Genomic DNA, 44,351 nt, shown 5'->3' on the forward strand with positions numbered 1-44,351 from the left:
CAATTTTTCAATTTTTCAATTGATTATCGCACCGCCCAACACCATGTCAAGCCCTTATCACATCAGATGATAAAACAGCACAAAAACAAGACAAAAGGCAAGGCGATGACGATAATGGCACAGATTTTTGCAACAATTTGCGGTATAATAAAGGGTTAGCATAAAAACAATTGATAAGGTGAGCGATGGACATTGTACAGTATTTGCATGGGTTGGTATCAAGCTCCATGGGCATCTCAAACGAAGATACGAGTGCGGATTTGTTAAAGCAGTATTATGCCCTAAGCACGGCACGCTTGATTGAACTTAATGATGGCTTTGACAGCACCAATGCCAAAAATCACAGCCTGACCGCCTTGTGGGGCATGCAGGCAGAGCCTTTGGCAAGGCGTTTGGCACGCAGTTTTCACATGGATGAGCAGTCCACAATGACACTCCTAAAAGCCATTACTCCGCCGATGATGGTGGAAGTGGCGAATTTGGCAGGGGGTCAGGCGCTGATTGCTTTTTTGGCACAGAATTTTGAATCAAGTCGCACGCATTTGCCTGCGTGGTCGCCCCAGTTTATCCAAAGCTCGCTGGCTCAAAAGATTGAACAATTAAATGGACAAACGCCAACTGCTGATTCGGCATTTATCAATTCTGATAATCAGCCCAATCAGGCAGATGATGATATTAATAATACTCCTATCGCCACAGATGACTCACCAATTATTAGCGTCACCAAAACTGCCAATATTAATGATAATACCAACACACCCTTTGACAATGAAAAACAAGGGGAAAATATTAATACCAATGGCATTTATCAAGATGGCATAAATGACGGTATTAATGACAGTATTGATAATAATATAAATGATGATATCAATACCGACACAACCGTCCAAGATGACATCAATGACGATAATCATCTCGGTGGTCATCAACCCATTAAACCGTCCATAAAACCTAAGGTAGCACGCCCCAACCCTTTATTAATGGGACTTGGGGCAGGGCTTATCGCCTTGGCTGTCGGGGGCGGAGCATGGTATTTACTAAAAGACAAATCGGACTCATCAGAGACCGCCCCCGTCCACGACCCCAATGTCGCCACACCGACTGTCATATCGCTAAATCCACCCCGTCTGTCCCTAACATCAGGAGAGAACGGCACGCTATACGCCTGTCAAGCCGAAGTGGGCAACAGCCAACTCCAAGAACAACTGCTCGGGGTGCTACAAAAGAACTTCGGGCAAATCGGCTGTATCATGGACATCGACGATAATTTTGGCACATCGCTGACAGGACTAGAACGCTTGGAGAGCATCATGGCGATGGTCAAGTCTGAGCCGTTTACCAGCATTGAGATTATCGGCGACCACATCTATGTCAATACGCCAAAGACGGACATCCTACCCAGAATCGTCAATGACATCGCCCTACTCGCCCCACAGTTTACCGTCTCGCCCGCCCCTGCATTGGATAAAGCCAATGTCATCAATCAGAGCCTTGAACGTGCCACGACCGCCCTAAATGCTCTGGATAATCCGCCCAACAGCTATGACTTGTCACGTTCGGCAAGCCTTGCGGTGATTGACTTTAATGGCACAAGCGAGTTGCCTGCCAACACCCATGGCGTGCTGTCGCTACTGGCAGAGAAAATCAAAGCCAATCCGAGCATCAAGCTCATCATCGCAACCCACACCAGTGGCGGAGATAGCACTGACCGCATGGCAAATCTTAGCCTATCGCAAAGCCAAGCCGAAGCGGTCAAAGCCTTTTTGGTAGAGCAGGGCGTGAGTGACATCCAGCTGACCCCCAAAGGCGTGGGCGACAGCTTTCCAATATCGGACAACGTGACCGAACTGGGTCGCTTTAAAAATCGACGAACAGAGTTTTTGGTGTTTGATGAAGCGACCATGACCGCACTCAACGTGGACATGACCCAGCTTGTGCCAGCACCAAACACCGCCATGTCCGCCCAAAGCATGCCCATGCCTGCCCCCGTACAACAAATGCCCATGCCTGTGCAAAATGTACCCATGCAAAACATGCCCGTACAAGGCATGCCTGATGGCAACTACCTACCCCAACCTGTACAAAATGTACAACCCCTGCCCGAAGTGTATCCTGCCCCTGCCCCATCAGGTTATATTGGCACCACCCCGCCCCCCGCCCCGTCAGCAAGTACACCTGCCTTACCTGATGATTTTATTGAGCTTAGTAATGCCACGATTAGCTCTGAGCAAGGGCGAGGTGTAGAAAGAGAAATACGTTAAGCCAAACGTGATTTTAATCCATTTTTAAAACAGCAAACCCGTGAGTGAATCACGGGTTTTTTACAGGTATCTGCATGGTTAGGGCAGGTCTGCCCTTTTTGGTGCAATCTGCATTTTAAAATTTATGAATCCAAATGGTTATTTATACAAAAAAATACATAAAGAAGGCATGCCCTGATGCTTGATATAAATTCATTGAAGGTAACATGGTTTTTTATTTATCAAATTTCATAAAAATTAAGATTAATAGTTTTTTTAAAAAATGTAAAAAAAATAATTATTTCAGATACTTATAAATAAAATCCCTAATATTATTAATGAATTTTTCCAATATTAACCATTGCAAAAATCAATGTTGTTTTATACAATATTATCAATATTGAGTATGATTATTATTAATAAATCTACCCAATATTATTAAGAAATTTTAAATAAACATAAAAAGCGTTAGGAGCGGTTATGAGATACACTTCATTTTTAGGTCAGGGCGTCATGATTGGTGCAATTTGCATGACTGGACTTTTATCGGCTTGTGGCGACAAAGAGCCTGCCACACAAAATATTGTCAATACCGACAACACCAACACCAAAACCATCAAGGTGGCAGTCAATAGTGGCATGTCGCCTTTTGCTTATATTGATGAAAAGGGCAATCCCATCGGTTTTGATGTAGAACTTATTACTCATATCGCCCAAAAAAATGGTTATGCTGTCAAGTTTAATGTTCTGCCTTGGCAAGAGATGTTTAAATCCGTCGAGCAAGGGACGAGTGACCTTGCCATTTCATCCATTTCTTACTCTACCGAACGTGAAGGTAAATATCTGCTTAGCAATCCTTATGTATACATGCCTGCAGGGATTTTATCTTTGGATGGCACCACCATCAACTCAATATCAGACCTAAAACCCATGCGTTTGGGCATGCAAGATGGGGCGATTTTTATGGACATCGCCAAGGAAAACGGGATTGAACAAGTGATGACCAAAGAAAAGATTTTTTTGAGCTTTCAGGACCTGATTAATGGCAAAGTGGATGCCATCATTAGTGACAAACAAATCATTCAACATCTTGCCAAAAGCTATCCTGAATATAAAACCAATATCTTAGAATATGGTGATGCTAGCAACAAAGGGTCGTACGCTGTAGCAATAGCACCTAAAGGCAAAACTCAAGTCATCGAAATGTTCAACCAAGGTGTCGCAGAGATGAAAACATCAGGCGAGCTGGCACAACTTGAAACAAAATGGTTTGAAAACAATGGCAATAAGCCAAATTAATCAAGATGTGTTCAGGTGCTTGATGTATTGGTTGATTCTTGTTATAATGTTCAAATTAAAATATTGGGGATGTTCTGGCTTCGACGCTGGTAACGAAACCTAATGATGCACGTCAAGAGCGTATGCCTCTTGTAAATCAACATACATTTAAAATAGTCGCAAACGACGAAACTTACGCACTAGCAGCCTAAGGGCTACTTGGGTCGGCACAGATTGCCTTTGGTCTGGTTGCTCACCCCGATGCGAACGTACAAAGGATGGTCTAGTACAGCGTTGCGATGTGCTGGGCGAAATTTTAGCAAATCGTCCAATCCACCCTGACTGTCGGGTCGGTGCGGATTAAAGCCAAAGACAGACTCTAAGCGTGTAGAGTCATGGGCGTAGTGCTGGCGGACGCGGGTTCAACTCCCGCCATCTCCACCACCTATCAAAATCACTAAAAATCACCAAGTATTTTTAAGTGTCATAAACCATCAAAAAAGCCTTGTAAATCAAGGCTTTTTTATTGTCTTGTTGTATCTCATAAAGTCATCGTGTATCATAGTAAATCAACGAACATCAAACGATTTTACACACACGGCGACACACAGCCACACACGAGATACACACACCAATGCTCACCGACAACAAAATCAAAGGGCTAAAACCCACCGAAAAACGCTACTCGCTATCAGCAGGCGAAGGCTTATCCATTGATGTCATGCCGACGGGTCGTAAGTCTTGGGTGCTAGAATATACCGCCCTTGGCAAACGAAAACGCAAAAAACTTGGCGAATACCCAGCCGTCAGCCTAAAACAAGCCCGAGAGCTTGCCAATAAAATCAAAGACAATGCAGGACTAACGCCCATCACGGTCAGCGAACTCATTCATGAATGGGTGGAGCTGTACAGTAAACAATGGACAAGTGAGAAGTACAAATACACCGTCATCTATCGTCTGACCTACATCACCAACGATTTTAAAGACATGGCAGTGGCAGATGTCAGCCGTGCAATGGTGTCAAAAGCGGTCAGTAACATGGTCGCACAAGGCACTTACGAGACCGCCAAACGCTCATTACGCCTACTGTCTCAAGTATTTAACTACGCCATCGTCCACGAATACGCCCAAAATAACCCCTGCACGCTGGTTGATAACATCATACCCAACCACACCGTGCAAAATATGGCAACATTATCCGCCGATGAGATGGCGGACTTTTGGCAAACCATCAGAAAAACGCCCACCATCGGACTTGCTCCTGTTGCTTTGTCGCTGGCAAATTATCTGGCGGTGCGACCCAGCGAGCTGTGCAAGGCGACATGGGAAGAATTTGATTTGGATAAGGGTGTGTGGATTATCCCAGCTTACCGTATGAAAACACGGCTTGAACACGCTGTCCCGCTTGCCAGTCAGCCCTTGCAAATATTAAAGGAGTTACACAGCTCACGCCTTGATGATGGCTTTGTGTTTAAACATCACAGCAACCCCGCCAAGCCCATGCCGATTGAGAGCGTTTTGGCGGTTATCAAGCGTGCTGGCTTTGGCGGTCGCATGACTACGCACGGCTTTCGTTCGCTGTTTTCTACGGTGGCGAATGACAGTGGGCTTTGGCGTGCTGATGTGATTGAGCGTCAGCTTGCCCACACCAAAAAAGATGTCCGCCATGTCTATAACCGTGCCGAATACTGGGACGAGCGTGTGGCACTTATGAACTGGTGGGCGGATATTGTAGCGGATTGGCAGGCATAAAAATAGGGGCGTTTTGCCCCTTGGATTAGATGGTTATGATACAGTCGTACCGTTAATTTCTTGCTCGATACGCTGGGCGTTTTCCAGTGTCCAATATACCTTATTGCCACGCTGGGCGTTGGGTGGGTATTTGGGGCGGTAGTAGGTCTTAAAAGTATTGACGCACACGCCCAGTCGTTTCGCCATGTCTTTTTGTGTGAGCCATGTGATTGAGTTCATCATTTTCTATCTCCAATGTAGTAAATCGCCATAATTAAATGTGTTGCAAAAAGAGCCAAGGCATTACCCACCAATAAACAACCAGCCCAATCATTGCCATCTTGCCAGCCGTATACACCACAACTAAAGCAAACAACAAAACCGACATGCAAAGTCAAAAAATTTGGAACTTTCATTTGTCATTCTCCTCATTGGGTGGGATAATTTCCTGCCAATGCGTAACCTCACAAATACAGCTTGGAAATCTATTCGCATCCGCTACAAACCATCTTTGCAGGACAGAACTATAATACCCCGTGCAGTAACGCCTTGGTCTGTCTTTGTTATTTGGGTGTGATTTTTGGATTGGTTTATAACTTACCCAAACATCATGATTATCATCGGGCGGTGTATCAGCACCAATCCAACCGCCGTCAAGTTGTTTATTTGCCTTCTCTTCAATTTCTCGGCGAGCAGCTCTCATAATGTGTGCGTTGTAGTTCATAATATCTCCAAGCGTTCAACAATCAGTCTTTTAAATGCCTATCAACTAAACGAATACATTGTTTATATGTATCAACAATAGCGTGAGCAACCCGCCTTACTGTTTCTCTCTCGTCATTTTTTACAAGCTCTTGAAATAAATCTTCCGCTTCTTTATGTTCTTTTTTAAGCTCATCAAGCAAAGCCTTCTTGCTCATCGTTAGTCTCCATAAATACAGCCACGAGGTTTGTGGCTGTATGTTTTTCAGAATTAACCTTGAAATTTACCAAAGAACAAGCAAAATTCAGAATCCAGCTTATCTTTGACCGCTTGCAAAAAGTCATTGGCAAGTTCATCTGTAAGTAGCTCATAACCGACAATAGACAGCGTAAATTCAGGCTTGCCATTGGCGGTGTTGATCGACAGGCGAAGTCTGACGGTTTTTGGCTCGCTTAGGGTCTCATACAGCGTGTTTTTGATTTCAAAATACGCTGGCAACAGCCCTGCTTGTGATTTGACCGCCACCGTTTCTAGGCGTGAGCGAGACTCTCTAAAATTACCCACTTGGCTTGTGCTTTCGGCAAGCTCGTCAATCTTCATGTCTCGGATAACAGCGATGGCTTTTTTCATCGGGATCTCTTCGCCATTTTCGTCCAAAGCGACAAATTGACCACTCCAGTCTTCCAAGAACACCGCAAAGTCTTTTTGACCGACACGCCCATGATGGTGCAAGTCTGTGATTTTGTCGTACACTTTGGTCGGTTTGGCGGTCAGTGCCGCACAAAAATCACAATGCCCCATCGGATAATTATCATCGCCAAAGTTTAGCACCGCCATCGCTTTCATTGCGATTTTGTCAATGAAAATCTCAGTATTTGCCGCCGTGCCATGCACTTCAACAAATTCACCGAATGAATCCAAGTCGTCGGTGCTAAATGTGCCACGCTTACGAGTGCGAGCGTCAAGAAATCTGTCAATATTGCCAAGCTCAATGTTGCCGTTATAAGCAATGCCATTGTCGCCAAATTTTAGAATGTCTGGGCGAGCTAGGTCAGCAACGACCGCAAGGTCAGACTCATGGTTTGCAAAAATGTTTGTCATGGAAAAACTCCTTACATTTCAGTTTTAAAAAGCTGAACTTCGTCAGCAGGGAATAGACTCACCGTGCCATTTCGACCGCAGTACATCGGCGTTTCACGCACATAGTCTTCTTTTCGTGTGCCAAAGGTCTCAGGTGCGGTGTAGTCGAGCTTGTGCTTGACCGAAACCTGACCCATGCCTTTTTCGCCCAATTGCGTAATATCAAAGGTCAGTTTGACCTGTCCTTTTTTGCCCGTGGCAATCACTTGGCTGCACACATCGCTGATTGCCATACCGATTTGCTCAGCAAATGCTCCGCCCGTCAAATCCAGTAGAAATTCACAGGCATCGGTTGATTTAAATTCACTCATGATTTTCCTCCGAGTGGTTGTCGTGGATAAAATTTACCGTCTTTTTCCACCGCCACCAGTGCCAGTACTCGCATGGCGGTCTTATAAGACATACCAATTTGTCTTTGTACATTTGCCACAGTCAGCCCTGTCGGGTTATGCCTTAGTAGCTGTTGCACTTTCAAACAAAATTCATTAAAAACAAGCTCTTGTCGCTCTTGGCAAAAAAGCTGAGCGTCCATCACCATTGATGGTCTGCTCATCACACCCCCTTTTGCATTTCATAAGTTTCAAAAACAAACACCACCGCATCCGCCAAAAATAGCCTTTGGCTGGGTAGCACCTGCTTATCGTCAATCTCATGCACATGATCGCATAGCCACACCAGATAGTTATACACCGCAAAAAGAGCGGACAAATCCATCTCACCACCGCTTGCCACACTGCGTTCATAAGTCAAAAGATGAGCGATGGCATTGGCTTTATAAATCTTAGCATGGGCGGTGCTAAAGCTGATTTTCGCCAATTCACGGCGGATTTTTGCAGGGGTCAAAACCATTTTTTATCTCCAAAGTACTTGACGAGATACGCTCTTGCCTTCGCCCCTTCGGTCTCGTAAATGGTTCGCACCGCCTCGTTCTTACTGCCATGCACCAACATAAGCACGCCACCTGCAAAATCGACGCTCCAACGCTTGTTGCCATTGTCATCATAGCCATATTCCGTTGCTTCGATGACAAAACCAAATTCGCCTTCATCATTAACCACGACATCCATCGGCAATAATGCTCGCTCTGTAATAACACGCTCATCATCACTATATCGATCCAGCTCGCTCATACGCATCAAAAGTGCGTCAATGATGAGATTTGCTCCGTTGTCTGATTGTTGGTTGCTCATCTGTATTTCTCCACATCACATTCGACGGGATAACCGTCTGCTTGCCATGATAGGCACTCTTGATAATCCAATTCTGCCTGCTTTTTCAAGGCAATGTCGCACCCACGCAATGACAGTAAGGCAAAAAGACCAATCATTGCTGTTTTTAGGATAAATTCGCCGACCTGCTGGGGCTTGATGGCAATATTTAGCATAAACGACTCCATTTCTTAAATACAGATATATTAAAACATTTGTATTTAAGAAATGCAAGATATTTTGTAGTTATTTGTGAAAAAATTTTCTAAGGTGTTGTTATTTTTGGATAAAAGGCATGAAAAACCGCATGAACGGATTACCATTCATGCGGTCTTGATGGGGGATGATGAGTTGTGGATTTTACCAGCTCTGAGTGCTTGACCACCAAAAGACATGACCAAGAATTTTGTAGGTGGCAAAAAACTGCTCGCTGCTCATCGTCTCATCAGGGTACAAACCTGCGTTGGCGTAAAATAGTCGCACCTGCTCGCCTTGTGGGGTTGGCTTGCTTTGTAAGTATGCACAATACAGCACATCATTCGCCAACAAAGCGTATATCTTGCCGTTTTTAATCTGTGTCTTGCTAACATCAAAGGCAATCTCACTGTTGTCATTGATGATGGGCGACATACTATCCCCCACAATGACACCAAGCCTTGCGTCCTGCGGATTGACCCCCAAGACCTCCAGTGTTGTTTTTTCTAGCATGAGTTTATTCCTATGTTGGGGGTTGTAGTGGCGGATTGGCACAACTTCCTTTTGCGAATACGCATCAAAATCCGCAACCTTTGTGATTGTACCTTGCTCGCCCACTTCCATCGCCCCATTGCCATTCAAAAGCCAGTCAAGATTTACATTCAGAGCCAATGCAATATCACGGGCATACTTGCTTTGTATGCTTTTGCGACTTTCTATGGCGTTAATCTGCCCCTGTCCACACCCTGCCAAATCAGCAAGTTGTTGCTGTGTCATACCTCTAAGCTCACGGACATATCTGACACGCTCTCCGAATGTTTGTCTTGACATATTGCTAAGTCCTTATGTTTACGGTTAATACCGTCATTGGGTTAATGGGTAAAGTCTGTAACAACAAAACGACTATAAATCGCCTATCCTTGCTTATAGTATAAAATACATTTGTATTATTATCTAACTAAAAAATATCTTGAATTATGAATACAAAAGTTTTAAAATGGGGAAAATTTAAATACAAAGGTACTTATTTATGACAACACCTCTTGAAGCACTCCAAAAGGCGGTAAAGATTGCAGGCGGTCGTAAGCAACTTGCCGAGTTAATAGGGTGCAAACATTATACACACATCGGCATCATGCTTACTCGTGACAAACGAGCCAGTGCCAGCTATGTCTTAAAAATCAGTAAAGCGACAGGCGTGCCACCCAACGAGCTTAGACCAGACCTTTACGAACTCTAAAAAAGCAAAAGCCCATTGGGGGCAACCAATGGGCTTAAAAGTGCTTAACTAGCAAGCGAGATTATTATATGACAAGCAAAGACAAAAAACAAGGGCAAAACACACGCCCGCCACTCAACTTCGAGCTTATCCAATCCCAAGCGAACGGCTATTATGTCAGCCGTATCTTTCCTGCCGTGGGTATTAAATTACAAGGCAACGGCAAAAAGCACCAGCCATGCCCAATGTGCGGTGGCTCTGACCGCTTTCGCTGCGATGATAAGAACGGCACAGGTTCGTGGATTTGCAACCAATGCGGAGCTGGTACAGGCTACACGCTCGTGCGAGACTACACAGGGCATGATGCCTACGAGACGCACGCACTCATTGCTGATATTCTTGGCATTGACGGTGGCAAGCCCATCTCGGAAGCTGACCGTAAGGCATGGGCAAAGGCACAAGCTGAACGAGAATCGGCAGAAAAAGCCGCCAAAAAACAAGCACGGCAAACCGCCGCCAAAACCGCCCAAGACCGCTGGCATACCGCCAAGCCCTGCGATAAGCACGCCTATCTTGCCAAAAAAGGTGTACGGTCGCACGGCTTGCGAGCAGACACGCACGGTAATCTTTTAATCCCTTTGTATTTTCATAATACAAATACAGGTAACATCACGCTGTGCAATGTCCAGTCCATCGGTGCAGATGGCGGTAAATTATTCGTCAAAGACGGACTGGTCGGCGGTGCGTTCTACACACTGGGCGATGTACTGGCAAGCGATACAATCCTAATTTGTGAAGGCTATGCGACTGGGGCAAGCATTTTTGAAGTCTTGGCAGGTAGCTATCCTGTCATCATCACATTTAACGCCCCAAATATGGTTAAATGTTCGTCTATTATACGCACTTTGTATCCACAAAATCGGCTGATTTTTTGTGCTGATGACGACAAAGCGACCGAGATTAAGACGGGCAAAAACACAGGACTGCTGGATGCAGCAGAAGCCGCCAAGATTGCTGCAGGTGAAGTCATAAGCCCCGACTTTGGCGGTGATGAACGCACGACCACAGGCGAGCTGACCGATTATAACGACCTGCACGCTCATTTTGGCATTGAAGTGGTCAAAGCTCAGCTTGTCCATGCCCTAAATCGCCCACGCCCCAAAATCATCATGGATACGCATGGTGGTTACACCCTAGATTACCTCAATGAAAACTTTGCCCAAATCAAAGATATCGGCAAAATTACCAACAAAATCTACGATTTGGCAAATCGCACCGAGATGACCAAAACGCATTTTATGGGATTGGTCGGCAAAGAACTGGCGAATGCGTGGCTGTTCGGTGGCAAACAAAAGACCATTGACCGCCGTGAAGTTCAAGACAACACCGCTGAACAATTTGCCCAAGCCTACGGCAGTATTTTTGAGCAGTATTGGTATATCCAAGGCACAAAAGAAGTGTTCAACTTCAAGACAGGCAAACGCCAACCGATTGAGACGCTCCGCCTAGAATTTCCCAACGAATTTGATGCATGGAATAAATCCAAAAACCGCCAAAAAGTTGAAGTGGACAACATTTGGTTTGACCCAACTCGCACCAAAACTGCTCCACATGGCGAAAATTACATCAACACCTTTAAAGATTTTGCCATACAACCCTACACGGCGACCGAACTTGGCATTGATACCGATGTGTTCAATGAATATTTTATGATGGGTATATGTTCGCCTATCATTGAGCTGGTTCGTCATTTGTGTGGCGATGACACGCACGCCTTGGATTGGGTGCTAAATTGGTTGGCTATCCCCCTGCAAAATCTTGGTACAAAAATGGACACCGCCCTTATTGTGCATGGACATATCCAAGGAGCAGGTAAATCGCTGTTTTTTGACCGCATCATGCGTCAGATTTATGGCTCATATCTCTTGACACTCGGTCAAGGGCAGTTAGAAAGCCAGTACAACGACTGGGTGGAAGGTAAATTATTTACGGTATTTGAAGAGATTTTCCAAGGCAAAGACCGCTACAGTCACATGGGTATGATTAAGCAGCTCATCACAGGCGACACCGTATATATCAACAAAAAATTCATGAGTGGCTGGACACAGGACAACTTCGTTAATACCGTGTTTTTGTCAAACGATATGCAGCCGTTATCGCTTGATGAGACCGACCGTCGTCATGTGGTACTGTATCCGACCGCCACTATTCCAGAACACATTCGCACCGCCATCAGTGATGCTATCATAGACCCCGAACAAAAAACGATACGGGCATTTTACACTTACCTGCTTTTGAAAAATATCGGCACACAAAACGCTCACAGCACCGCCATTGCCACAAACGCCAAAGCACGCCTAACCAAAATCAGCATGGCAAGTTGGGAGCGGTTTTATACATTTTGGAAAAATGGCGAGCTGGATATTCCTTACGCCACTTGCCTGACCACCGATTTGTATGATTATTATGTGTTTTGGTGCAAGATGAACGGCGAGAGAGCCACGACCAGCACCAAACTCTTGACCTACATCGGCGTGCGTGAACATAAAGAACGCATTCGCTATCAGTACGACCTGCAATTTGGCGGCAGCTTTCACACCAAATCTGGACAGTCGATGGCGTTTATTATCGGTCTTGACACCGACAAACCAACCCAGCACACATTTGGGCTTTGCATTATGAAGTTTAAAGGTGCTATAATCAATGCCCAAAAAGACCGTCTACCCCAAAAAGCGGACATGAGCCGCTCATCTCACGAAAATTCCAATCCATTCATTTAAATCTGTGCATAGTGTGCAGGGTTTGTGCAGGGTTCGCACAAACCCTGCACAGTCTTGTAAGCCTTGCCATGTCTAGCATTTAGCCTGCATTGTTCATAGTGCAGGCTAATTTTTTTCTACCCCTTATAAGATTTTTTTATTTTAAAAAAAGTTTCTCAAAAACTAAAACAAACCCTGCACACCCTGCACACCCTGCACACTTTTTAAAATCTTTATTAAAACCAATAGGTTATAAATGTAAAATCTGTGCAGGGGTTTGTGCATAGTTTAAAAATTTGACAAGACCCTGCACACCTTTTCATAATATCCAAAAATTTTAAGGACAAATCATGAAGCACAAAATCCCCAAAGCCCAGCTCATCGCCGTCGCTGAATCCTTTGCAGGGGTCAGCCCCTTTGCTGATGCGTGTTATCGCTATTATTTTTATCAGGATAAGACCGCTCGTGCCTACCTGACCGCCACGCTTGCCACTGAGTTCGCCGAATATTTCGCAGGTATTGATGCCAAGTATCACGCCAATATCATCGCCACCGCCCTGACTGAAATCAGCTACCCCACGCCCATCGGCAAACGCTTTGCTTTTTCTGAAAGAGAGCGGGCAATCACCGCAAGGATTAGCCGTCAGACTTGGCGAACGCACGGCATGAACACCGCCGTTGATAACATTATCAGTCACATCACAGGCATTGCCAAAGTCGTCGCTGTCAAAGTTAAAGAACAGCTCGGCAAAAATTTTAACATGGGCTATTGACAAATTAGACCAGTTTAAGCTATCATTTTGCTATGATAGCCGTTTGGTATAGATAACAGGCATCATAATAAAACAACCCAAAAGCTCTTGCAGGTTTAGGCTTGCAAGAGCTTTTATTTATCCAGTTACCTCGCCTTATGCCAGTTTGCTTGTGGCATAAGGTTTTTTTATTCGCACTCATCATGAAGTTATCAACCTTACAACCCCGACTAAAACCCACCACCGCCCAAACGCCAAAGAAGAACTGGGGTCAAGGTCGTGGCGGTCGTGCGTGGCGAAAACTTCGTGATGAGATTTTGGCTCGTGATAACTACACCTGCCAATGTTGCGGTCGGGTTGGCGGTCGCCTTGAATTAGACCACATCGTCAATGTTGCCCAAGGCGGCACCGATGATAAATCCAACCTGCAAATCCTTTGCCACGACTGCCACAAACAAAAAACCCAAACCGAAAGTCAGGCGGGGGGTGCAACAATTTTTAAGCTGATTTCACGGACACCACGCCCCCACTCGTGTATAAAAAAAATTTGATTTGGGGGAAAATCTCCGTTTCTCCGCCGATGAACACAGTAACAAAAGTTACATAAAATTACATTATAAAGAATATAGAAAGGTTAAAAAATGGCTATCACCGCAAAGCAGGAACGATACGCTCGTCTTGTGGCGAGTGGTATGGACTTACACACAGCCGCCCTTGAAGCTGGCTGTAAGAATCATGAAGCAGCTCGTAAGTTTGTTGCAGATATGGCAAAGCGTGAGAATGTGCAAGCATTCATCAATCAGGTGCGGACGGTCAATACCGAACTGACCACGCAGATTGACAACGCCACGACCGACATTACTTCTCCGAATGTACCAGCTGCAGCAAATGAAACAGATCGGGTGCGACAAGCACCGACCACGCCCCAGTCGCCTTTGGAGTTTTTGACTTCGGTGTTTAATAATGTTGATGGCTTGTACACACCAAAAGAACGCATTAACGCTGCCATCGCTCTTTTGCCATACACCGAACAGAAACTGGCTCAAACAGGCAAAAAAGAAGATGCCATTGATGTCGCACGACAAAAGAGCGAGAACAGCCCCTATGCCACCTTGTCTCGGCAGATGGAAATGCAATACAGTGGGTTGAAAAATTAAGCAAATCATCATTTATAGACCGCCAAATAAGGCGGTTTTTTATGGGAGCAAGAAAAATGACGGACAAAACCAAAACCGACAGCGTGGATATGATTAACCACCCACCGCATTACACCAGTTGCCCGAGCGGGATTGAGTGTATTGAAATTGCCGAGCTGTTGCCGTTTTGCTTGGGAAATTGCTACAAATACCTGCACCGAGCTGGCTTAAAGGGCGATGCCTTGCCCGACCTGCAAAAAGCGGTGTTTTATGCTCGCCGTGCGTATCTAAATGATGAAAAATTGACCGAAAAAGCCCGAGTGCGAATTCTTGAAGTCGCCCAGCACCAAGCAGGCAAGAAACAAGAAATTTTAACCCATTTTGTCCAAAAGACGGCTGGGGCTTTTTATTTATATTTATCAAGTTATGTTAGCCAGTACCAATACCAGCCCCACTTGGACGACCGCTCTACCTGACTGGGAAGAGCGAATTGTTAAGGGCGAAAGCCTTATCCCTTGCCCACCACTCTTTAAAGCACCAAGCGACATTGCTTTGCGGGTATTTAAAGAGCTGGCACTGGTTGATGTGCTTGGCTGCCCCAAGATTGGCGAGATTACACGGGATTGGGTGTTTGAGTTCGTCTCCGTCATTTTTGGGGCGTATGACCCTGCTGCCAAAAAACGACTGATTAAGGAGTTTTTCTTACTTATCTCAAAGAAAAACACTAAATCCACGCTGGCGGCGGGCATTATGCTGACCGCCCTTATTCTCAATGAACGCCAATCGTGCGAGCTTGTGATTGTCGCACCAACCAAAGAAGTTGCCAACAACTCCTTTGATCCAATGCGAGATATGATAAGGGTGGACAAAGAACTGTCCGCCATTTTTAATGTCTCGCCCCACACCAAAACCATCACGCACCGCTCCACGCAGGCGACATTGAAGGTCATCGCCGCCGAGTCTGACAGTATGGCAGGGGTCAAGGGGGCGTATGTACTGATTGATGAGCTTTGGGTATTTGGTAAGCGAGCGGGTGCGTCATCTATGCTACAAGAAGCCACAGGCGGACTTTTAAGCCGACCAGAAGGCTTTGTGATTTGGCTAACCACCATGTCAGATGAGCCGCCAGCAGGCGTTTTCAAAGAAAAATTAGACTACGCAAGGGGCGTACGAGACGGCAAGATTGACGACCCAAGATTTTTGCCTGTGTTGTACGAGTTTCCCCAAAGCTATATTGAGTCTGGTGAGTATATCCAGCCCGAAAATTGGTACATTACCAATCCTAATTTGGGGGCAAGTGTGGGCGTTGATGAACTTAGCGACATTCTAAGAAAAGCTAAAGAATCCCACGATAAAAACACCCTACAAACCGCCCTTGCCAAACACCTAAATATCCCCATCGGCATTTCGCTCCGTGCGAATCGCTGGGCAGGAGCAGCATTTTGGGAAAAGGCAGGACGGACATTTACGCTTGATGAACTCATTGAAAAATCGGAAGTGATTACAATGGGCGGCGATGGCGGTGGTCTTGATGACTTGCTTGGCTGTGCAGTGGTGGGGCGATTGCCTACGCCAAAGTACATTTACACAGATGACAACAATATCCGCCACGAAGTCAAACAATGGTGGGTGTGGGTCAAGGCATGGTGTCATCCGATTGCGTTGGAGCGTAGAAAACAAGACGAACCCCGCTACCGAGACTTTGAAGCCGATGGCGATCTGGTCATTGTGCAAAATGTCGGCGATGATGTGGCAGAATTTGCCGACATTGCCAAAAAGATTTTTGATAGTGGTAAACTTGACAAGATTGGTCTTGACCCAGCAGGAGCGGACGACATTGTGATTGCCCTAGAATCCATCGGTATTCCCAAAGACACGCACATCACAGGTGTGTCGCAAGGTTGGCGATTGGGTGGTTATCAAAAAGTATGCGAACGCAAAATCGCAAGTGGCGACCTAACGCACGCAAATCAGCCGATCATGGCGTGGTGCGTGGGCAATGCCCAAGTCAGAACGAGTAATTCGGGCGTGATGATGAGTAAATCAGAAAGTGGCAATGGCAAGATTGACCCAGTAATAGCCATGCTAAACGCCGTGGCACTGATGAGCCAAAATCCTGCACCGCCCAAAAGCGATGATGATGTTGGGGTTTATTTTTAGCAAAAAAAAACAAACCCACTCATAGAGTGGGCAGATGAAAAACAGGGCGATGACGGACTGCTGGAACAGTCCGCCACCCCTACGACAAACCGAGCTTGTCGCAAGCGAAACCCTGCTACTATGTACATAGCGTGGCAAGGGTATCACATTTTTAACAAAATTGCGATAGGTTGAGCCATGAAACAAGTAAATTGTCGCTCCTGTGGGCGATTATTAGCCAAAATTGGAAACTTTAATGATTTAGAAATCAAATGTCCACGCTGTAAAGCGTTTAATGTTTTGAGCGTCGAGAACGCCTTATCAGAAGTCCAAAGAGACTCCAATACAGGTAATCTTGATGACAAAGGCATATCAAAAAGCACCCCTGCCATTCGTGGGTCAAAAACGAATGTTTTTAAAGGAATTTCGCAAGATTTTGGACAAAATCCCAAATGACGGCGAAAACTGGACAATCATTGATGTGTTTGGTGGTAGCGGGCTACTTGCCAATAATGCCAAAGCCTACAAGCCAAAAGCCACCGTCATTTATAACGACTTTGATGGCTACACCGAACGGCTGACCCACATTGATGACATTAACCGTTTGCGTGGCATTTTATTTGAGATGACAAAAGATGTGCCACGCCAAAAACGCATATCAGACGAATTAAAGGGGCGAATTTTACAGGTAATTGGCGACTTTGATGGTTATGTGGATGCTAGAAGTGTCAGCACTTGGTTGTTATTTAGCGGTAAGCAAATCAATCACATCAGCGAGCTTGCCAGCCACCAAATGTACAACACCGTCCGCACCAGCGATTATGACCGTGCAGACGGCTACTTGGATGGGCTGATTGTTACGCACGAAAGTTTTGAGACTTTGATACCAAAATATGCCAACACACCAAACACTTTGCTATTACTTGACCCACCTTACATTTGCACCGAGCAAAAGGCGTATGCGATGACGGGGTATTTTGGCATGACAAAGTTTTTGCGATTAATGAAACTGGTGCGTCCACCGTATCTGTTTTTTAGCAGTACAAGAAGTGAGCTTTTGGACTATATGGATTATCTCAAAGACTGTGAACCTGTGATGTGGCAACGCATTGGCGACTTTGAGAAAGTGAGCTTAAATAGCTATGTCAATTATAATGCAGAGTATGAAGATAACATGATTTTTAAATTTTAAAAAACTAAAAATCTTGGCAATTAAGACTTGCTATTGTTGGTATAACGAGCGATACTGTGGTCGTCAAGACAATAAACCCTTTTAAATCATGGAGTTACAAGATGACCGCAACCATCAACCAAGAGCTAAACGAAAAGGCATTTGGCGACAAAACCAACATTGAATTATATTGCAACCTTATCAAAGATAAGTTTGTCGAAAAAATCAATATGCAAGAGCCGAGTATTGCAGACAAGATTGTCATCGCCCATGTCGAAAACGAGCTGGCAAATTTAATTAAATTTTTAAATCAAGGCTTGTATTAAGCCATAAGTACAAAAAAAGACCCTGCCAATCGGTGGGGTTTTGCTTATCAATCATTGGAAAAATTATGACAAAAGCCTACTCAACCCTACAAATCAAATCCGTCACCGACACGGACGATGAACGCATCATCACAGGCATTGCCACGACCCCAAGCACTGACCGAGATGACGATATTTTAGAGCCAACAGGGGCAAAATTTACTTTACCAATCCCCCTATTATCACACCACAATCACAGTCAGCCCATTGGCGAAGTTATCCAAGCGGAAGTTACCGCAGGTGGCATTTTAATTACTGCCAAAATCGCCAAAATTGATGAAGAAGGCAAGCTAAAAGAACGCATTGACGAAGCGTGGCAATCCATTAAATCTGGACTAATCAAGGGCTTGTCTGTTGGTTTTAAAATCAAAGAATACAGCTATATTGAAAATTCTTGGGGCTTGCACATTAAAGAATGGGAGTGGTGGGAGCTGTCAATCGTTACCATTCCTGCCAATGCCGATAGTGTCATAACGAGCGTTAAGCAAATCAAATCCGCCTTTGATCGGCAAAATCTGCCACCGCTTGACGCACCTGAGCCAATCATCAACCCCATCAGCCCAAATCTACAACCCAAACCAACCCAAAAAAGCAACTCGTCAAATGGCGGTGTTGCTTTAATTTTACCCACAAACGGAGTGAAACTTGTATGAATTACAAAGCACAACTGGCTCAAATCCTAGCCACAATCGCCGCCAAACAAAAACAAATTGGCGATATTATGACAAAATCAGTCGCTAGCGGTCATACCCCAAGCGATGATGATGAAGCTACTATCACGGCATTAGAAAGCGAAATCGCCCGCCTAGAAAAGAATGCTGAACGCTTGCAAAAACTGATTAAATCGGTAGAAACCGCCCCAAATCCTACCGAAATCGGTGGCGAAAACCCAGAGCAAGCCAAAGCAAGTGCCGAAGGCGAACCAATCCCCCAAACCCCAGAGCAGACCAAAAGCGTGAAAGTAGAATCCAATTTACCGCAGGGCATTGGCTTTGCACAAATGGCTCGTGCCAAAGCCCTATCTAGCAAACTTGCCAGCAAAGGTGACTTTGTGAGTGCTGTGGAAATCGCCAAATCCGCAGGAATGCACCCCCTTGTCATTGCCGAGCTTGAAAAATCGGCTGTGGTAATGGACACCACCAACTCGGGCGTGCTTGTGCCTGTCAGTCCCCTTGTCAATGAATTTATTGAGCTGCTTAGAGCCCAAACCATCATTGATAAGCTCGCCAAATATATGCGAGCGGGCGACTTTAACTCCACCATCGCAGGTATGGCAACAGGGGCGACATCGGCTTGGGTGGGCGAAGGCGACCCAAAACCTGTTACCAATGCCACTTTTAACAGCGTGGAATTAAAACGCCACAAAGTTGCTGGCATTGCCGTTTTGACGGACGAACTTAGCCGTTTTAATAAATTTAATGGCGACCGCCGTATCTTGGACGATTTGATTGAGTCCAATCGCTTGCTACTTGACTTGACCTTTATTGACGACCAAGCCCAAAGTGCTACCCGTCCTGCTGGCTCATTGCACGGAGCAACCATCATCGCCGCCACAGGGAGCGAAGAAGCCCAAATCAAAGCCGACCTTGCCAAACTCCGCCAAGCCTTTATCAAGGCAAATTTATCCTTGACAGGAGCTCACTACATTATGAGTGAAACCCGAGCGTCAGAGTGGGCAGAGCTAACAAATCCGCTTGGTGCTCCTGTCTTTACAGGGCTACAAGCACCGACAGGCGAAAAAACGCTAAACGGCTTGCCCGTCATCGAGTCCGAAAGTGCTGGTAACATCGTGGAGCTGATTAAGCCGTCCGAATTTTATTTGGCAGATGAAGGACAGGTTGAAGTGTCGTACAGTACAGAAGCCACCATCACAATGCCAAATAAAACGCTTGTACACTTGTTCCAAGAAAACAAAGAAGCCATTCGTGCCGAACGCTTTATTACTTGGGCAAAACGCCGTCCAATGGCAGCAGCAGCCATCAAGTACGAAGATTAAGTGGTCATTTAACAAGGCAAAAAACAGTCCTATCGCAGGGCTGTTTTTGTGTGGGTATTGGTAGTATCTACACAAAAACAGCTTAGGAGTAACCTATGAAAATTCAATACCTAAAACCCGCTCCCAACGCCACCACAGGCGACATTAAAGAAATTAACACCGCACAGGCTAAAATCCTTATTCAGCTTGGCTTTGCCAAAGAATATGACGAAACCGACAGCGATGATGGCGACACGGGCGACTTATTTGGGCGGTTAGATGACAACCAAAGCACCGACCAAGAACCGTCCGAAACCGAAACCACCGAACCTATGGCAGACGACCAAAAACCGTCCAAAGCTGACGAAGTGAGCGAACAGGCACAAGACCCCGCAGAAAATACCCCTACTGAGCCTGCCACACCCACCGAAACCCCCAAACCCAAAAAGACCAAGACCAAAACGGAAAACAACTAATGGGCTTTTTTGACTTATTCCGCAAAAAATCGCTTACCCCTGTCGGTACTGGCGGCAACGGCTGGCTACCCATCGTGAGCGAACCCTACACAGGGGCGTGGCAAAAAAATGACGAGTTAAAACGCACGGATTTAACCCATTTTCATGCGGTGTTTGCCTGCGTAAGTCTCATTGCAACCGACATCGGCAAGCTCCGCATTCGCACAAAGTCGGTACAAGATGGCGTGCTTTTGCCTGCCAAGTCTCGTAGCCAAGTAATCCTGCACCGTCCGAACAAGCACCAAACTTGGCAGCAGTTCATTGAAAATTGGGTCAGCTCCAAGTTACTGCGTGGCAATGCGTATATTTTGAAACAGCGAGACATTTTCGGCGAAGTGTGGCAGCTATATATCCTAAATCCCGACCGTGTCAAGGTGCTGGTGTCTGACACTGGCGAAGTGTTTTATCAGATTAGCACCGATAAACTGTATGGCTTGACGGAGACCACCGTGCCAGCGTCTGAGATTATTCATGACCGTTACAACTGCTTTTACCACCCACTTGTGGGTCTTTCGCCATTGACGGCGTGTGCGATGAGCGTGGGGCTTGGGCTGTCAATCCAGAACCAATCTCGCACGCTGTTTGGCAATAATTCTCGTCCAAGTGGGATTTTATCCGTCCCCACCGACATCAGCCAAAGCAAAGCTGATGAAGTCAAGGCAAATTGGCAAGCCAATTATAGCGGGGTCAATCGTGGCGGTATTGCAGTACTTGGTAGCGGGGCAAAATATGAGCCGATTGCCATGAGTGCGTCAGACAGCCAAGCTATCGAACAGCTAAAAATGAGCGGCGAAACGGTCTGCTCGGTGTTCCATGTACCAGCCTTTAAGGTCGGTATGGGCGAGGCAAAGGCAGGTCAAAAAGTCTCGGATTTGAACGAGATTTATTATTCGGACTGCTTACAGCATTACATCGAGGCGATTGAAAACTTGCTTGATGAACATCTTGACCTTGAAAAAGGCGTGGAATGTGAGGCGGATTTGTCCCCACTTATCCGCATGGATAGCACCAGCCAAATCATGTACTTAAAAGAAGGTACGATGAGCGGTATTTTTAGCCCGAATGAAGCCCGTGCGGTGCTGGGTCTGCCGCCTGTGGTCGGTGGAGAAAGTCCGCTGATGCAACAACAAAATTATAGCTTGTCAGCACTCGCCAAACGAGACAACAGCGACAATCCTTTTGGCAATACACCAAAAACCGAGCCTACCGAACCACAAAAGACGGTCAAGCCACGCCTACGCATTCGGGGCGTGCTGGATACAGGAGATAAACGATGAGTGAATTTGCCACGCTTGATGAAGTCAAATACCACCTGCGTTATGACGATGATGCCAATGATGAGATTTTGACCATTTATCTGCAAAGTGCCGAAGATGCGGTCAAAAACTACATCACAGATGACATCACAGATGAAATGCTACCCAGTCTTAAAGTCGCCACGCTATTGATGGTCGGTTATCTTGATGACAATCGCAACAGTGAAAATGGTGCAAATCATGGCAACTATCTACCGCCAGCAGTGCGTCAGATGTTAGCTCCGTATCGTATGCCGAGCTTTTAGGACAAAATAATGAAAGCCACACCACTTCGCCACCGCCTAAAAATCCACCGCCCTACCGCCACACGCTCCGCTACTGGTGCGGTCAAAGTAGGTCAATGGGAACACGCCTTGACCCTTTGGGGGCAATTTACCCCCTTATCGGTCAAAGACATTATTGCAGGACAGGCACAGGACACCCAAATCACGGCACGGGCAAAAATCCGTTATCGTGATGACATTGACGGTACAATGCGAGTGCAACACGCTGGCAAGATGTATGAAATCGTGGGCGAGCCTTTGGCGGATAATGGGAGTGGTAAGGAATATTTGACTTTGGCGTTAAAGGCGGTCAGCAATGATAGGCAAAATTGAAGTTCAGGGCTTGGATAGGCTGGACGAAGTCATAGCCACACTTGATGACAAAATGAAAGACAAAGCCCTATCCAAAGCCCTAAATCAAGCCCTAAACCCCATACGAAAAGACGCTAAATTTTATGCGTCTGTCGCTCCAGAACCGCACATGATGACCGTTAAAGGTGGTCGTAAAGTACTGGTTCAGCGTGGACTTTTGCGTTCGGCTATCCGAAAACGCAAAGTCCCCAAACGTGAAATGGGCGAGCTTGGTGGTCATGGCGTGGCAATGGGTATTTATGTGGGCAAAGGCACAAAACAAAAGGAATATCCGAACTACTGGCATTTTGTGGAATATGGCACAAGTCAAATGCCTGCCGTGCCTTTTTTACGCCCTGCCTTTGATAAAAATGTGCAAAAAGCCGTTGATATTTTTGCCAAAACTTTAAAAGATGAATTGGATAAAATTTAATGAATGCCAGTCAAATTATTTATACGCATTTAGCCCATTTGGTTGATGATAAATGTTATCCGTTATTTATCCCAGAAAAAAGCCCCAATAATCCGCCTTATATCGTTTATCAAATCATCAGCACCGAACCCGATAATGATTTGGACGGTATTACAGGACACGAATGGGCAAATGTGCAAATAGATGTTTATCATAAATATTATGATGATTGTTTAAAGCTATCTCATGAAGTCATCAATGAATTAAATAAAATCAAACCGTCTATTTATCATGGCGTGCAATACGTCCATGACAAAGAAAGCGGATTATTTAGAGCCATTATTGAATATGGTTTTTGGCAAACCCTAGAATTTTAATTTAACCGCCAAATAGGAGAAATCTCATGGCAAAAGTAGTAGAAAATCTCGTGGACAGCTTTTTTACGCTCCACGTCTCAGCAGACGGCAACGAATATCAAAAGGTAGAGCATTTGTCCAAGTGCGACCACCCGTCCGAAGAAAAGGTGTTGGACGAAGTTACCGCAACAGATGACCGCCGTACAGTCAAAGCCCCTGTTGATTTTAAGGAAGAGAGTGAAATTGAATTTGAATACGCCCTTGACCCCAAAGACACCACACATCAGCTACTGCAAACATCGTTTGAAAGCGGTAAAGAGTTGCACTGGCAATTAAAGTATGTGGTAGCCACGGGCGAATCTCGCCAATTTAAAGGCATTATCTCAAAGCTAACCACCGACAACAGCGACCAAAAAAAGAAAATCCGCAAAACAGGTACAATTACCATTACAGGCGATGTAACCAAAGTTGCAGGTTAATTAAATAACCCAAACCCACAAAATAAAGCCATTTAATGATAAATGGCTTTATTTATTGTAACTAAATTAAAAAGGTATATATTATGAGTAAAGTAGCAACATTAGCAACCGCACTATTGGCAGGTTTATCAGCAATCAATGAGCCAAAGAAAATCAATATTGATGAATTTGACGGCGATATTTATATCCGTCAAATCAGCGTGGGCGAACAAGAACAAATCGCCAAACACCTAGAAAAAGAAAAAGGCAATAATATGGCATTGTCTTTTATCTTTGGCGTGTGTGATGAAAAAGGCAATCGTTTATTTACCATTGATGACCTAGATAGCATTAACCAAATCAATTTTAAAGCGATGTTGTCAGTCATCAAAGAGATTAACAAGCTAAACGGCTTGGATATTGACACAGGCGAACACGAAAAAAACTCATAGCCGACAAAAGTCGGCTTTTTTTGTTTAAATTGGCGGGGCATTTGGGAAAGACGGTGGGCGAGCTAGAACGCACGCTCACCGCCCATGAGTTTGCCGAGTGGCAAGCCTATGACCGCCTAGACCCGATAGGCGGTTATCGTGGCGACATACAGTCGGCGGTGGTTGCTTGTGCGATGGCAGGGGGTAAGCCGTCTGATTATATCCTCATTGACCCTAATCCGATGACGGACGATGAGCGAGAAGCCTATGAGTTAGAGCAGAGAAAGGCGGAGCTACAAGCCCAAATGGAGCGAACGATAGCGATGTTTTCTACCATAGGTTGAAAAAAGATAGGTTTTTGGGTATGATACAGTTGTATTATATCCAAAGGCTTGTTTATGAAAAAATTATTAACGATTAGCTTGACTTGTTTTGTACTGGTTGCGTGCGGTTCAGAGAGTGAGCAAGTTGCCAATAACAATCAGAATGCACAAATGCAAAGTGGCGATGTGTCAAACATTCAAGACAAGGGCAAGCAACCAGATACACCAATAGCAAAAAGCAAACCCATATCTCAATACGCTTTTACCAAGTACGATAAACAGAATTACCCGAGAATTTATCAGCAATGGGGAAATGATTGGATTTCTAAGTTAGAGGCTCACGAACGAGCCTCCGCAGAAAAAATAGCCAACTCCGATAATGCGTGTGATAGCGTTGATTATGTGGGCTTATCCGAAGAAAAAAGCACACCTAAAAAGGAAATCGTTGTATTTGTAGATTGTGCAAATGGCGAACGCTTTTTTGTTTCTGATAAGGACATAAAAAATGACAAGCCTTTGAAAGCTCAATCCGAAAAGGCTATGTCTGAACAGCAGGCTCTGCAACAATGCCGAGAGCTTGTAAGAAATGGGGCAAAATACCCTAACAGTGTTGATTTTAAGGTTTTGGATACATCGCTACGAACCTCCAAAACTCACGGTAATGTTATCGTTACTGTGGGGTTTACTGCAAAAAATTCTTTGGGGGTAGAGTTGCCAGTTAAAGCAAAATGTTTGTTTACCCCAGAGGGTCAAGCAGAAGTAACTTATTTTGAATAATACCAAAAAACATCAAGCCCTCAAATCAACAGACTTGGGGGCTTTGGCGTTCTGGACGCTCTGTGTGGTATTGTAACATAAATTCTGGTAAAAACAAAGAAATTTGAGAATATCAAATTAAATTGTACTGCACCCCTTATGTATCAATGCTTGTGCGAATTTCTCATCAATTGTACAGCGTAAGGCGTGGTAACTTAACACCCAAGTATCATTAAAAGGGTTTTTTTGCACAATAATATCCTTATACTGAGACTGCATAAGACCAATGACAATATTATGCAGATGAACTGTCATGGCTGGCTCTGTCATGTCATTATAACCATATATCTCATTTTCGACAATGGTATTAAATGTTGTTTCAAGCCGTGCCACAATGTCAGCCGTCATGGTGCGATTATGTTTTTCTGCTGATTGATTAAGTTTGTCTTTAAGTTCGTGCGGTAGGCGAATTTTGAAATCCACGTTTAAATGCTGACCCATATCAATAACCTTGCTTATGTTAAGGTGTGGTCATATGTCCACACCTTAAAATTTTTTAAAAAAATACTTGACTTAACCCTAGTGGGGTTGTATCATATATCCCCAGTAGGGTTATTATAATATAGCCTGAACTTTAAAGCAATAAAAATCCCTTGCCAGACTACCAATCAACGCAAGGGATTTAGAACACCAACCGTAACAAAGGAAGCATTCCTATGTTTAATGTATCACAAAAGGTCGCTACTGTCAATTTTAATGGCGACACCCTAATCACCCTAGAAAAAGATGGCGAGCATTATGTCGCTGTCCGTCCCATTGTGGAAAATATGGGGTTGGATTGGAAACGCCAATCCGAAAAGCTCAACCGCACCCCAAAATTTGGGTGTGTTCATATGAACACTCCTACGAATGGTGGCACTCAAAAAATGCTTTGTATTCCTGTCCGTAAACTCAACGGCTGGCTGTTTAGCATTAACCCCGAAAAAGTGCGTAGCGACATTCGCCATATCGTCGAGCAGTATCAAGAAGAGTGCTTTACCGTGCTACACGACTACTGGCACAAAGGTGTGGCGGTGAATGAGCGAGCGATGACCGCTCCTGTTTGTATCACCCCACAGACCCTAACCGAACTTGCTCCCATTACGCCCTTTAAGTCGCATATGTCAGCCGCCGACAGCCAAGAAGTTATCAAAGAAATGCGACAAGTATACGATGCCCTAGTTCCCCTGATTCGTCAAGTGGCGGATTGTTATTATGACAAACAAATGGCGTTTAGTCAGATTGAGGCGACCATTGAGCATTATTGCGGGGTCAAAAATAGCCATTGGATTACCCTAGAACGCTTGCCCACCGCCTTGACTGTACTGTCCATTATGAAAAATGAAGCAACCGCACACAAAAAGATGATGCACCGCCTAGATGACAATGCACGGCTTGCCCTGTCTTATAAGACGGTCAATGCCATTGGCTATACAGGCGAAACTTTTGATGGCGTGGAGGTGTAAGATGAAACAAGAACTGTATGAACTTGATGAATTGGTATGTCTTGTTAATAACCGCATTAAAAAGCTGGATTGGCTTATTTTTCAGCTCATAGAAAATGTCTCTGGCGATGAAGCGATTGTTGCAGGGTTGGCACTAGACACAATAATGCTAACCAGTCAAAAAATGCACAAAATACAAGCACTTATTACCGAACTGCGTGAACAAGACACGCCACAAGTCAAAGGATTGGAGCGTTTGGAAAAAGTTGCTTAATCCATTTGGCAAAATCCTCTTGAAATTTAGACCATTTTAGGGTATGATTTAATCAAAATCAATAACTGTATTTACGCACCGTCAATCCTTTGGCGGTGTTTTTTATTGGAAATTTCACAAGAAATCACTATGGCAAAAGTTTTATCACGCTTAGACATCTTGCTACACGCCAACACCGCCAATTATGTGCGTGAGATGAAAAAGGCAACGGACAAGACCAAAAAAGAGTTAAAGAGCGTGGCGGACTACGGCAAGCTCGTGGGCAGTCATCTTGGTATGGCTTTTGCTGGCTTGGGAAGTGCGGTGAGCATTTCGCATATCATGCAGACGGCTGACCGTATGCAGGATTTGGCAAGCAAGGTACGAATTAACACCCAAACCACAGAAGAATATAATGCCGTTTTGCAGGATTTACGCAAAATTAGTACGGATTATTGGACAACGATTGACGGCGTTACTGACCTGTATGCGTCCAGTAAGCGAGCGTTGGACAGTCTAGGGGCAAGCCAACGGCAAGTCCTAGATTTTACACGCAACATCACCATGGCAATGAGTGTGGGCGGTGGATCGGCACAGGCACAGGAGGCGGCACTGGTTCAGCTTGGTCAGGCGATGAGTATGGGGGCGTTGCGTGGGCAAGAGTTCAACTCAGTATCCGCCCAAGCCCCTGTCATCATTGACCTTTTGACCGACAGCTTAAAGGTGTCTCGTGGCGAACTGCGAGAAATGGCAAAAGACGGTAAAATTACCAGTCAAGTGATGATGGACGCGGTGCTTGGTGGTTATGATAAACTGCAAGAAACCATCAACAAAATGCCGACCACCTTTGCACAAGGCATTCAAAATATCAAAAGCCAATATGATTTTTTGGTGGACGATATTATGAACCAGAACAGTCTTTTATCGCAAAATTTGGCGAGTGTGGCGTTGTGGGTTGCCGAAAACTTTCGCACGTTGGTTGGTGTGGGTACGGCAATGGGGGCGGTGTGGCTTGCTAACATCGCCAAAAACTCCGCCCTTGTTACATCATTTGTCGGACTGACGGGGGCGACTTTGGCAAACACCAAAGCCAGTATTGCCAATGCATTTAGCGTGCAGGGACAAATCAACGCTTACAATGTGCTATCCACTCGCATGATGTTATTGCGTTTGACCAAAGCCCATTATATTGACTTAACCAAGACCGCCATGGCAACCACGACCGCTTATGCTCGCTCATTAGTGGGTTTGGCAGGTAGTTTTAACACTGCCACAGCGTCCGCACGGCTACACACGCTCGCCCTGGCAGGGGTTACCACCGCCAAACGCACCGCAATGGGGGTGGGCATTCTTGCCACTCGTGCGGTTACAGGTCTAGGCAGTGCATTTGTATCGCTTGGGCGGATTATCACCGCTCACCCCATTCTTGCCTTGACTGCCGTCATTGGGGCGGTCATCGCACGCACCGAAGGACTGGGCGGTGCGGTTAAGTCATTGGGCGATGCGTTTAGTGTGGCAGGTGTGTTGGCAATGGACTTTGTTGGCGGTGTTGTGGACGGACTGGGGACAGCATGGACGGCAACCGCTAACTACTTTGATAATCTTATAGGTGGCTCGGCTAATGCCACGAATTTTGCCCAAACCGCCTTTGGCGGTTTTTTTACAGGCACGCACAAAGGCTTTGTGGGTGTCGGGCAAATCATCGCTCGTACTTTTGATTTGGGCGGTGCTACGGTGGTGTGGTTTGTCAATAGTGCCAACAAAAATATCAGAGCATTAGGCGTATCAGTTGTTAATGTTTTTAAAGGCATTGGTAATTTTGCGATTAGCGTTTTTGAAAAAATCGTACACGGCATTATTGATGAAATTAATTCTTTGTCAAAGGGGGCTAATTTTGTTTTGGGTGCATTTAGCGATAAATCCATTCCGATGATTGGTAAGGAAAGTTTTGCTCGTTACACATACGCCACGCCTGACTTTGGTAGTGCTGGAAATATTGCCAGTTATAATTCACATTATTTGGAAAATAAATGGGTTGACACATATCAACAAATGCAAGATAAAGCCAAACAAGCAAGTAGTGCTAATTTGGCTTTGGGAACTTCTTTAAATAATGTAGCAAGTGCCAGCGAAAAAGCAGGTAAGGGAGCGAAAAAGTTAGCAGATGCCAACAAGCAAGCTACCAAAGCTACCGATGATTTGACAAAAGCACTGCAAAAAGCCTATGAAGACCAAATGAGTGCATGGGGCAAGACTTTGTGGGATTTGAAAACGCCTTTTGTAACCGAACTTAGCCAGTTGGAATATGAGATTAAATATGGGAAGTTCCAAGGTCTTGGCGAAACCCTGCAAGATGAGCTTAGAAAATGGGCAAAAAAAGTGGATGTAGATTTGGCTGATTTTGAGATAAGAAAAATTCTTGAAGCCAATAAACGAGAAGTAGAGTTAATGTATTCACATGGCTCAAAATACTTAGAAATGCTTTATGACTTAAATGATGAATACAATAAGTTATCACTTGCGAGCGAAACAGCAAAAAGAGAAATGTTGCAATCAGCAATATTCATTGACTTGAAAAACAGGGAGAAAGACACCCAAGACCAAATCAATGACATCGGCAGAGAATTAAAAGCCTTGTCCGTGCCTGACGGCATAGCAAGAGAATTTGTGATTATTGAGCAACAGCAAATCCAAACCCTTGAAAAATATAATTATCTTTTAAAAGATGGCTATACTGATTATTACAATGCAGTCAAAGAAGGCTTGGATATTTTGGCGACTGACCAAAAAAGACTCGTTATTACCAAGCAATACAACGACCTAATCCAATCTCTAAAAACCGATGAACAAAAACGCCTTGACACACTCAAAGAACAGCTCAATGTCTTAACCGCTCACAATCAAGTCATGGGGGCTAATCTTGACATTGAACGAGCCAAACAGCTTATCAGTCAAAGCGTGGGACTTACCACACCTGCCAACCCCTACAAAGAGCTAAATGATAAGACGGCAAGCCAATACGCCAGTTTGGATGCAGGGTTGCAGTCGTTATTAGATAACGAGCGTCTGACCGAGCAGGAGCGTATCAATATTAAGCAATGGGGAGCGGACGAACGGTTAAAGATTGAGAAAGCCCATAGTCTTGCCATGAATGCGTTGGTGCTTGGCGATGGGGAGACGATGTTTAGCGGTCTTGCTAGCATTACCAAAGATGGATTGGGTGAGCAGTCTCGGCTGTATCGTGCCATGTTTGCCATGCAACAGGGCTTTGCGATTGGCACAGCATTGCTTAATATGCACAAAGCAATTTCTGATGCTTTTGCACAAGGCACTACGCTTGCTGAGAAATTTGCAGGCATTGCTACCGCCACTGCACAAGGGGCTAGAATTGTCAGTGCGATTAAGTCGGTAATCATGCCTGTGGGTCAAGCCCATGACGGCATTATGTCCGTCCCCAAAAGCGGTACTTGGAATTTGGAAAAAGGCGAGCGTGTCCTACCACGCCACACCGCCAAAGCCCTAGATGACAAATTAAATAGTTTGCAAAACGTGGGTGGTGGCGTTGTCATCAATCAGCACATCACAATCAATGCAGATGGTTCTCATGATGTTAAAGATGACAGTCAAAACCAAATGGGGCAAGCCTTAAAAACTGGTGTGCTTGCTATCATTCATGGCGAAATGCGACAGGGTCGTTCTATTTATAACTTTGTCAATGGTCGCCGATAGGGGGATATGATGAGCCTAAAAACCTTTAAATGGCAAATGAATATGGGAGCGTCCGCCGATGTTCGTCATAACGCAACCAAAACGCAGTTTGGGGACGGTTATACCCAGCGAGTGAGTCACGGTATCAACAATAAAATCAAAGACTGGACGGGGTCAAAGACGGGTGATTATGACTCGGTCATCAAGCCGATTGAAGATTTTCTTGACGAACACAAAGGCGTGATACCGTTTCTGTGGACTGACCCACATGGCAATACCGCCAAGTACGTTTGCCAAGATTACCCAGTTTCACAAAGAAAAGGTAATTTTTGGCAAATTAGCTTAAAATTTGAACAAATTTTTTAACCGATGTTGGCGAAATCTGTTTCGTTGACATAACCAAAGCCCTTGATTTACAAGGGCTTTTTTAATGGAGCAATCTATGAAAACATTATCAGTACATGAGCTAAACACGCTCGCCAACTTTAACTACGCACGCTCATTGTGGAGTGGCGATGATACCAAAACCGTCAAGATTGACTATGATGCCGAATATCAAGATTTTGCAGTTATCACGTCTGAAAAAAACGTGCGTAAAAACCGCATTTCCAAGCTACAAGCCGAAATCACGGCATGGGCAGAGTCTCAGCTTAAATCTTTTGAGTATGCTGGTCTGACTGTCGCTACGTTCCATTTGTCCTTTGGTAATGATGAGTTCGGCATTGAGCTGACCTTTGGTGCTGATGAAACCGAACCTGTCAATACTGACACGCTGGCGGAGTAACCATGTCCTTTAATAGCGACATTCAAAAGCTCTCGGTAGATGGTCTGGTTACGCTGTTTGAGCTTGACGCAACCAAACTGGGAGCGGGAATTTTACGCTTTCATGGACACAACCATGATAAGAATGACGGCAATATTGTCTTTCGTGGCAAAGAGTACAACCCACAAGCCCTGTCTGTTACAGGGCTTGAAATGCGGTCGGACGGTAAGGCAAGCACCCCCACGCTGACCCTTGCCAATAACATCGCAGGGGTACAAGGTGCGGTGTCGGCGTATTGCTTGCAGTTTAGTGATTTTGCAGGGGCAAAAATTACCGTCATCACCACCCTTGCCAAATATCTAGATGCCGTTAATTTTGACGGTGGTAACCCTACGGCAAGCGATGAATGCAAAGAGCAAATTTGGTTCGTTGAACAAAAAACATCAGAAAACGCAAAGCTCGTTACCTTTGAGCTGTCCAACCCCATTGATTTAGAGGGCTTAAAAATCCCAGTCAGAGAGATTACCAATTATTGTCATTGGGCGGTTGTGGGTAAGTATCGTGGCGAAGAATGCGGTTATACAGGTGTGGCCATGTTTGATGAACACGACAACCCTACCGACAACCCCATCATGGACAAATGCGGTGGGCGTATGAAATCGTGCGTGTGCCGATTTGGAAAAAATAAGCCCTTGCCCTTTGGCGGTTGTCCTGCCAGCAGTTTGATTGGCTCATAGCGATAGGAACATAAAATGAGACTCACTAAATCGTTAAAATCCGACATCATCGCCCACGCCTTTGACTGCTATCCTGCCGAGTGCTGTGGCGTGATTGCGAATGACAAATACATTGCCTGCACCAACACCGCTCATGACAATGAGCAATTTATCCTTTGCCCCAAAGATTTTGCAAAAGCGGAAAGCATGGGCGAGATACAGGCGATTGTCCATAGCCACCCTGACGGCGGCGTGTTGCCGTCCGATTTGGATAAATTACAGATTGAACTACACGGTGTGCCGTGGGTCATCGTGGCGGTGTCCAAGCAAGATTATGGTGATGAGCCTGCCTTTGGCGTGTATGAGCCGTCTGGGTATAGACCGCCACTTTTGGGGCGAAATTACATTCATGGCGTGCAGGACTGTTATGCCATCGTCCGTGATTTTTATCGCCGTGAGTTTGGTATTGAATTGCCTGATTTTGACCGCACAGACGCTTGGTGGGAAGATCCCAATCATGCCCCACTGTATGAGCAGAACTTTGAAAAAGCAGGCTTTGTGGAAGTGGACAAAGATAATTTGCAATACGGCGATGTGCTACTTTGCCGTGTCGGACGCACGCATCATATTAACCACGCTGTGATTTGGCTCGGCAACAATGACACACTCAAAAGCGAAACAACACCGCCTTGCGTGGGCAACACTCTAATCCTGCACCACCCCTACGGACGGCAGTCGGTGCGTGAGATTTATGGCAAGGGGTGGGCGGATAGGACGGTGCTTGTTGTGCGTCATCATTCGCTCATAAAGTCTGCCCCCACGCTTTGACAGCTTGCATGATAATGGCAGAGCGTGAAAGTCCTGTTTTTTCAGATAAAACGGTCAGCTCGTCAATAAATTCTGTGGGGAATTTATAGCTTGCCACCTTTACGCCACGGCGTTCATCACTCTCACGCTGAGTTTCGGCACGGCTTTTTGGGGTTTTGACAATTTTAGGCATTTGACAAATCCTTACATTATTGGTAAGATAATCATAAGTTTTAGGAGTGAAGCGGTGTGCTTGCCCACCGCCCCAGCCTTTACAGGCTACCTGCTGTTAGTAAGCGTTGTTGCTTAGTATTAGCAGGATAACAATGATGATAACTTTGAAGAGCGTTTTCATTGTCTTATCTCCTAAGGTCGCCACCACTTCACAAGGTCGGTGGCGGATAACCTATCAAGGCTTGGTGTTGCAGCACCTTGTCTTGATAAACATATTATAGTAAATACTACATTAAAAGTCAAGTAATTTATACACTTTTTTGCAAAAATGTTAAAAATTGTATGAATTATTTGGCTTTTTTGTTATCAAAAAAAAACAGTGATTTTAGCCGCTCATGATTCATCGTGGGCGGTTTTTTATTGGGGAAAATTCAGCCATGAAAACCATCATCTTACACGGCATTTTAGCCAAAAAATTCGGCAAATCTTTTAACTTGGCAGTGAGTAGCACAAAAGAAGCCATGCGTGCCTTGTGCGTGCAGTTGGCTGGCTTTGAAGAATTTATGATGAACGCTCATAGGCAGGGGCTACGCTTTGCCGTGTTTCATGATAAGCAAAATGTGGGCGAGAGCGAGCTTGAGATGACTCATACCGCCAAAGTGATTCGTGTCGTGCCTGTTGTGGAAGGCTCAAAAAAAGCAGGTATTTTAGAAACCGTCCTTGGAGCGGTCATGGTGGTCGCTGGTATCGTGGCGACAGGCATGGGCTTTGCTCCTGTTGGAGCAGCGTTAATCGGTGCAGGTATTGGTATGATGGTGGGCGGCATTTCTCAGATGCTTATGCCAAAAGTGGATACTCAGGATAACAACCAAGATGGCAACAAGGCAAACAAAGGCTTTGGTGGTGCGGTTACGACTGTGGCACAAGGCAATCCTGTCCCTATTCTCTACGGCGAGCGAGAAATCGGCGGATTTATCCTGTCAACCAGCCAGCTACCAGAAGACATGATGTAACCAACAGCACAACCCAATTTGACACACTTTGACAGACAACAAGGACAAAAAATGAACATCCACGGTGCTAAAAAAGGCGGTGGCAAACAAAGACAGCCTGTCATCGCCCCTGACTCTGCTCAGTCCAAAACTTTTATCAGTATCATGTATGGCTTGGGCGAAGGCGAGATTGCAGGTTTGGCAAATGGCTATAAATCCGTCTATTTGGAAGACACGCCCTTACAAAATGACAATGGCGAGTTTAATTTTCCCAATGTCAAAGTGGATTTTCGCACAGGCACGAACGACCAAGAGTACATTGACGGTTTTCCAGATGTGGCAAGCGAAACAGCGGTTAATGTCGAGCTAAAACACGGCACACCCTTTGTTAAAGCCTTTAATAATCTTGACCTTGATGCTCTGCGTGTGCGTCTAAAATGGGGAGCGTTGCGTCAGCAAAACCGTGAAAATGGCGATGTGTCAGGCGTAAAGATTGATTATGCCATCGATGTCAAAACCGACAACGGCGGCTGGGTGGAAGCCCTAAATACATCCATCAATGCCAAAACATCGGACGCTTACGAGCGTAGCCATCGTATTGACCTACCAAAAGCACAAACAGGCTGGCAGCTGCGTGTTCGCCGTATCACACCGAACAGCACTTCTGAATTTATCAGTGATAAAATGTACATCGCTGCCATCAGCGAAGTGATTGATTTAAAACTTCGTTATCCTAACACCGCCGTGATGGGGCTAAGATACGATGCCGAGAGTTTTAGCAATGTCGCCAAAATGTCGGTTCGTTGCAAGGGCTTGATTATCAAAGTACCAACGAACTACGACCCTGTGGCTCGCACCTATACAGGTATGTGGGACGGACAATTTAAGATGGCGTACAGTAACAATCCAGCGTGGGTCTATTATGACCTATGCACCGCCGAACGCTATGGGCTGGGTGGTCGTCTGACCCAAAGCATGATTGATAAATGGTCACTGTATCGTCTCGCCCAATACTGTGATGAAATGGTTGATGATGGCATGGGCGGACAAGAGCCACGCTTTACCGTCAATGTCTATATCCAGTCGGCGGACGGTGCGTTTGAGCTACTTTCCAGACTTGCGGGCGTATTTCGGGCAATTTCCTACTGGGACGGTAACAGCATTGTGCTGGATGCGGACATTCCACAAGACAGCATTTATTCATTCAGTCGTGCCAATGTCATTGATGGCGTGTTTGAATATACAGGCACACGCTCTCGTGACCGCCGTACCGTGGCAAAGGTAGCGTGGGATAATCCTGCCAACCATTTTAAAACCGAATACGAATATGTCCGAGATGAAGCAGCGATTGCTAAGTTTGGCGTGCGTGTGGCGGACATCGCTGCGTGGGGCTGTACTTCTCGTGGGCAAGCCCAGCGTGCAGGATTGTGGGCGTTAAAATCTGAGCAACTTGAAACACGAATGGTAACTTTCAAAGTTGGGCTTGATGGGCTTATCCCTGCCCCTGCCAAAGTGATTGAAATCAGTGATGAGCTGTTTGCAGGGCGTGCCACGGGCGGTCGTGTGCTTGCCATCAATAAAGCCAAAACCATCATCACACTTGACCGCACCATCACCGCCAAAACTGGCGATACCCTTGTCATTAATGGCGATGATGGCACAAGCCAAAGACAGCAAATCCGCTCGGTCAATGGCGACAAAGTTACTGTTACCAAAGCCTTTGGCGACATCAGCATGGAAAATGTCTGGGTGCTGGATAGTGCTGATTTAGCAACGATGAAATTTCGTGTATTGTCAGTCACGGCTGATGAAAACCATCAGTTTACAATTACGGCGGTGCAGTATAACCCTGCCAAATATGATGCCATCGACCACGGTGCGTACATTGACGAGCGTCCGATTAGCGTCATCAATCCGACCGTGCAAGCCCCCACAAAGTCGGTCAATCTGTCAAGCTATCACACAGTCAATCAAGGCGTGAGCATTACCACCCTTGTCATCGGCTGGGAACAAGTGGCTGGTGCAGTCAAATATGCCGTGGAGTGGCGAAAAGACAATGGCAACTGGCAAAGCCTGCCGCCAACAGGCACAAACAGCATTGAAATCACTGGAGTCTATGCAGGGCAATACGAAGCCCGAGTAACGGCTATTTCTGCCTTTGGACAGGCAAGCCTTGCCACTCATTCTAATCTGACCGAGATACAGGGTAAAGTCGGTAAACCAAACCGCCCTGCGTTTATCCGTGCAACTGGTGTGCTATTTGGCATGAATTTGGTTTGGGGCTTTGCCGCAGGTAGCGACGATACCAACTTCACAGAAATCCAAGTATCGCCTGACGGTCGCACAAACATCACCGCACTTGGTACTTTTGCTTATCCAACGAACAAGCACGAAATTACAGGCTTACAAGGCAATTTAACCCAATACTACCGAGCGAGAATTGTGGATAAGCTGGGCAACACTTCGGACTGGACGGCATGGACTTCTGGCACGACCGAAGCACGAGCCGACAAGGTGCTGGACATCATCTCAGGGCAAATCAACCAAAGCCATCTGGATCAGACTTTGCGGACACCGATTGGCAAAATCAGCACATTGGAAAATGCGGTCAATGCAGTAAATGGCAATTTATCCACGCTCAACAGCCAGCTTGCTAACACACAAAACGAGCTAAACACCGCCAAAAATACCCTACAAACTGCGGTGGGCAATATCACAACGGAACGCAATCGCATTAATACGGCAATCCGTGACATCACTGTCCTACAAACGGCAAACAACACTAAAACGCAAGAAATCGCCAATCTGACCCAAACCACGAACGGACATACATCATCTATCCGTGAGCTTGGAGTAACGACTGGGGATTTAAGTCAAAAATATAGCCAGTTAAAAACGGCTACCGATACGGCAAATAGCGAGATTACGGCGATTAAGCAAACGCAAAATGGGCAAGCTACGAGCATTGAACGGTTATCGGCACGCTTTGATAATGGCAATTTGTTTAAAGTAAGCACTGCCACAAACGGACACTTTTTGGACGAAAACAATGGCGGGCAACTGACCGCTTGGGGGTCGCACCGTGCCAGCGATTTTATTGCCGTCAAAACAAATACCGTGTATGAAATACGCTCATTTGAAGGTAACTTTGGCAATCTGCGGGTAATGTGGTATGACGCAGACAAAACCTTTATCAAAGGGCAAATCATCGCAAGGGGTGGGGATTATGCGACTTTTGACAGCGAAAATGCCAGTTTTGTGCGAATTTCAAGTTATTGGACACGCACCGACAATAATGTGTGGCAAATGCAGGTGGCGGGACTGGCAAGCGATGTGGGGGCAAACCTTGAAACCCTACGCCAAACCCTAACCAATGCTGATACCGCTTTAAGTCAGCAAATTACGGCAATGGACACAGCGTATAAATCGGCTGACCGCACACTTACGGCAAATTTGGCAAGCGAAACCACCGCCCGCACGAGTGCAGATACAGCATTAGGGCAACGCATTGACACCCTACAAACAGACTACAACGGCAATAAAGCAAGCGTTGCCAATCAGCTTAAAACATTGAGCGATAAAGACACCGCTACCGCCACACAAATCAGCCAATTAACCGCCAATGTGTCCACCGCCCAACAAACCGCCAACACCGCAAACGGCAAAGCGGACACAGCAACCACCAAAGCAGACAACGCCCAAAACACGGCAAATAATGCGTTGACCCGTGCTAACACCGCTAACTCTGCAATCACAGCAGAACAGAAAGCACGGGCGGATGCTGATACGGCATTAGGGCAACGCATTAGTGCTATTGATACGGCTTATAAATCGGCAGACAGCCAAACCACTGCAAAACTGGGGCAGTTGGAGCAGTCTATCGGCGACAAAGATCGTGCGATGGCTCAAAGGGTAGACACCCTAAACGCCAACTATACCGCTCTTGACAACCGCACCAAGTGGACGGAATTAACTGCCGCCACTGATTTAAATACACTGACCGAAACGGGCAAGTATTTTATCCGTGCAGGGAGCAACCCCAACGCCCCGTTTGCTCAATGGGCTTATGTGGTGGTAGAAAAAGCCCGCAATGATCGTATCACGCAAACAGCGTGGGCGGACAATAATGCAAGTCTTGTTTACACCCGTGTTTATAATGGGGCGTGGCGTGACTGGGAAAAAACTGCAACGGGCAAAGAATTGGACACCAAAGCAACGACAGCGAGCCTTAATGAATTTAAGCAGGCTCAAGCAACAAAAGATACAGCGACTGCCGAGCGTATCGCAAACCTTGATACTGCTTATAGAAATGCGGACAACCAACTAAGCGGGCGGATTACTACCGCCCAAAATACGGCAACCAACGCCCAAAATGCAGTGGCAACGGCTCGAACCGAGTTAAATGCACGGTTTGATGGATTGGCGGTGGGCGGGCGTAACTTACTTAAAAACAGCAATCCAAGTGTTGCCAATGCCAACTATATGCACCGTTTTGAGTTGACCAATGCTCCGAGCGTGGGCGACGAAGTAGTGGTAACGCTGTGGGGCGACATGGGAGCAGACCGCACGGGCATTGGCGTGTATAACACGCAAGGCTATACTGAATTGTTCAAACTTGCCAAAATCGCTGATGGCGTGTATCAAGGCAAGGGGCGGTGGCGATTGCCGATGAACGGTAGTACACCCCGCACACCTAATGATACACATTTGAATGTCTATTTTTACCCAAACTCTGCCACCAGTCAAAACCGTATTGACCGCATCAAGTTAGAAAAGGGTAATGTGGCAACAGACTGGACACCCGCCCCCGAAGACTTGCAAGCCGATATCAACAACAAGGCAAACGCCACCGCCTTAAACGACCTAAGTACCCGTGTCACACAAGTGGACGGCAGAATTACCGCAGAAGCCAATAAGGTCAACCAGTTGCAAACCACGCTAAACGGTCAAACCACAAGTATCCGTAATGTGGAGCAGTCGGTTAATGGCGTGCGTGCGATCAAAGCTGTGACGGTAGACAATAATGGCTTTATCAGTGGTTATGGTCTGATGAGTGAGTTGCAAAATGGTCGTGTTACTTCTCGTTTTGGCATCAATGCCGACCAGATTTATTTTGGAGCGACAACCACCGCCAAAAAGCCGTTTGTGTTTGCGACCCGCACCACCACCATCGATGGCGTGAGCTATCCTGCGGGGGCGTGGCTTAATAGTGCGAGTATTGCCAATGCTAGTATTAAACTGGCTCATATTGACAAGGCAAGTATTGGCAATTTATCAGCATTGTCTGCCAAAATCGGACATTTTAAATCCGCCGAGACAGGGGCAAGGCTTGAAATTAAGGACAGCTTGCTGATGGTTTATGATGAAAATAATGTGCTGAGAGTGCGTCTTGGTTTATGGTAACAACCGCCGTCCGATTTGGACGGCTTTTTATTGGAGTGAATTTATGCCAGTCGGTTTAGAAGTTTATGATGCCAATGGGCGAAAGTTGCTTGGTATGGATAAATCAGTTCTGCGTATCACAAAAGTTTTATATGGCGAGAAAGAACTGGGGAAATTCAGACAAGAAAATGACGGGAACAGAAGATTTGTCATTTTTGCATCGGCTTTTGTGGATTTGGACAAATATCCAAACGAATTACTAATTACCGACCGCCCAGAAGCGATGATGATGCAACTGGAAAAATTTACTGAATCTTTTTTGGTGGGAGAGTTTAATGTTTCAAGTCGTTAGTGATTTTGGCGTGTTGATTGATGAAAATGCAGTGAATGTCGGATTGGTACACGAGCACGCCATATCGCCACCCGACAAGGCGAATGACGATGCGTTTTTCCATACGGGATTCTATCTGGGGTCGGATACCGATGGGGGTGTGGTCATCGATATTCCCATCCCAGAGTATATTAAGTACCCCTTGGTTGGAATTAGTTTCAAATATGGTGTGGGGTATGCACAGATTTCATATAGAAAAAATGGTCAAAGGTTTGCCAGAGTGTTCCTATGTGTACATCGAGCAACATTCATCAAACACTATCCACAATATGCCTACGCTAAGAGCATGAACCATATATCATTTATGTTTGAAGTAATGAAAAAAGAACCCTTTAAGGCTTTGTTTTTTGACATAAACCCTCCCATTCGACAATCGGGATTGGGTTTGGAGATATTCAATAGCAAAGGGGAAGTCGTATATGACTCGGATTTACCCACCGTCAACTTTCCTATGGATATTCACACGAATGCGGATAGTTACAGGTCATTCGTGATATGCCAAAGTTTTATCCCCCTGCGTTTACTATTTGAGTACTACTACCCGCCCATAAGAATGATACTCGACAGAAGTCATTCTCCTTTGTTGTGGATGGCTACGAAAACACATGGGCACGGGGAGATGCTATCCGTGCTAATAAGGGCGAACCCAAAATACAACATCGAAAACCCAATTGTACATAGACTAGTGTCCGATTTCCAGAACTCTATGTACAGAAGATTCTTATTATGTAGCTACTAGGAGACTACCAATGCCCGAAACCTTAACAAAAGCCATACCTTTTTTAACCAAACTATTTGCCTTGATTGTTGGAGGCTTAATCAGTCTTGTATTAAGTGGCGACATTAATCTTGATAAAGACGATAACGCCAATCTAACCCTAAACTTAAAAATCATCATCAAAATCACTTGTGCGATCGGTTTGGGGCTTTTTATGGGGGAATTTACCATTGACTATTTTGACTTTGAACATCTCAACTACTATGCACAGGCGTTATTTTATTTGATTTTTTCATCATTCGGCATGCTTGTTTTTGGAACGGTTTACCGCTCTTGGCAATTAACCACTTCTGATAAGACATTGTCGGAGATTGTGACTGAGATTAAAAACATTGTTAAAGCATTGATTAAATAATCTTGTTATTTTTTTTTAACCGCCCCGAATGGGGCTTTTATTTGGAGCAAACCATGCAAAATGAATTAAGCTGGATCAAAACTGCACGAAACTACATCGGGCAAAAAGAAATCAAAGGCGTTAAGCACAATCCCATCGTATTAGAGCTTTGGGCAAGTGCATTCAAAGCAAAAAACCAAGCTGTGCCTACGGTGTTTAAAAATGATGAAACAGCATGGTGCGGTGGTTTTGTTGGTGGCGTGCTGGCGAAATCTGGACTGGGTCAGCATATCCCAAACGGTTTTGCGATGGCAAGAAGTTGGTTAAATGCTGGCACAAAGCTCAACAACCCTGCCTACGGCTGTGTGGTGGTGTTTTGGCGTGGCAACCCGAAAGGGGCAAGCGGTCATGTGGGATTTGTCGTGGGTCGAGATCGATCGGGAAATCTGATGGTATTGGGTGGCAATCAAGCAGATGCGGTTAATATCAAGCCCTTTGCGGTGTCTCGTGTGCTGGGCTACCGCTGGTGCGGTACGCAAAGCCTGCCCAATACCAGTCGTTTTGCGTTGCCTGTGCTTGCCAGCGATGGCAAGGTAAGTAAGAATGAGGCTTGAAATATTTGTCAATCTCCGTTTTACTTGCTATAATAGCAGGCATATAGTTTAGTGATTGATGGCAACCACACACAGAACCCACACAAAATCAGATGATTTATAAAAATATCTATAAAAATCAATGATTTATGTAAAATAATCAGTGGTCGCCATCTCCACCATTTACAAAAATCAAAGGCTTAGCTCATATTTTGAGTTAAGCCTTTTTTGTGAGTGAAAATCAAACACTCCATAAGATAAGAATCCAAAATATATACCCAATAAATTTTAAAATTACTACAAACACAATGATTTGTGGATGTAGGCACAGTAATGTCATCAAAAGGGTGTGCTCAGCACACCCCTACAAACCCGTGGTAAATATTAAGTTGGTTGGGTGTAACAGCTTTTCAAATCATATTCTAATAATCATGCCCATTGACAAAGAAGGAAATATCAACGTTTTTTCTTCAAAAACTCTTCATCGCCACGCACCTGCTTTTCAGACAAATATCGCCAATAACGAACGGGCAGATACTGCTTATGTAGCTTGGGATTGATACGCTCTTTGATGGTTACATTGGCAAAATATCCCTGCCAAAATCGCTGATAACGAGCCTCATCATCACTCCATACCGAGCGACTGTCTGTCAATACATCATCATCAATCCCAACAATCATCTGCACATCTGTATCGCCCTGCCTTGACAAAATGCCATAGCCCCGCTTGATGTCATAAATGGCAAAATCTTGGTCTTGATAGCGTGCCTTAAAGTGATTGGTGATGAGTGGCAAAACATTAAAATCAGGGTTGATTTTGGCAAAATACACCCCGTCTGTGGTATGCTCAAAGCGGACAAAGGCTTTCATACGGTGTCGCTCTCGCCCCACTGATTTGACCGTTTGGTTTAGAGCCATAACATCGGGATGGGCGTGGTCTTTTAGAATATTTTTTGTGGGATTGGCTAGGGCGTATTTGACCACACCAAAAAGCACGTTTGGGATATAGTCAAGCTCGGATAAGTACGCCCACATGAGCTGTCTTATACCATCTTTACCAAGCGTTTGGGTCAGCTTGGTCAGCACCCGTTCGGCTTTGGCGGGGTTGGTTGTTACATCCACGACCGTGTCAAAAAACTTTGGTATGTACTCATGACGGCACACCAATGTCGCCCTATCTGTGCACTTTTGCTTATAACAGACAAATACCGCCGTCAGCCAGCCATCAAAACCACTGTCATGGGTTAGGGTAATGTTATCATCAATGGTTAATAAATCCAAATTATTTTCCAATTCATCAAAATAAGCATATTACAGTGGGTAACATTATGCACGCCAATATCACAAAAAACATCTTGGGGCGTATTAATAAAACCTTAAAACAAAGCAAGCTGTCCTGTTCGCTCGTCTTTGAATTTGGTTTGGGTTTGTCCGATAAGATATTGCCTAAAATTATCCTTGGTCAAATGTGCCAAATGTTCATTTTTGCCCGACAACGCCATAAAATACTTGGCACGATTGACCGCCGCCCCCATCTTTTGGATATGCTCCAAAGTCAGCGTGCGAAACTGTCTTGCTTTGATGATTTTTTTGGCGGTCTTAACCCCAATACCGGGTATGCGAAGTATCATCTCATAGGGAGCGGTTTGGATATGCACGGGGAAAAACTCACGGTGGCGTATCGCCCACGCCAATTTGGGGTCGCACTCTAAGTCCAAAAAAGGCTCGTCAGGGGTGACAATCTCATGAGCTAAAAAACCATAAAACCGCATGAGCCAATCGGCTTGATACAGGCGGTTTTCACGCACCATCGGCACAGGCGTGGAGAGAGCAGGCAGATTTTTGTCCGCCAAAACAGGCACATAGCCTGAATAATACACCCGCCTTAGGTCGTATTTTTGATAAAAATGACTGGCAAGACTCACCACTTGCAAATCCGTCTCGCCCGTTGCTCCCACTATCATTTGGCTGGTCTGTCCTGCGGGGACAAATTTAGGGACTTTTTTGTGGTGCTTTTTGCTGTCTTTGAATACCACAATCTCATCTTTGACCGTTTGCATGGGGGCTTTTAGTTGGTCGTGGGTTTTTTCGGGGGCGAGCAGTTTTAGCCCTGAGATGGTCGGAATCTCGATATTGGCACTTAGGCGGTCAGCATACAGACCTGCTTGGCGTAAAAGCTCAGGCGATGCCCCTGGTATGGTTTTTAGATGGATATAACCGCCAAAGCGTTCTTCTTCACGCAGTCGCCGTGCCACTTCAACGAGTCGCTCCATTGTATAGTCGGCACTTTTGAATATGCCTGAGCTCAAAAACAGCCCTTCGATGTAGTTTCGCCGATAAAATTGCATGGTCAAATCCACCACTTCTTCGACCGTAAAGGCGGCTCGGGGCGTGTCATGGCTACGTCTTGACGTGCAGTAACTACAATCATAAATGCAGTGGTTGGTAAATAGGATTTTGAGTAGGCTCACGCACCGCCCATCTTCGGTAAAACTGTGGCAAATGCCCGATGTGGACGAATTGCCAAGAGAACCCCCTTGGTTTTTGCGGTTTGAGCCTGATGATGAGCAAGAGACGTCATATTTGGCGGCGTCAGCTAGGATGTTGAGCTTGCCTTGGATACGATCAAAATTGATGGTCATGGCGTATGATGATAATCCTTGATAAAATAAAACTTGATAAACTGTTCTGGTATCGGAGTATAACTTTATGATTTTATTAAAATTTTAAATTAAATGGGGGTGTGATAAATCAATTTCAAGGGATTTTCAATTTTCAATTTT

The 44,351-nt window shown here is 45.3% G+C and carries 53 protein-coding genes and 1 other RNA gene; 38 read left to right on the forward strand and 16 right to left on the reverse strand.

Translation table 11 applies throughout. The features are described from left to right. Nucleotides 1-185: 185 nt before the first annotated feature. The 4 genes from B0182_RS06435 (at nucleotide 186) to B0182_RS06450 (ending at nucleotide 5,271) form a co-directional block, all read left to right on the forward strand. On the forward strand, nucleotides 186-2,261 hold the full coding sequence (locus B0182_RS06435) for an OmpA family protein (RefSeq protein WP_078274126.1): 2,076 nt from the start codon (nucleotides 186-188) through the stop codon (nucleotides 2,259-2,261). A 459-nt stretch (nucleotides 2,262-2,720) separates the two neighbouring features. After that, nucleotides 2,721-3,539, forward strand: a complete 819-nt coding sequence (locus B0182_RS06440; RefSeq protein WP_078274127.1) for a substrate-binding periplasmic protein — start codon at nucleotides 2,721-2,723, stop codon at nucleotides 3,537-3,539. Nucleotides 3,540-3,604: 65 nt separating this feature from the next. Further along, nucleotides 3,605-3,962, forward strand: a transfer-messenger RNA (tmRNA) gene (gene ssrA / locus B0182_RS06445). 190 nt (nucleotides 3,963-4,152) lie between these two features. Next, a complete protein-coding gene (locus B0182_RS06450; protein WP_078274128.1) occupies nucleotides 4,153-5,271 on the forward strand; it encodes a tyrosine-type recombinase/integrase in 1,119 nt (372 codons plus the stop codon). A 33-nt stretch (nucleotides 5,272-5,304) separates the two neighbouring features. On the opposite strand, the gene B0182_RS06455 is transcribed toward B0182_RS06450, so the two are convergent. The 11 genes from B0182_RS06455 to B0182_RS06495 all read right to left on the reverse strand — a co-directional run bounded on the left by B0182_RS06455 (nucleotide 5,305) and on the right by B0182_RS06495 (nucleotide 9,327). After that, nucleotides 5,305-5,493: a hypothetical protein gene (locus B0182_RS06455; protein WP_078274129.1), complete on the reverse strand. Its 189-nt coding sequence runs from the start codon at nucleotides 5,491-5,493 to the stop codon at nucleotides 5,305-5,307. Beyond that, nucleotides 5,490-5,666, reverse strand: a complete 177-nt coding sequence (locus B0182_RS14290; RefSeq protein WP_158079651.1) for a hypothetical protein — start codon at nucleotides 5,664-5,666, stop codon at nucleotides 5,490-5,492. The genes B0182_RS06455 and B0182_RS14290 overlap by 4 nt, the downstream gene beginning before the upstream one ends. Next, on the reverse strand, nucleotides 5,663-5,974 hold the full coding sequence (locus B0182_RS06460) for a hypothetical protein (protein WP_078274130.1): 312 nt from the start codon (nucleotides 5,972-5,974) through the stop codon (nucleotides 5,663-5,665). Before B0182_RS06460 ends, B0182_RS14290 begins: the two co-directional genes overlap by 4 nt. 22 nt (nucleotides 5,975-5,996) lie before the next feature. Then, a complete protein-coding gene (locus B0182_RS14295; protein ID WP_158079652.1) occupies nucleotides 5,997-6,170 on the reverse strand; it encodes a hypothetical protein in 174 nt (57 codons plus the stop codon). Between the two features lie 53 nt (nucleotides 6,171-6,223). Continuing rightward, nucleotides 6,224-7,054 carry a DUF2303 family protein gene (locus B0182_RS06465; RefSeq protein WP_078274131.1) on the reverse strand — a complete coding sequence of 277 codons (831 nt, stop codon included), beginning with the start codon at nucleotides 7,052-7,054 and terminating at the stop codon, nucleotides 6,224-6,226. An 11-nt stretch (nucleotides 7,055-7,065) separates the two neighbouring features. Next, entirely contained in the window at nucleotides 7,066-7,404 is a 339-nt protein-coding gene (locus tag B0182_RS06470; protein WP_078274132.1) for a hypothetical protein, read from the reverse strand. After that, nucleotides 7,401-7,646: a hypothetical protein gene (locus tag B0182_RS06475; RefSeq protein WP_078274133.1), complete on the reverse strand. Its 246-nt coding sequence runs from the start codon at nucleotides 7,644-7,646 to the stop codon at nucleotides 7,401-7,403. Before B0182_RS06475 ends, B0182_RS06470 begins: the two co-directional genes overlap by 4 nt. Continuing rightward, nucleotides 7,646-7,942, reverse strand: coding sequence for a hypothetical protein (locus B0182_RS06480; RefSeq protein ID WP_078274134.1), 297 nt, complete (start codon nucleotides 7,940-7,942; stop codon nucleotides 7,646-7,648). Before B0182_RS06480 ends, B0182_RS06475 begins: the two co-directional genes overlap by 1 nt. After that, entirely contained in the window at nucleotides 7,933-8,283 is a 351-nt protein-coding gene (locus B0182_RS06485; RefSeq protein ID WP_078274135.1) for a hypothetical protein, read from the reverse strand. Before B0182_RS06485 ends, B0182_RS06480 begins: the two co-directional genes overlap by 10 nt. Beyond that, nucleotides 8,280-8,477 (reverse strand): hypothetical protein, encoded by a 198-nt coding sequence (locus B0182_RS06490; protein WP_078274136.1) that lies wholly within the window; start codon nucleotides 8,475-8,477, stop codon nucleotides 8,280-8,282. Before B0182_RS06490 ends, B0182_RS06485 begins: the two co-directional genes overlap by 4 nt. 184 nt (nucleotides 8,478-8,661) lie before the next feature. Further along, on the reverse strand, nucleotides 8,662-9,327 hold the full coding sequence (locus B0182_RS06495; RefSeq protein ID WP_078274137.1) for an XRE family transcriptional regulator: 666 nt from the start codon (nucleotides 9,325-9,327) through the stop codon (nucleotides 8,662-8,664). Nucleotides 9,328-9,526: 199 nt separating this feature from the next. On the opposite strand from B0182_RS06495, the gene B0182_RS06500 reads away from it, so the two are divergent. The 22 genes from B0182_RS06500 (at nucleotide 9,527) to B0182_RS14610 (ending at nucleotide 25,214) form a co-directional block, all read left to right on the forward strand. Further along, entirely contained in the window at nucleotides 9,527-9,736 is a 210-nt protein-coding gene (locus B0182_RS06500) for a YdaS family helix-turn-helix protein (RefSeq protein WP_078274138.1), read from the forward strand. 68 nt (nucleotides 9,737-9,804) lie between these two features. Next, entirely contained in the window at nucleotides 9,805-12,495 is a 2,691-nt protein-coding gene (locus B0182_RS06505) for a DUF5906 domain-containing protein (RefSeq protein WP_078274139.1), read from the forward strand. 329 nt (nucleotides 12,496-12,824) lie between these two features. Next, the gene (locus B0182_RS06510) at nucleotides 12,825-13,247 is read left to right on the forward strand and encodes a hypothetical protein (protein ID WP_078274140.1); all 423 of its coding nucleotides are present in this window, start codon (nucleotides 12,825-12,827) and stop codon (nucleotides 13,245-13,247) included. A gap of 182 nt (nucleotides 13,248-13,429) precedes the next feature. After that, nucleotides 13,430-13,777 carry an HNH endonuclease gene (locus tag B0182_RS06515; RefSeq protein ID WP_078274141.1) on the forward strand — a complete coding sequence of 116 codons (348 nt, stop codon included), beginning with the start codon at nucleotides 13,430-13,432 and terminating at the stop codon, nucleotides 13,775-13,777. A 90-nt stretch (nucleotides 13,778-13,867) separates the two neighbouring features. After that, nucleotides 13,868-14,383, forward strand: coding sequence for a hypothetical protein (locus B0182_RS06520; RefSeq protein ID WP_078274142.1), 516 nt, complete (start codon nucleotides 13,868-13,870; stop codon nucleotides 14,381-14,383). Nucleotides 14,384-14,424: 41 nt separating this feature from the next. Then, the gene (locus B0182_RS06525; RefSeq protein ID WP_244893658.1) at nucleotides 14,425-14,838 is read left to right on the forward strand and encodes a DUF3310 domain-containing protein; all 414 of its coding nucleotides are present in this window, start codon (nucleotides 14,425-14,427) and stop codon (nucleotides 14,836-14,838) included. After that, nucleotides 14,789-16,522 (forward strand): terminase large subunit, encoded by a 1,734-nt coding sequence (locus B0182_RS06530; RefSeq protein ID WP_078274144.1) that lies wholly within the window; start codon nucleotides 14,789-14,791, stop codon nucleotides 16,520-16,522. Before B0182_RS06525 ends, B0182_RS06530 begins: the two co-directional genes overlap by 50 nt. Before the next feature lie 177 nt (nucleotides 16,523-16,699). After that, nucleotides 16,700-16,957, forward strand: a complete 258-nt coding sequence (locus tag B0182_RS06535) for a Com family DNA-binding transcriptional regulator (protein ID WP_078274145.1) — start codon at nucleotides 16,700-16,702, stop codon at nucleotides 16,955-16,957. Further along, complete coding sequence (locus B0182_RS06540; protein ID WP_078274146.1) at nucleotides 16,860-17,693, forward strand: DNA adenine methylase; 834 nt, start codon at nucleotides 16,860-16,862, stop codon at nucleotides 17,691-17,693. Before B0182_RS06535 ends, B0182_RS06540 begins: the two co-directional genes overlap by 98 nt. A gap of 101 nt (nucleotides 17,694-17,794) precedes the next feature. Then, nucleotides 17,795-17,998 (forward strand): hypothetical protein, encoded by a 204-nt coding sequence (locus B0182_RS06545; RefSeq protein ID WP_078274147.1) that lies wholly within the window; start codon nucleotides 17,795-17,797, stop codon nucleotides 17,996-17,998. Nucleotides 17,999-18,063: 65 nt separating this feature from the next. Beyond that, nucleotides 18,064-18,690: an HK97 family phage prohead protease gene (locus B0182_RS06550; protein WP_078274148.1), complete on the forward strand. Its 627-nt coding sequence runs from the start codon at nucleotides 18,064-18,066 to the stop codon at nucleotides 18,688-18,690. Beyond that, nucleotides 18,687-20,033: a phage major capsid protein gene (locus B0182_RS06555; protein WP_078274149.1), complete on the forward strand. Its 1,347-nt coding sequence runs from the start codon at nucleotides 18,687-18,689 to the stop codon at nucleotides 20,031-20,033. Before B0182_RS06550 ends, B0182_RS06555 begins: the two co-directional genes overlap by 4 nt. A 95-nt stretch (nucleotides 20,034-20,128) precedes the next feature. Then, nucleotides 20,129-20,488: a hypothetical protein gene (locus B0182_RS06560; RefSeq protein WP_078274150.1), complete on the forward strand. Its 360-nt coding sequence runs from the start codon at nucleotides 20,129-20,131 to the stop codon at nucleotides 20,486-20,488. Then, nucleotides 20,488-21,804, forward strand: a complete 1,317-nt coding sequence (locus B0182_RS06565) for a phage portal protein (protein WP_078274151.1) — start codon at nucleotides 20,488-20,490, stop codon at nucleotides 21,802-21,804. The genes B0182_RS06560 and B0182_RS06565 overlap by 1 nt, the downstream gene beginning before the upstream one ends. Further along, a complete protein-coding gene (locus tag B0182_RS06570; protein ID WP_078274152.1) occupies nucleotides 21,801-22,088 on the forward strand; it encodes a head-tail connector protein in 288 nt (95 codons plus the stop codon). Before B0182_RS06565 ends, B0182_RS06570 begins: the two co-directional genes overlap by 4 nt. Nucleotides 22,089-22,097: 9 nt before the next feature. Then, complete coding sequence (locus B0182_RS06575) at nucleotides 22,098-22,439, forward strand: phage head closure protein (protein ID WP_078274153.1); 342 nt, start codon at nucleotides 22,098-22,100, stop codon at nucleotides 22,437-22,439. Further along, the gene (locus tag B0182_RS06580; protein WP_078274154.1) at nucleotides 22,423-22,890 is read left to right on the forward strand and encodes an HK97-gp10 family putative phage morphogenesis protein; all 468 of its coding nucleotides are present in this window, start codon (nucleotides 22,423-22,425) and stop codon (nucleotides 22,888-22,890) included. The genes B0182_RS06575 and B0182_RS06580 overlap by 17 nt, the downstream gene beginning before the upstream one ends. After that, nucleotides 22,890-23,246 carry a hypothetical protein gene (locus B0182_RS06585; RefSeq protein ID WP_078274155.1) on the forward strand — a complete coding sequence of 119 codons (357 nt, stop codon included), beginning with the start codon at nucleotides 22,890-22,892 and terminating at the stop codon, nucleotides 23,244-23,246. Before B0182_RS06580 ends, B0182_RS06585 begins: the two co-directional genes overlap by 1 nt. A 26-nt stretch (nucleotides 23,247-23,272) precedes the next feature. Beyond that, nucleotides 23,273-23,704, forward strand: coding sequence for a hypothetical protein (locus B0182_RS06590; RefSeq protein ID WP_078274156.1), 432 nt, complete (start codon nucleotides 23,273-23,275; stop codon nucleotides 23,702-23,704). Between the two features lie 83 nt (nucleotides 23,705-23,787). Continuing rightward, nucleotides 23,788-24,135, forward strand: a complete 348-nt coding sequence (locus B0182_RS06595; RefSeq protein ID WP_078274157.1) for a phage tail assembly chaperone family protein, TAC — start codon at nucleotides 23,788-23,790, stop codon at nucleotides 24,133-24,135. A 20-nt stretch (nucleotides 24,136-24,155) separates the two neighbouring features. Then, the gene (locus B0182_RS06600) at nucleotides 24,156-24,458 is read left to right on the forward strand and encodes a phage tail assembly protein T (RefSeq protein WP_169836096.1); all 303 of its coding nucleotides are present in this window, start codon (nucleotides 24,156-24,158) and stop codon (nucleotides 24,456-24,458) included. Between the two features lie 54 nt (nucleotides 24,459-24,512). Continuing rightward, nucleotides 24,513-25,214: a putative periplasmic lipoprotein gene (locus tag B0182_RS14610; RefSeq protein WP_078274158.1), complete on the forward strand. Its 702-nt coding sequence runs from the start codon at nucleotides 24,513-24,515 to the stop codon at nucleotides 25,212-25,214. A gap of 117 nt (nucleotides 25,215-25,331) precedes the next feature. Here B0182_RS14610 and B0182_RS06610 read toward each other — a convergent pair whose 3' ends face one another. Then, a complete protein-coding gene (locus B0182_RS06610) occupies nucleotides 25,332-25,694 on the reverse strand; it encodes an Arc family DNA-binding protein (protein WP_078274159.1) in 363 nt (120 codons plus the stop codon). A 215-nt stretch (nucleotides 25,695-25,909) separates the two neighbouring features. Between B0182_RS06610 and B0182_RS06615 the strand changes: the two genes are divergently transcribed. From B0182_RS06615 to B0182_RS06645, 7 genes are all read left to right on the forward strand, one after another. Then, entirely contained in the window at nucleotides 25,910-26,698 is a 789-nt protein-coding gene (locus B0182_RS06615; RefSeq protein WP_078274160.1) for a phage antirepressor N-terminal domain-containing protein, read from the forward strand. Nucleotide 26,699: 1 nt separating this feature from the next. Then, the gene (locus B0182_RS06620; RefSeq protein ID WP_078274161.1) at nucleotides 26,700-26,951 is read left to right on the forward strand and encodes a hypothetical protein; all 252 of its coding nucleotides are present in this window, start codon (nucleotides 26,700-26,702) and stop codon (nucleotides 26,949-26,951) included. 129 nt (nucleotides 26,952-27,080) lie between these two features. Beyond that, nucleotides 27,081-30,659, forward strand: a complete 3,579-nt coding sequence (locus B0182_RS06625) for a tape measure protein (RefSeq protein ID WP_078274162.1) — start codon at nucleotides 27,081-27,083, stop codon at nucleotides 30,657-30,659. A gap of 9 nt (nucleotides 30,660-30,668) precedes the next feature. Then, entirely contained in the window at nucleotides 30,669-31,004 is a 336-nt protein-coding gene (locus B0182_RS06630; RefSeq protein ID WP_078274163.1) for a phage tail protein, read from the forward strand. A 76-nt stretch (nucleotides 31,005-31,080) separates the two neighbouring features. Further along, entirely contained in the window at nucleotides 31,081-31,422 is a 342-nt protein-coding gene (locus B0182_RS06635) for a hypothetical protein (protein ID WP_078274164.1), read from the forward strand. A 2-nt stretch (nucleotides 31,423-31,424) separates the two neighbouring features. Next, nucleotides 31,425-32,138 carry a phage minor tail protein L gene (locus B0182_RS06640; RefSeq protein WP_078274165.1) on the forward strand — a complete coding sequence of 238 codons (714 nt, stop codon included), beginning with the start codon at nucleotides 31,425-31,427 and terminating at the stop codon, nucleotides 32,136-32,138. Between the two features lie 15 nt (nucleotides 32,139-32,153). Continuing rightward, on the forward strand, nucleotides 32,154-32,945 hold the full coding sequence (locus B0182_RS06645; RefSeq protein ID WP_078274166.1) for a C40 family peptidase: 792 nt from the start codon (nucleotides 32,154-32,156) through the stop codon (nucleotides 32,943-32,945). Here the strand turns inward: B0182_RS06645 and B0182_RS06650 are convergent. Continuing rightward, nucleotides 32,920-33,117: a hypothetical protein gene (locus B0182_RS06650; RefSeq protein ID WP_078274167.1), complete on the reverse strand. Its 198-nt coding sequence runs from the start codon at nucleotides 33,115-33,117 to the stop codon at nucleotides 32,920-32,922. The two genes, B0182_RS06645 and B0182_RS06650, sit on opposite strands and share 26 nt — an antisense overlap. 418 nt (nucleotides 33,118-33,535) lie before the next feature. Between B0182_RS06650 and B0182_RS06655 the strand changes: the two genes are divergently transcribed. From B0182_RS06655 to B0182_RS06665, 3 genes are read left to right on the forward strand one after another with little or no spacing between them, the layout of a single operon-like run. Further along, nucleotides 33,536-34,111, forward strand: coding sequence for a tail assembly protein (locus tag B0182_RS06655; RefSeq protein WP_078274198.1), 576 nt, complete (start codon nucleotides 33,536-33,538; stop codon nucleotides 34,109-34,111). A 51-nt stretch (nucleotides 34,112-34,162) separates the two neighbouring features. Beyond that, the gene (gpJ, locus tag B0182_RS14850) at nucleotides 34,163-39,493 is read left to right on the forward strand and encodes a TipJ family phage tail tip protein (protein WP_244893660.1); all 5,331 of its coding nucleotides are present in this window, start codon (nucleotides 34,163-34,165) and stop codon (nucleotides 39,491-39,493) included. A 43-nt stretch (nucleotides 39,494-39,536) separates the two neighbouring features. Beyond that, entirely contained in the window at nucleotides 39,537-39,824 is a 288-nt protein-coding gene (locus tag B0182_RS06665; RefSeq protein WP_078274168.1) for a hypothetical protein, read from the forward strand. On the opposite strand, the gene B0182_RS15155 is transcribed toward B0182_RS06665, so the two are convergent. Further along, nucleotides 39,805-39,927 carry a hypothetical protein gene (locus tag B0182_RS15155; RefSeq protein ID WP_280522582.1) on the reverse strand — a complete coding sequence of 41 codons (123 nt, stop codon included), beginning with the start codon at nucleotides 39,925-39,927 and terminating at the stop codon, nucleotides 39,805-39,807. The two genes, B0182_RS06665 and B0182_RS15155, sit on opposite strands and share 20 nt — an antisense overlap. Before the next feature lie 685 nt (nucleotides 39,928-40,612). Between B0182_RS15155 and B0182_RS06675 the strand changes: the two genes are divergently transcribed. Then, entirely contained in the window at nucleotides 40,613-40,996 is a 384-nt protein-coding gene (locus tag B0182_RS06675; RefSeq protein WP_078274170.1) for a hypothetical protein, read from the forward strand. A gap of 53 nt (nucleotides 40,997-41,049) precedes the next feature. Next, nucleotides 41,050-41,589 (forward strand): TIGR02594 family protein, encoded by a 540-nt coding sequence (locus B0182_RS06680; RefSeq protein WP_078274199.1) that lies wholly within the window; start codon nucleotides 41,050-41,052, stop codon nucleotides 41,587-41,589. Between the two features lie 435 nt (nucleotides 41,590-42,024). Here the strand turns inward: B0182_RS06680 and B0182_RS06685 are convergent, their stop codons facing one another. Beyond that, nucleotides 42,025-42,849 (reverse strand): TIGR03915 family putative DNA repair protein, encoded by an 825-nt coding sequence (locus tag B0182_RS06685; protein WP_078274171.1) that lies wholly within the window; start codon nucleotides 42,847-42,849, stop codon nucleotides 42,025-42,027. A gap of 95 nt (nucleotides 42,850-42,944) precedes the next feature. Continuing rightward, complete coding sequence (locus tag B0182_RS06690) at nucleotides 42,945-44,210, reverse strand: putative DNA modification/repair radical SAM protein (RefSeq protein ID WP_078274172.1); 1,266 nt, start codon at nucleotides 44,208-44,210, stop codon at nucleotides 42,945-42,947. Between the last annotated feature and the right edge of the window lie 141 nt (nucleotides 44,211-44,351).

This window comes from Moraxella bovis (genome assembly GCF_002014975.1).
In the GTDB taxonomy this organism is placed as follows: Bacteria; Pseudomonadota; Gammaproteobacteria; order Pseudomonadales; family Moraxellaceae; genus Moraxella; species Moraxella bovis.

Bases quoted from the DNA above. Each gene is read 5' to 3' on its own strand.
- B0182_RS06435 (WP_078274126.1), top strand. From the start codon at position 186: ATGGACATTGTACAGTATTTGCATGGGTTGGTATCAAGCTCCATGGGC.
- B0182_RS06440 (WP_078274127.1), top strand. From the start codon at position 2,721: ATGAGATACACTTCATTTTTAGGTCAGGGCGTCATGATTGGTGCAATT.
- B0182_RS06450 (WP_078274128.1), top strand. From the start codon at position 4,153: ATGCTCACCGACAACAAAATCAAAGGGCTAAAACCCACCGAAAAACGC.
- B0182_RS06455 (WP_078274129.1), bottom strand. From the start codon at position 5,493: ATGATGAACTCAATCACATGGCTCACACAAAAAGACATGGCGAAACGA.
- B0182_RS14290 (WP_158079651.1), bottom strand. From the start codon at position 5,666: ATGAAAGTTCCAAATTTTTTGACTTTGCATGTCGGTTTTGTTGTTTGC.
- B0182_RS06460 (WP_078274130.1), bottom strand. From the start codon at position 5,974: ATGAACTACAACGCACACATTATGAGAGCTGCTCGCCGAGAAATTGAA.
- B0182_RS14295 (WP_158079652.1), bottom strand. From the start codon at position 6,170: ATGAGCAAGAAGGCTTTGCTTGATGAGCTTAAAAAAGAACATAAAGAA.
- B0182_RS06465 (WP_078274131.1), bottom strand. From the start codon at position 7,054: ATGACAAACATTTTTGCAAACCATGAGTCTGACCTTGCGGTCGTTGCT.
- B0182_RS06470 (WP_078274132.1), bottom strand. From the start codon at position 7,404: ATGAGTGAATTTAAATCAACCGATGCCTGTGAATTTCTACTGGATTTG.
- B0182_RS06475 (WP_078274133.1), bottom strand. From the start codon at position 7,646: ATGAGCAGACCATCAATGGTGATGGACGCTCAGCTTTTTTGCCAAGAG.
- B0182_RS06480 (WP_078274134.1), bottom strand. From the start codon at position 7,942: ATGGTTTTGACCCCTGCAAAAATCCGCCGTGAATTGGCGAAAATCAGC.
- B0182_RS06485 (WP_078274135.1), bottom strand. From the start codon at position 8,283: ATGAGCAACCAACAATCAGACAACGGAGCAAATCTCATCATTGACGCA.
- B0182_RS06490 (WP_078274136.1), bottom strand. From the start codon at position 8,477: ATGCTAAATATTGCCATCAAGCCCCAGCAGGTCGGCGAATTTATCCTA.
- B0182_RS06495 (WP_078274137.1), bottom strand. From the start codon at position 9,327: ATGTCAAGACAAACATTCGGAGAGCGTGTCAGATATGTCCGTGAGCTT.
- B0182_RS06500 (WP_078274138.1), top strand. From the start codon at position 9,527: ATGACAACACCTCTTGAAGCACTCCAAAAGGCGGTAAAGATTGCAGGC.
- B0182_RS06505 (WP_078274139.1), top strand. From the start codon at position 9,805: ATGACAAGCAAAGACAAAAAACAAGGGCAAAACACACGCCCGCCACTC.
- B0182_RS06510 (WP_078274140.1), top strand. From the start codon at position 12,825: ATGAAGCACAAAATCCCCAAAGCCCAGCTCATCGCCGTCGCTGAATCC.
- B0182_RS06515 (WP_078274141.1), top strand. From the start codon at position 13,430: ATGAAGTTATCAACCTTACAACCCCGACTAAAACCCACCACCGCCCAA.
- B0182_RS06520 (WP_078274142.1), top strand. From the start codon at position 13,868: ATGGCTATCACCGCAAAGCAGGAACGATACGCTCGTCTTGTGGCGAGT.
- B0182_RS06525 (WP_244893658.1), top strand. From the start codon at position 14,425: ATGGGAGCAAGAAAAATGACGGACAAAACCAAAACCGACAGCGTGGAT.
- B0182_RS06530 (WP_078274144.1), top strand. From the start codon at position 14,789: ATGTTAGCCAGTACCAATACCAGCCCCACTTGGACGACCGCTCTACCT.
- B0182_RS06535 (WP_078274145.1), top strand. From the start codon at position 16,700: ATGAAACAAGTAAATTGTCGCTCCTGTGGGCGATTATTAGCCAAAATT.
- B0182_RS06540 (WP_078274146.1), top strand. From the start codon at position 16,860: ATGACAAAGGCATATCAAAAAGCACCCCTGCCATTCGTGGGTCAAAAA.
- B0182_RS06545 (WP_078274147.1), top strand. From the start codon at position 17,795: ATGACCGCAACCATCAACCAAGAGCTAAACGAAAAGGCATTTGGCGAC.
- B0182_RS06550 (WP_078274148.1), top strand. From the start codon at position 18,064: ATGACAAAAGCCTACTCAACCCTACAAATCAAATCCGTCACCGACACG.
- B0182_RS06555 (WP_078274149.1), top strand. From the start codon at position 18,687: ATGAATTACAAAGCACAACTGGCTCAAATCCTAGCCACAATCGCCGCC.
- B0182_RS06560 (WP_078274150.1), top strand. From the start codon at position 20,129: ATGAAAATTCAATACCTAAAACCCGCTCCCAACGCCACCACAGGCGAC.
- B0182_RS06565 (WP_078274151.1), top strand. From the start codon at position 20,488: ATGGGCTTTTTTGACTTATTCCGCAAAAAATCGCTTACCCCTGTCGGT.
- B0182_RS06570 (WP_078274152.1), top strand. From the start codon at position 21,801: ATGAGTGAATTTGCCACGCTTGATGAAGTCAAATACCACCTGCGTTAT.
- B0182_RS06575 (WP_078274153.1), top strand. From the start codon at position 22,098: ATGAAAGCCACACCACTTCGCCACCGCCTAAAAATCCACCGCCCTACC.
- B0182_RS06580 (WP_078274154.1), top strand. From the start codon at position 22,423: ATGATAGGCAAAATTGAAGTTCAGGGCTTGGATAGGCTGGACGAAGTC.
- B0182_RS06585 (WP_078274155.1), top strand. From the start codon at position 22,890: ATGAATGCCAGTCAAATTATTTATACGCATTTAGCCCATTTGGTTGAT.
- B0182_RS06590 (WP_078274156.1), top strand. From the start codon at position 23,273: ATGGCAAAAGTAGTAGAAAATCTCGTGGACAGCTTTTTTACGCTCCAC.
- B0182_RS06595 (WP_078274157.1), top strand. From the start codon at position 23,788: ATGAGTAAAGTAGCAACATTAGCAACCGCACTATTGGCAGGTTTATCA.
- B0182_RS14610 (WP_078274158.1), top strand. From the start codon at position 24,513: ATGAAAAAATTATTAACGATTAGCTTGACTTGTTTTGTACTGGTTGCG.
- B0182_RS06610 (WP_078274159.1), bottom strand. From the start codon at position 25,694: ATGGGTCAGCATTTAAACGTGGATTTCAAAATTCGCCTACCGCACGAA.
- B0182_RS06615 (WP_078274160.1), top strand. From the start codon at position 25,910: ATGTTTAATGTATCACAAAAGGTCGCTACTGTCAATTTTAATGGCGAC.
- B0182_RS06620 (WP_078274161.1), top strand. From the start codon at position 26,700: ATGAAACAAGAACTGTATGAACTTGATGAATTGGTATGTCTTGTTAAT.
- B0182_RS06625 (WP_078274162.1), top strand. From the start codon at position 27,081: ATGGCAAAAGTTTTATCACGCTTAGACATCTTGCTACACGCCAACACC.
- B0182_RS06630 (WP_078274163.1), top strand. From the start codon at position 30,669: ATGAGCCTAAAAACCTTTAAATGGCAAATGAATATGGGAGCGTCCGCC.
- B0182_RS06635 (WP_078274164.1), top strand. From the start codon at position 31,081: ATGAAAACATTATCAGTACATGAGCTAAACACGCTCGCCAACTTTAAC.
- B0182_RS06640 (WP_078274165.1), top strand. From the start codon at position 31,425: ATGTCCTTTAATAGCGACATTCAAAAGCTCTCGGTAGATGGTCTGGTT.
- B0182_RS06645 (WP_078274166.1), top strand. From the start codon at position 32,154: ATGAGACTCACTAAATCGTTAAAATCCGACATCATCGCCCACGCCTTT.
- B0182_RS06650 (WP_078274167.1), bottom strand. From the start codon at position 33,117: ATGCCTAAAATTGTCAAAACCCCAAAAAGCCGTGCCGAAACTCAGCGT.
- B0182_RS06655 (WP_078274198.1), top strand. From the start codon at position 33,536: ATGAAAACCATCATCTTACACGGCATTTTAGCCAAAAAATTCGGCAAA.
- gpJ (WP_244893660.1), top strand. From the start codon at position 34,163: ATGAACATCCACGGTGCTAAAAAAGGCGGTGGCAAACAAAGACAGCCT.
- B0182_RS06665 (WP_078274168.1), top strand. From the start codon at position 39,537: ATGCCAGTCGGTTTAGAAGTTTATGATGCCAATGGGCGAAAGTTGCTT.
- B0182_RS15155 (WP_280522582.1), bottom strand. From the start codon at position 39,927: ATGGAAAAACGCATCGTCATTCGCCTTGTCGGGTGGCGATATGGCGTG.
- B0182_RS06675 (WP_078274170.1), top strand. From the start codon at position 40,613: ATGCCCGAAACCTTAACAAAAGCCATACCTTTTTTAACCAAACTATTT.
- B0182_RS06680 (WP_078274199.1), top strand. From the start codon at position 41,050: ATGCAAAATGAATTAAGCTGGATCAAAACTGCACGAAACTACATCGGG.
- B0182_RS06690 (WP_078274172.1), bottom strand. From the start codon at position 44,210: ATGACCATCAATTTTGATCGTATCCAAGGCAAGCTCAACATCCTAGCT.